The organism is Mycobacterium sp. 236(2023) (assembly GCF_029623955.1).
GTDB lineage: Bacteria > Actinomycetota > Actinomycetes > Mycobacteriales > Mycobacteriaceae > Mycobacterium.
Genome location: NZ_JARSBP010000003.1, coordinates 283,598 through 339,607, shown reverse-complemented (window position 1 = coordinate 339,607; position 56,010 = coordinate 283,598). Strand labels below are relative to the sequence as shown.

Below are 56,010 nucleotides of genomic sequence, written 5' to 3'. Positions count from 1 at the left end.
ACGCCACCCGCAGCTGATGATGCTGCTGCGCGCACTCGCGTCGGCCGTGCCTGCGCTGCCGCTGTTCTCAGCGGCGGTCAACTCGGTGGGGCGGCTGGTTGAGATGAGTGCCGACGACGTCGCTGTCCGTGGGCACGGTCGCGACGCGCTGCTCAGTGGCCTGGTTGCGCTGGCCGGGGCTCCGCGGACCGGCGGCGCGGCGCTGGCCGCCGCCGACACCGCGGTGGTGGCGCGCGCGGAGCGGCTCGCGACGCCGCCGAAGCGGCGGAGCCTCCTGCGCGAGCGCGTCGTGCTCTCCGGAACCCTGGCCGCGATGATCGCGGCGCCTGCCCTCCTGGTCTTCTTCTGCCATTCCTGACCTGAGCCGACGCGCCACCTGTTATCTACGTAGCAGATACGTACTATGGGCATCAGTAGATCCAGGGACGCGAGCAGGTAGAGGGACGTGATGCTGAGCGACTTCGAGTTGGCCGAGTCGCTGTGGGACATCGTCGATCCTCACCTGACCGACGCGGACCGGTCGACAATGTGTGTCACCCTGCACACGTCGGAGCCGCTGCTGACGATCGCGACGGCCCTGCGGACCGCGGTCTGCCATCGCCTGGCTCTGCCGGGCAACCTGTTCGACGAGTTCCAGGCGTGATTCCAGCGCACGGGGAGGCTCGATGCGGGCGATCCGTGGTTCGCCCCGTGGTTGGAGATCCACACGCTGACTGCCGACGTCCAGCGCGGCCGGCACACCGTCGCGCTGGGAGGCTACGGTGCGGAAACCCTGTGCCACTTCATCCTCGATCACGCCGGTATGACCGACGCCCCGCGGGACCAGCAGGCCCGCACCCTCCAAGCCTGGCTGCTCGAAAACCGCCCGAGCCCGCTGTTGCGGGCGGACCTCACCGCCAACGGATTCGCGCACCTGCTGAGAGCGTCGATCAGCCCGTGAGCAGCACGACGACGAGGATCACCGGCACCGAGAGCAGCGTGCTGATGAGCGTGCCGTCTCGGGCCAGCTTCTCGCCGCGCTGATAGAGTCCGGCGTACGTGTTGATGTTTTGCGCAGATGGCAACGCCGCGAGCACCGTCACCACCAACAACTCGTGTTGATCGGCCCCGAAGCAGAAGCGCGCCAGGCCGTAGACCAGCGCAGGCATCACCACCAACTTGAACAGCACCGCCACGATCAGCAGACCGCGGTCGGTTGTACCTGCCTCGGAGCCTCGCGAAGTCAGAGAGATCCCGAAAGCGAGCAACACCGTGGGCACGGCGAGGGCAGCCAGCAGTTCCAGCGGGTCATGCAACGCCTGCGGAATGTCGATGTCGGTCATGGCCAGCGCCAGACCGATCGCACTCGCCGCGATGATGGGATTTCCAAGAAGCGCACCCAACCGACGGGTCATCGAAACTCGTTGCCCTGCAGCGGAATCAAGAAGACCAAGGCTGATCGGGACGAGAACCACCGTCTGGAACAGGATGAGCGCCGACACCTCGGCGGTGCTGCCGAGAACATAGGCACTGATCGGAATCCCGAGATTGCCCGCATTGACGACCGACGCCAGCATCGCTCCGACCGTCGCGTCCCCGCGCGGCCGGCGAGTCGCCGTCGCGATGCCGAAATATGCCGCATAGACGACGACCGCACCGATCGCCGACACCAGCAGGGCCTCGGAGAACACCTGATCCAGTTGCGCGTCGGCGAGGCTGATGAGCAGCAGCGCGGGCACGCCGATGTGAAAGGCCGTGCGGTTGAGGACCGTCTTGGCGTTGTCGCCGAGCACACCGCGCCAGCCCACGATCGCACCGACGACGATCACCACGATGATGACGGTGAACGCCTGCAGCACCGCAAGCACGTGCGCCACCTTCCCGGTTGTCGAGGTCGTCGCACCGAGGTTATCCGGGGTCTGTCGTGGCGTCGCGCCGAGGCCGCCCCGCGCCGCAAAGCATCGAACAGCTCACCTCCCTGGCCGTTCGCATCGCGACGGGGCCGGTCCCCGGGCTTCGCCAAGCACCTGATCTCGAGCCGTGGCCCGATTGTGCGCAACGTCTTGCCGACCTGCCGAGCACCGGCGACATGCGCCGCGTCGACGACGTAGCCGGGGCGGTCAGCCTCTGCGGATAGGCACAGCGGGATCAGGGCGTACAACGCAGATTCTGTTTGCTGAAGAACCGCGATGCCTGGGCGTATCGCTAATTCTGCATGGTCACAGTAACGAAACGAATGCTGCAGCGATTTAATCTTTTGCTCGCCGGCCCCAGGTGAATGCGATTGAATGGTCACCGACGACGGGGGTCGGACAGGGCTGGACTGAAGGGATTTCATGGGCACCGCAGCGTACGTCGGTCGGGTCGGCGGTTTGGCCGTCGCGCTGGGCGTCGGATCAGCAGTATTTGCAGGACACGGCGTCGCGTGGGCCGATGACACCGACTCGCCGGCGACGAAATCCTCGGTGTCAGCAACGTCACAGAGCAAGACGGACGACAGCTCCGAGGCGGCGGACAAGGCGGCCGAGTCGAAGGATGACTCCGAACCGGCCGCGGGCTCGGACGACGAGACGGAGCAACAGGGCGAGGACACCGTTGAGGTGGATGACCCTATCGACGAGGACGAGGACGACCCCGAGCCAGAGCCCGAGCCAGCCGACGAGTCGGACCCCGTCGAGGACCCGGCTCCTGTCGACGTTCCCAAAGACGAGACGCCCGCCACCAAGCCCGCCAGTGACGACGTCGAGGAAAGCCAGACCACCAAGGCGACGAAGGCCGCGAAGGCCGACATCGACAAGGCCGATGACCCCGGGGTGCCCCCGCAGGACGGGAAGACGGTCACGCTCGTCACCGACGCGCCCACATCGACCAACTCCACATCGACCAACTCCACATCGACCAGCCCCACATCGACCAACCCCGCGACCACCGTCACCGCCCTGCTGGGCAGCGACCAAGACGACGAAGCGACCACGAAGAAGCCGAACCTCATCACGGCGATCGTCAACGTCGTCAACAGCATGATCGACTGGGCGCACCAGAAGGCCGACACCAAGCCCGGCGACGAGCCGCAGCCGCCGTTCCTGTGGGCACTGATGGCGTTCGCCCGCCGCGAGCTCGACACCCTGTTCACCGCGCGCACCACCAACGCTCCGCGCAGCAGCGCGGTCGCACCGACGAGCCTCGCGCTGACCGACTCGACGTCTGCTGCAGCGCTGGCGGCGGCCAACTCCCCGTGGCTCAACCCGCAAGTCAGCGCTTCGACGAAGTTCATCGACTGGGTGACGGGCCCTTACGCGAACATCCCGGGCCGATTCAACATCTACGGCACCGACCTCGGCATCATGTGGGACAACGGCATGGTCGACGATCCGACGACCCCAAACATCGACGAGCGCCAGATTCTGATCGCCGTCGGTGACAGTTTCGGCCTCCCGGGCATGCAGGGCAGGCACATCTACAACACGCTGTTCCGCAGCAACGACCACGACCTGTCCGATGGGATAACCATCCGGAACGGAGAGTGGTTCAACGGCAACATGTTCGGCGGCGCACCGCTGGACGGCCCCACCCAGGCGCGGCCCATCATCAACCGGCCATCGTGGCTGCCGGGCTCGGTCACCCTCATCCCCACCGCGGGCGTCTCGATCGTGACGCCCGACGATCCGCTGGCCAAGTTCGGCGTCACCCAGTACGTCAGCTTCATGTCGGTGACCAAGTGGGGCCAGGCGGGCCGGTGGACCACGAACTACTCGGCGGTCGCCTACTCCTACGACAACGGCGAGAACTTCACCGTGGCACCCGAAAGCGTGCGCTACAACTCGTTCTTGAGCGGCAATCGCAACTTCCAGCAGTCGGCGTACGTCAAGGGCGACGACGGGTACGTGTACGTCTACGGCACCCCCAATGGGCGCCAGGGCGCGGCCTACCTGGCCCGCGTCACCGAGGACAACGTGCTCAACGTGTCCCAGTACGAGTACTACAAGAAGGCGACGAAGGGCTGGTTCGGGAGCACCACGCCGGCCCGGTGGGTCAAGGGCAGCCCGTCGTCGGCGTCGGCGATCATCGGCAAATCCGGCGGTCTGTTCGGCATCACGAAGCCGGGTTACACCGTGAGCGAGATGTCGGTGCAGTACAACGAGTACCTGAAGAAGTACGTCGTGCTCTACGGCGACCAGGCCAACAGGATCGTGATGCGTACGTCAGATACGCCCGAGGGTGTGTGGTCGGACGCCACCGTTCTGATGAACCAGCAGACCGGCGGGATCTACGCCCCGATGCTGCACCCGTGGTCACCGTCGACCGAGGGCGTCGGCTCGAAGCTCTACTGGAACCTGTCGCTGTGGTCGGACTACAACATCATGCTGATGGAGACCGACCTCTCGAAGATCTGATTGGCCCTAGTCCCCGAACGAGATCGTCGTCTCCGAGCAGCCGGTGACCGCCCGGCCGCTCGGGAACGTCGACGGATCGGCACCGGCGATCACGTCCTGCCGGTAGTACGCGTTGTCCCGGTCTGCGGAGCATTCGAAGTTCGCGTTGAGCACCTCGAAGGTGGCGGGGTCGGCACCCGGTATCGCCTTGCCCATCCAGTACACCTGCGCAGCGTCGGCGGCGTAGGGACCTTCGAGCGGATGGAACGTCGCCACGTCGGCGCCCGGAACCTGCGCGTCGAAGTAGAAGACCGAGGCGTCGTCACGGGAGTACGCGCCCTGCATCACCTGGAACGATGCCGGCGATGCACCCTCGATCGCATTGCCGTTCACGAAGACCGTGCCGCCGTCCTTGGCGAACAGGTAGTGGTCCTCGTCGACGATGATCATGAAATTCTGTGGGTCGCTGGACAATACGGTGCCGTCAGTCCAGTAGACGTGCGCACCGTCCCTGGACAGGTCACTGCCGAGGAACTCAAAATTCTCAGGGTCGTCGCTGATCGATTGATCGTGTTGGTACACCCGATCCCGGTCCTTCGAGAATCCCGGCCGATCCATCAACTGGAACGAGTCGGCGTCCGCCCCCTGCAGCAGGTGACCGTTGATGAACACGTGCTCGCGGTCGCGCGCATACGTCCGGTCGAACACCTCGAATGAGGTGGCATCGGCGCCTGCTATCGGAAATGCCTTGCCGGGGAACGGGTTCAGGTAATAGACGACGTTGTCTCGGACGTGGTAGCCAGCCTCGTCGATCAGCGAGCTGGGCTCCTCGGTGCTGCCGCATCCCCCCACCAACGCAAGGACCACTGCACAGGCCGCGAGGACGGCCGCCGCGATGAATCTGCGCATGGGTTCATCGAAGCACCTAATTCACCGGCACATCGAGGATCGGACGTTCCACCGACGCTCCGGGCCCGTCGAAATGCCACCATTCGCCGTCGTACACGGTGAAGCCCCCTGCCGTCATCGCGTCGCGCAGCCTCGCCCTGTTCGCCTGGGCAGCCGGGCTGACGCCGTCGGTGGCGTAGGCGAGGCTGCGGGGCGTGAAGTCGTCGAATCCGGTACCCATGTCGACCAATCCATCGGGGCCGGCCAGCGTCACGTCCACCGACCTCCCGGCGACGTGACTACGCGCGAAGTCCCCCGGGCGTGCGACCCACGCAGGGTTGGGCACCTCTTCGAACATCCGCACCTGCACGGCATGGGGTCGGTAGCAATCCCAGAAGACGAGGCGCTCCCCTCCTGTCCGCAGAATGTCCGCGGCGGCCACCAGACCCGGCGCCAGGGACTCGTGCACCATGCACCGCGCACCGGCAGGGTAGAGCGGGATGCCGACGAAGTTGTCTGCCGTCGCGTAGCGCAGGTCGATCACCGCGTCGGGAACGACGCTGCGCACGTCGACGAATCCCGCCGCCTGTGCTGCGTCCGACACCGGCGGGACGGGCGCTGCCGAACCGGTCGCCGAAGGCCCCGCGGCGGCGGCGGCCGTGAGCACGCCAATGATCAAGCAGCGCAGCGCGAAAACGCTCATACCGAGAACTGTAGAGGTCATCGCCGCAGCAGTCGGCCACACCTGAGGCATAAAATGCGCTGATGCGCGACGTCCTCGACGAGTTGCTGGGGGTCTGGCGGGCCGGCGGTACCGCGGGCCTGTCGACGGTGGTGCGCACCATGAACTCCGCACCGCGGCCACCGGGCGCAGCGATGGTGGTGACCCCCGAAGGCACCGTCGCGGGTTCGGTGTCGGGTGGATGCGTCGAGGGCGCCGTGTACGAGTTGGCCAACGAGGTCGTGGCGAGCGGACAGCCCGAACTGCAGCGCTACGGCATCAGCGACGACGACGCGTTTTCGGTCGGCCTGACGTGTGGCGGCACGATCGACATCTTCACCGAACCGGTGTCGCGCAACACTTTTCCGGATCTGGACCTGGTCGCCGACCACATCGCGGAACACCGCGCAGTCGCCGTTGCGACCGTCATCGCACACCCCGACCCGAGCCGCGTCGGCATGCGGCTGATCGTGGGCACCGACTGGCGGCGGGGCACGGTCGGGTCGCAGCGCGCCGACGACGCGGTGGCCGACGACGCGCGCGGCCTCCTGCTGGCCGGCACGTCCGCTGTGTTGTCGTACGGACCGGACGGGCAGCGTCAGGACGCGGGGATGGAGGTGTTCGTCTCGAGTCATGCCCCGCGGCCCCGGATGCTGGTGTTCGGCGCCATCGACTTTGCGTCGGCACTCGCGCAGCAGGCGGCGTTCCTCGGCTACCGGGTCACCGTGTGCGACGCCCGGCCCGTCTTCGCGACCGCCGCCCGCTTCCCCGCCGCCGAAGAGGTCGTCGTCGACTGGCCGCATCGCTATCTGGTCGCGCAGGCCGAACAGGGCGCGATCGATTCGCGGACCGCGATCTGCGTGCTGACCCACGACCCCAAGTTCGACGTCCCCGTTCTCGAGGTCGCGCTGAGGCTTCCCGAAGCCGGCTACATCGGCGTGATGGGGTCTCGCCGCACCCACGAGGATCGTCTGACGCGCCTGCGGGACGCGGGCCTGACCGACGCAGAACTCGCCCGGCTGGCCAGTCCGATCGGCCTGGATCTGGGCGCCCGGACCCCCGAGGAGACGGCGGTGTCGATCGCCGCGGAGATCATCGCGCGTCGCTGGGGCGGCAAGGGGCGGCCGCTTGCCGAGACGGGCGGTCGTATCCACCACGACTCGTGAGACAGATCTGGTGGAAATGTCGCTCTCCAATGCGATAACGTCACTCTTCACAGCCCAAGGAGAGTGATCGCGCGTGACTGACACCGACAGTGGAGTCGTGGAGGCGGTGACACCCCGCTATGCAGGCCAGCGTGTCCCCCGCGTCGAGGACAACCGTCTTCTCACTGGTCACGGCCGTTTTGTCGACGACATCACCCGCCCCGGCATGCTGCACGCCTGCTTTGTACGCAGCCCGTTCGCGCGCGCCACCATCAACGGGATCGACGCCGCGGCCGCCCTGGCCCTGCCGGGCGTGCACGCCGTGTTCACGGCGGCAGATCTGAACCCGGAAGTCCGCGAGGCGTGGCACGCCGTCGCAGGCAAGGACGTTGCCGACACCCCCCGCCCGCCGCTCGCCGAGGGCGAGGTCAAGTTCGTCGGCGACCCCGTCGCGCTCGTCGTCGCGGACAGCCGCTACCTCGCCGAGGACGCCGTCGACCTCGTCGAGGTCGATTACGACCCGCTGCCTGCGATCGCCGACTTCCGCAACGCGATCGGCGGCTCCGACGCCGGTGTCCCCGTGGTGCACGAGGCCTACCCCGACAACGTCGCCGGCGGCATGGGCGGGATGCCGCCCGACGAGGAGCTGTTCGCCTCGGCGCCGCATGTCGTGGAGGAACGCATCTATCAGCAGATGTATGTGCCCGTCCCGATGGAGACGCGGGGCATGGTCGTCGAGTGGACGTCGACGACGTCAGAGCTGATGGTCTGGGCGTCCACCCAGACCCCGCACGAGCTGCGTGCGTTCGCCGCGCGACTTCTCGGTATCCCGGCCCAGGGCGTGCGGGTGATCATGCGCGACACCGGCGGCGCGTTCGGCCAGAAGGTCGTGCCGATGCGCGAGGACATGTGCATTCTGCTGGCTGCCCGCAAGGTGACCGGACCGCTGAAGTGGATCGAGGACCGGCGAGAAAACCTGATGTCGGCGGGCCAGTCCCGCCACGTGGACGGCAAGGTGCGGATGGCGTTCGACGCAGACGGCAAGATCCTGGCCGCCGACATCGACTTCGTCCAGGACGTGGGCTCGTACCCGACGCCGTACCCGGTGCTGACCACCGCGGCGATCGGCATGTTCTTTCCCGGCCCGTACCGGGTGCCCAAGGCCAGCTTCAACTACAAGACCGTCTTCTCCAACACCCCGGGCCTGCATGCCTACCGCGGTCCGTGGCAGTACGAAACCCTCACCCGCGAAATGCTTCTCGACTGCGCCGCCCGCAAGATGGGCATGGATCCCGTCGAGCTGCGGCGGATCAACATCTTGCGCGGCGACGAGATGCCCTTCTTCAACCCCAACGGGATGCCGTACGACAACTGCGCGCCCGCAGACACTTTCGAGCAGGCGGTCAAGATCCTCGACCACGAGGGGTTCCGCAAGGAGCAGGCCGAAGCGCTCGCCGAGGGCCGCTACATCGGGCTCGGCTTCTCCGCCTACATCGAGCCGACCGGTGCGGCGACCGGGCACCTCGCGACCGAGGGCGCCACGGTGCGGATGGAGTCCACGGGCAAGATCAACGTCTATGTGAACGGCGGCTCGGCGGGCAACAGCATCGAGACGACGGTCGTGCAGCTGACCGCGGATGCGTTGGGCGCCAACATCGACGACGTGTCGACCATCCAGGGCGACACCGCGGTCACCCCGTACGGGGCGGGCACGCAGGGCAGCCGCAGCGGACCGATGACCGCGGGTGCGGTCAACGAGGCCGGTGCGATCCTGCGCAAGCAGATCATCGCGATCGCCGCACAGATCCTCGGTGCCGAAGCCGACGACATCGAACTCGCCGATTCCCGAGCCACGCTGCGCAGCGACCGGGACAAGAGCGTCAGCTTCGCCGACATCGCGTTCCGCTCGTACTACGAGCCGGCACAGCTCGCGGGCGTCGACCCGACACTCGAGGCCACCGCACGGTTCAACTCCCAGGCAATGATCCACTGGGCCAACGCCACTCACGTCTGCACCTGCGAGGTCGACGTCGAGACCGGGCACGTGACGCTGACCCGCTACATCGTCAGCGAGGACGTCGGCCCGATGATCAACCCCAACGTCGTCGAGGGCCAGGTCGCCGGCGGCACCGTTCAGGGCATCGGCGGAGCGCTGCTGGAGAAGCTTGCCTACGACGACGCGGGCAACCCGGTGGCCTCCACGTTCGTCGACTACCTGCTTCCGACCGCCACCGAGGTGCCGCCGATCGAGTTCGGCCACGTCGAGATCCCCGGACCCGGCGTCGGTGGATACAAGGGCGCAGGCGAAGGCGGTGCGATCGGATCACCACCGGCGGTGATCAACGCGATCAACGACGCGCTGGCTCCCCTCGGCGTGACACTGACCCAATTGCCGGCCACCCCGGCCACGATCATCGACCTCATCGAGCAAGCTGCTGGAAAGGACCACTGACGGTGGAACTGAACAACGAGTTTCGGGTCGCGGTCCCGTCCGCGAAAGTCTGGGAGGTCTTCACCGACGTCGAACGCGTCGCCCCCTGCCTGCCCGGCGCCACCCTGCTGTCCGTCGACGGCGACACCTTCAACGGGGCGGTCAAGGTCAAGGTCGGCCCGATCACCGTGTCCTACAAGGGCGTTGCGACGTACAAGGAGAAAGATCCGTCGGGCCGCCGGATCGTGCTGCGGGCCGAAGGCAAGGAGACCCGCGGCAACGGCACCGCCGCCGCGACCGTCACCGCGCAGCTCAAGGACGAGGGTGAGTCGACCCACGTGGGTATCACCACCGACCTCGCGATCTCGGGCAAGGCGGCGCAGTTCGGTCGCGGAGTGCTCGCCGACGTCTCTGGCAACCTGATCGCACAGTTCGCCCGCAGCCTGGAAGCCGAACTCCTCGGCGGTTCATCACCGGCAGCCGCCACCGCAGCGCCGACCGCCGAAACCGCTGCGGTAGCCGCACAGCCTGCCTCAGATTCCGTCGACCTGCTCAAGGTCGTCGCGATGCCGATGGCGAAACGGTTCGCGCCGGCGCTGGCCGCGGCCGCCGCAGCGGGCGCGGTCGGCTTCCTGATCGGCCGCAAGCGGCGCAAGACTCCGGCGACAGTGCTCGCCGACGATCTGCAGGCCGTCCTGGCCCGGCTGTTGTCATGAAGGCAGCACCGTTCGCCTACCACCGACCGCAGACGGTTGCGGACGCGGTGGCGCTGCTCGGCGATTACGGGGACGACGCGAAAATCCTTGCCGGCGGCCAGAGTCTGGTCCCGATGCTGGCGATGCGGCTCACCCATTTCGAGAACCTGATCGACATCTCCCGGGTGGACGAGCTGCGCAACATCGAGCTGCGCGACGACCGAGTACGGATCGGTGCGGGCACCCCCCACGCCCTGGTCGGCATGGACGACGAGGTCGCCGAATCGGTTCCGCTGCTGACGTTGTCGACGCCGCACATCGGGCACTTCCAGATCCGCACGAGGGGAACCCTCGGCGGTGCGATCGCGCACGCCGACCCCGCCGCCGAGTACGCAGCCGTCGCGCTGGCGCTCGACGCCGAGATCGAGGCGACGTCCGCACGAGGCGTCCGGCGCATTCCCGCGGCGCAGTTCTTCACCGGACTGTGGGAGACCGCGCTGGCCCCCGACGAGATCCTCACCGCCGTCGCGTTCCCGGTGTGGTCAGGGCGCTGCGGCTTCTCCGTGCAGGAGTTTGCCCGTCGCCACGGCGATTTCGCGATCGCTGGGGCGACGCTGGCCGTCGAGCTCGATGACGACAACAAGGTGGCCCGCTGCGGGATCGGGCTGCTCGGCATGGGATCCACGCCTGAGCGCGGCACGCCGGCAGAAGCGGCCGTCGTCGGTAAGCCCGTCGGCGACATCGCGGCCGACGAGATCGGCAGGCTGGCGGTTTCGGCGCTCGAAGATGTTCCCGCCGACCTGCAGGGCACGGCGGCATACCGATCGAAGGTCTGCGCCACCATGGTCGCGCGGGCCTGGACCGAGGCAACGAATGAGGCAATCAATGCATGAAATCCCCGTCGAGGTCTCGGTCAACGGGCGGCACCACTCGTCGACCGTCGAACCGCGGTTGACGCTGGCCGACTACCTTCGTGAAAAGTGTGGTCTCACAGGCACGCACCTGGGCTGCGAGCACGGCGCGTGCGGTGCCTGCACGGTGCTGCTCGACGGTCAGGCCGTCCGCTCGTGCCTGGTGTTCGCCGTCCAGGTCGACGGCCAGGAAGTCACGACGGTCGAGGGCATCGCCGACGAGAGCGGCGCCCTGTCGCCGGTGCAGGCTGCGATGCGCGACTGCCACGGCCTCCAATGCGGCTTCTGCACACCGGGATTTGTCACCAGCATCACCGCCCTGCTGCGTGACAACCCGACGCCGTCGGACGAGGAGATCCGCGAAGGCCTGTCCGGCAACTTCTGCCGGTGCACGGGCTACCAGGGCATCGTCAACGCGGTGAAGCAGGCTTCTCAGGCGATGAGCTAGCGGCCACCGCGCCGAAACTGAATCCTTACAGGGGTCCTCTCGAACTTTCTCTGCCGGAATTCCGTTTCGGCGGGGGTTGCTAGGTCGCGACGACGCCGCGCAGCCCGTCCGCACCGAACAGCGGCTCGAGCATCCCCGACAGGTCGGGGCCACGCCGCAGGCCGTGGCCGCCGTCGACGTTGATGACCTGCCCGGTGATGAAGCTGGCGGCATCGCTGAGCAGGAACACCGCCAGGTTCGCGATGTCCTCCACCTCCCCCACTCGCGGCAGGGGCGTGCACGACGCATAGTCCTCGCTGAGGGCGGGGGTGTCGATGATCGGCGCGACCATATCGGTCTTGGTCAGCCCCGGCCGGATCCCGTTGACGCGCACCGAGGACGGGCCCAGTTCGTCGGCGGCGACCATCATCAGGTGATCGAGTGCGGCCTTGCTCGGCCCGTACGCGCCGAACCAGCGGTGGGTGTTGCTCGACGCGATCGACGAGATTCCGATGAACGACCCGCCGCCACCGCGCACCATCTCTCGGGCGGCGTGCTTGAGGACGTACATGGTCCCGTTGATGTTCAGGTCGACGGTGTTGCGCCAGGCGTTGGAGTCGATCTGGGTGAGTGGGCCGATGGTCTCCGAACCGCCGGCGCTGTGCACGACGCCGTCGAGCTTGCCGTGCCAGGCCGTCGCCGCCGCCACGAGGCGCGTGGCCTGGTCCTCGTCGGTCACGTCCGCCGGCTCGTAGATGACGTCCCCGTCGCCGAGTGCCTTGAGCTCGTCGGCCGCGGCAGAAAGCTTGTCGGCGTTGCGGCCGGCCAGGACGACGTTGCCGCCCGACTCCACGATCGCGGCGGCCACACCCTTACCGATCCCGCTGCCACCGCCCGTGACCAGGTACGTGCGATCCGCCAACGACAGCAGCATGCCAACTCCTCGATAGCCCGACTAACTAGAACAGGTTCCAGTTATACGTCACGGCTCGTCGCGGCGGGAGAGCTTTGGGGCGCCCAATGTGCGCCAGTCCGGCACGTTCGGCGGCAGCCCGACCGGATAGCGGTTCTCGTTGTGGGCAGCCCAATGGGCATGACCCAATTCGTGGATGTGGAACGCGTGCCGCAGCGCCTCGGTGAAGCCCATCGCATCGCTGGCGGCATTCACCGAATCCTTGACCAACAGCGCCGCCATGGTCGGACGCTCGGCGATCCGTCGCGCGAAGTCGAGCGTCTTGTCCTCCAACTCGGCGCGCGGGAAGACCTTCGACACCATGCCCAGCCGGTAGGCCTCGTCGGCGTCGATCGCGTCGCCGGTGAGCAGCAGCTCCTTGGCCTTGCGGGCGCCGAACTCCCAGGGGTGCGCGTAGTACTCGACGCCCGGCATGCCCATCCGCACCGCGACGACGTCGCTGAACTTCGCGTCGTCCGACGCGACGATGAGGTCACAGGCCCAGATCAACATCAGGGCCGCCGAGATGGCGTTGCCCTGCACCTGGGCGATGGTGATCTTGCGCAGATCGCGCCACCGGGCCGTGTTGTTGAAGAAGTAGTGCCATTCCTGCAGGTAAGTCCGCTCGATGACGGCATCCCGGGTGGCCCCGTTGCACGTGAACGTGGGGTGCTGGGCGGGCCCGGGACCCCGCTCGGCCATCGCCTCTTCGGAGCCCAGGTCGTGGCCGGCCGAGAAGTTCTTCCCCCGCGCCGCGAGAATCACCACCCGCACGGTGTCGTCGGCCTCGGCCCGCCCGAACGCCTCGTCCAGCTGGACGAGCAGCGTCCGGGATTGGGCGTTCTGCGCGCCCGGCCGGTTCAGCCAGATCCGCGCGATGCGGCCCTCGTCGAGAGTCTCGTAAGTCACCTGATCCTGATCCGCCACGCGTTGCACATTACGGCTGAAGTGTCACGTCCTCGCACAGGACCCCAGCTCTGCGCTGGGAGTTGGCCACAGGGTTGGCTAAGGTTGCTTCTATGCCTGCCAAACCAGACCCCGCCGAGATCGGTGACGTCGAGCCCATCGCCGACGTCACCGAGCGCCAGGCCCGCCGTGTCGTCGCCGCATACGCCACCGACGCCGACGAATGCCGTGTCTTCCTGTCGATGCTCGGCATCGGACCGGCGAAGCTCGCCGACGCTTGATGGCACCCGAGAGCGGCCCGCAGGTCCGCTCCGGAGGAGCCGACTTCGTCGTCGTGGCCAACCGGCTGCCGATCGACAGAGTGCGCCGGCCTGACGGCACCACCGAGTGGAAGCGCAGTCCCGGCGGCCTCGTGACCGCGCTGGAGCCACTGCTGCGGCGCAGACACGGCGCGTGGATCGGCTGGCCCGGTGTCCCCGAGGACGCCGACGACCCCGACGCGTCGGACGAGCCGATCGAGCAGGACGGCATGACGCTCGTCCCGGTACGCCTGTCGGCTGACGACGTCGCCGAGTACTACGAGGGCTTCTCCAACGGCACGCTGTGGCCGCTGTACCACGACGTCATCGTCAAGCCGATCTACCACCGGGAGTGGTGGGACCGCTACGTCGACGTCAACCGGCGATTCGCCGAAGCCACCGCGCAGACGGCGGCCGAGGGCGCCACGGTATGGGTACAGGACTACCAGCTGCAACTGGTCCCGAAGATGCTGCGGATGTTGCGGCCCGACCTGACGATCGGCTTCTTTCTGCACATCCCGTTCCCGCCGGTCGAGCTGTTCATGCAGATGCCGTGGCGCACCGAGATCATCGAGGGGCTGCTCGGCGCCGACCTCGTCGGGTTCCATCTCCCAGGCGGCGCGCAGAACTTCCTCATCCTGGCGCGGCGGCTGCTCGGCGCCACGACGTCTCGAGGCAATGTCGGTGTGCGGTCCCGCTTCGGCGAGGTGCAGTTCGGTTTCCGCACCGTGAAGGTCGGGGCGTTCCCGATCTCCATCGACTCCGACGAACTCGACCAGCAGGCACGTAGTCGGGCAATTCGCCAGCGCGCCAAAGAGATCCGAGCGGAGCTGGGCAACCCGCGCAAGATTCTGCTCGGCGTCGACCGGTTGGACTACACCAAGGGCATCGACGTCCGACTCAGGGCCTTTTCCGAACTTCTGGAGGAAGGCCGGATCGACCGCGAGGACACCGTCCTCGTCCAGCTGGCCACCCCGAGCCGGGAACGCGTGGAGAGCTACATCGCCATGCGGGAGGACATCGAACGTCAGGTCGGCCACGTCAACGGCGAGTTCGGCGAGGTGGGCCACCCGGTTCTGCACTACCTGCACCGGCCCGTGCCGAGAGAAGACCTGGTGGCATTCTTCGTCGCCGCCGACGTCATGCTCGTCACGCCTTTGCGCGACGGGATGAACCTGGTCGCCAAGGAGTACGTCGCGTGTCGCAACGACCTCGGCGGCGCGCTGGTCCTCAGCGAGTTCACCGGCGCCGCTGCGGAATTGCGGCAGGCCTACCTGACCAACCCCCACCACCTCGAGGGTGTCAAAGACGCCATCGAGGCGGCGATCAACCAGTCACCCGAGGACGGTAAGCGCCGCATGCGTGCGATGCGCCGTCAGGTGCTCGCCCACGACGTAGATCGTTGGGCGCGTTCATTTCTCGACGCGCTGGCCAACAAACCACAGCAGCCCGAGCCCGATCTCAAATCGGAGTGATGTAGCTGATCAGCCACTTGCCGTCGACCTTCTCGTAGTCGACGCGCAGACGGCTTCCGTCGTAGACGGGCTGACCGTCCTTCTCCGTCACCGTCCGGTTCATGTAGACCATCACCGAGGCTTTGGTGCGTTGTGCGTCAAGCACTCCCGCACCGACCACGTTGGCCTGACTGATCAGCTGACGCTGCCTTGCCTGCGGGATGATGTCCTTGTTCGCGCGGTCCTGGAACTCCTGGCGGTAGCTCGGAGTCAGCAACGGATAGACGTCGGTGAGGCTGCCCTCGACCGTCTGATAGTCGTATCCGAACACCAGAGGGATCTGCGCAACGGCCAGCGGCGGCAACTCGGCACGCGCGGACTGCTCACCACGCAACTCCACACCGTTCCAGAACAGCCAGCCACCGAGCGCCCCGGCACCGACGAACGCCACCGACAGCACCACGACGAACATCCCGAGAAGCCGGGCGGCACGCTTGCTCATCAGTTGCCCCCGTCGGGGTACTTGAGGTCATAACCGGTCATGTGGCCGTTGTCGTCTTCGTGGACGATGACACGCAGCCGGTACGGCTGCGACGGCTTGTTCGTGCCGTCCATGTCGGTCACGGTCACCCGCACTGACACCAGAACCGCTGCATTGCTGGAGATTTCGTCGATCGACTCCAGGGCCGCACCATTGATCACGGCCTCGGAGCTGGCGTTCGTGTCGCGGAAGATCGCCTTCAGGTTGTCGACGTTGTTGTCCTGGCTGAGCATGTCGCGCAGCGGTCCGCTTGTGCTGTCCACGAACCGATCCACGCTCTGGTCGATGTCGTTCTGCGTGTACGAGAACATGTTGACGACGAGTTGCTGCGCGGTGTCGACGAACTGTTGATCGCGCGCCAGCACCGCCTCCTGCCCGGACTGGGTGGACTTCATCCAGAAGATCCCGCCCGCCAGCAGCCCGCCGAACACCAGCAGGACCACCGAAGCCACCAGCGCCACCAGACCGCGGTGCGACGGCCTGCGCGGGGGCGGAGCGACCGACGACGCGGCGCGTGCCTTCGCCGGTCGCGCGACCGCGGCGCTGACCTTGACCGCGCCTACGGGAGCTGCGGGAGATTCCAGGGCCGACTCGGTGTTACCTGCCGGACCCGCTGCCCGCGACGCCCGCCGGCGCACGGGCCGGCCTTCATCGCGGGGTGCCTCTTCTGTCACTACTTTCCTAAGAGCTAAAACTGCTTGGGCGACAACATCAGGTCGACCCAATTCTCTGCGGGCGCCAGTTTGTCAGTTCCGGGGGCGTACACGCCAGTTCCGCCGGCGGGATCGACGAAAACCCCGTTCTGGTCGTAGCTCGCGCTGGCCTGCGGCACCGCCTCGGCGGGGAGCAGCGGCCCACTCGGCGCGGGTGGCGCAGCAGGAGGCGCGACCGGCGGAGCTCCCGGCGGTGCGGGAGGCGGTGCCAGCGGCGGACGACCGTACGGCGGCACCACCTGATCCGGCGGCGAGAAGTACGGCCACGGCGGAGGCGGCGGCCCCGGCTCGTTCGGCGGGTACGGCAACGGGAACGGTGCGTGCGGCGCCGGCCCCGGTCCCGGCGTCACCCCGGGCGGCAACGTCACCGACGGCGGCCCCGGATCGGGATCCACCTGCGGGGGAATATTTGGAAACTTGTTGGGCGGCAGGATGTTCCGGCCATCGGTGATCGGCGTTCCGTACGGGACTGGTGGCCCACGCCACGGATTGCTACCGATGGGGACGTAGCCCTTCGGGTCACGGCACAGCTGGATCGTCGGCGCCCGCTTGCCGGGGAATTCCTGGCACGGGTAGTTACGGGCGCCACGCACCACGCTCGGATCGTTCTGCGCCACCTTGCAGTACATGTCGGTGGGCAGCTCGCGCAGCGTCAAGTCCGCGGGCGAACGGATCTGGCTCGGCGGGATGAAGCCGACCGAACACGGCGGCGGATCGCCGAGGTCGACCTTGAAGTCGAGCTTGCCGCCCTCGTCGGTGGGCAGCCCGCCACCGACGGTGTTCAGCGCGGCCAGCAGCGCCGGGAACACCACGAGGGCATGCTCCAGCGACTTGTTGTAGATCACGCCGATACGGCCGAAGTTGGCGAGGTTGGCGGCGAGCACCGGGAACGTCGGCCGGATGCCCTCGAAGGTGGTGTTGGCCGCTTCGGTGGCGCCAGGCACCGTCTGCAAAGTGTCGCGCAACTGCGGATCGGCATTGGCCACCTCACCCGTCAGACGCGCCAGTCCGTCGGCCAGCGAACGGATGTCGTCGCCGCCGCGGATCTGTGCCTCCAGGAACGGTGCCGCCTGATCGATCAGCTGTGAGGTCTGCCCGTAGCTCGAGTTGGCCTCGTCGACCAGCAGACGCGACGACTGGATCAGCCGCGCGAGCTCCGGCCCGGACCCGTTGAACGCCTTGAACGTTTCCTTCAGCAGATCCTGCAGCCTGCTGTCCCCGACACTGCTCACCAACGCATCAGCCTGCTGCAGCATCCCGTAGATATCCTGGCCGATCGCGGTGCGGTCCATGGCGATGTTGGAGCCGTCGGTCAGCGTCGCCTCCGATGCGTCGGCAGGCGGGACCAGGTCGACGTACTGCTCGCCGACCGCCGAGACGCTCTTGACGGTGGCGGTCACGTTCTCGGGCACCGGTGTTCCGCTGTTAAGGCGCATCCGCGCCACGACGCCGTTGTCGGTCAGGCCAACCGATTCGACCCGCCCGACCGTGACACCGCGATAGGTGACGTTCGCGTTCTGATACAGGCCGCCACCCGCCGAGAAATCGGCGGTGATGTTGTACGAACCGATCCCGACCGCCTCAGGCACGCGCAGGTAGAAGATCGAGATCGTGCCGACCGTCAGCACGGTGACGACGGCGAAGATCATCAGCTGGATCTTGGAGAGGCGATCGATCATCAGGGCGCCCCCTCATGCTGCGTCGCCGTGCCGGGGGGAATCTTGAACGGATCGGCCGCCTGCCCCGACAGGTTCGACGTGGCACCCACGAGGAAGTCGGGCGTGTTGATGATCTCGTTCATCCGCTTCATGTTCGGGTCGAAGCCCTTCGACGTCGTCAAGACGGTTTCGCCGAGCCTCCGCAGTGTCAGGTCGAACGTGACGAACACGTTCAGGTAGTCGCCGCGCACGGCCCGCCGCAGGTACTTGTAGTGGAACGGGAACGTCGGCAGGAACTCCAGGCTCTTGATGAAGTAGTCGGCATTGTCGTTCAGTGCCTTGATGATCGGGAACAGGTCCTTGAAGTCGGCTGCGAAGTCGTCCTTGGTCTCCTGCAGCACCCGTGAGCCCAGCGTCGCGAATCCTTGCAGGGCGGAGAAGGCGTCGACGATGTTGGTGCGGTTCCGGTTGAGCACGTCGAGAGCAGCGGGCAGCGTATCGAGGGTCCGCCCGAGACTGTCCTTGCTTCTGGCCAGGATCCCGGCGAACCGGTCGAGCCCCTCGGCCGCGGCGATGATGTCGTTGGTCTGCCGGTCCAGCGAGCTGGTCAGCTCCGAAAGCCGCGGGATCAGGTCGGCGAATGTACCTTCCCGGCCCGCGACCGCGTTGTAGGTCTCTTCGGTGATGTCTTGCAGCGCACCGAGATTGCCCTTGTTGACGACGACACCCAGAGACGACAGCACTTCCTCTGTGCTCGGATAGCGCGCGGTCTGGTCCTCCGGGATCTCCGAGCCCTCTTCGAGGCGTCCGACGCCGGGCCCGTCGGTCGGCTCTGCGAGCTCGATGTGCTGCGAACCCAGCAGCGACGTCTGCGCCACCCGCGCGATCGCGTTGCTGGGCAGCTCGACGTTGCTGTTCAGCGACAATTTCACCGCGGCGAAGAACGTGCCGTCGGGGCGCTGGATGGCCTCGATGCCGGACACGCTGCCGACGGTCACGTCGTCGACCATCACCGGCGAGTTCTGCGGCAGCGTGGTGACATTCGGCAACTGCACGGTGATCGTGTAGGAGCCCGAGCCGTGGCCTGCGGTGCCCGGCATGTCGAGCGAGTTGAGACCGCCGAACTGGCAGCCGGCCAGCAGCACCGACAGCGACCCGAACGCCACAGCTTTCCGAAGAGTTGGCGCCTTGCGCATCATCCGCCCGCACCTCCTGGGATCGGAGCAGCCGGAGCCGGACCGGGAAGCGCGCCTGGCGCAACGGTTTCCGGCCCACCGACATGGGAGGAGGAAGCCGTCGGCGCGGCTGGGGCCCCCTCCGGAGCCGGCGGCAACAGCAGCGACGCCAGGTCGGCGTCCGGCGGGATCACCGGCGGAGTCACACCGGGCGCGTTCTGCCACTGCAGATACGGCACCGGCGTCTCGGCCTTGGCCTCGGTCGCGGGGGTGTCGTAGATGACCTGTCCCTTGTACGCGGTGATGCTGTTGATCGGGTGGAACAGCAGCGGCGGGTAGTTCATCGCGATCCGCTTGAACACCGGACCCATTCGCTGCCTGCAGATCTCGGCGCGCTTGTAGTTGTCCGGCGAGGCACCGACGTCGAACGTGCCACCACAGATGAACTGCACCGGGTTGCCGAAGTTGGGCAGCGACAGCAGACCGCCGACGGTGCCCTGGGCGGGGTTGTAGATGTTGTAGAAGTTGGACAGGCCGTTGGGCGTGACGTGCAGGACCTGCTCGATGTCGTCGCTGTGGTCGGTGAGAATCTGCGTGAAATCGGCGAGCTTGCCGACCTGGTCGATCAGCGCAGAGTTGCTCTCGTTGAGGAATCCGCGGACGTCGCCCAGCGCCTGGTTCAAGGTGCCGAGGGTGTTGTCCAGATCCACCGTGCTGTCGGCCAGCACCTGCGACACCGACGCCACGTGGTTGGTGAACTGGACGATCTGCTCGTTGCTGTTCGACAGCGCGTCGACGAGCACCTGCAGGTTGCGGATGGTGCCGAACAGGTCACCGCGCGAATCACCGAGGCGCCCTGCGGTTTGCGACAGTTCGCGCACCGCTTCCCGGAACGTGTCGCCGTTGCCGTCGAAGGTGTCGGCGGCCTGGTTGACGAACTGGGTGAGCGGCCCCTGCACGGAACCGGGCTGCGGCCCGAGCTGAGCGCTCAGCGCGGTCAGCTGCTCCTTGACCTCATCCCACTCCACCGGCACGGCCGTGCGATCCAGTCCGATCTCGGCGCCGTCGGCCATCACGCCGCCACCGGTGTAGGCGGGGGTGAGCTGGATGAACCGGGCGGCCACCAGATTCGGCGAGATGATGAGCGCCTGGGCGTTCTCCGGGATTCGGACGCCGTTGTCGATCGACATGGTGATCTTGACGTCTTCGGCGCGCGGCTCGATCGAGTCGATGGTCCCGACGGGCACACCGATGACCCGAACTTCGTCACCGGAGTAGATGCCGACGGCGGACTCGAAGAACGCGACGACCTTGGTTGTGCTGCGGGACGGCCACACCAGGTACGCGCCGACCGCGAGGACGGCGACCAGGACCACGGCCACCGCGGCGCGGAGCGTGCGACTCTTCGTCGAATTGGGTTGGCTCATGGCGATTTCGGCCTGATGATCATGCGCTCGGAGATGAATCCGCGCAGGTAGTCGGCGAGGCTGTCGGGCAACTTGCCCGGCTGGAAGTAGGAGTCGAGCAGGACTTCGGCCAGCGACGCGGGGGGCAGGCCGTACAAGTTGATGTTGAAGCCCGAGCCCGACCCGACGACCTCACCGAGAGCCGTTGCGTACGGCGGCAGACGACGCAACGCCTCACCGATGTGCTCGCGGCGTTCCAGCAGGTTGTCCATCACCAGGTTCAGCTTCTCCAGTGCCGGTTTGAACTCGACCTTGTTGTCGGCGACGAAGCCGGAAAGCTGGCGCGACACATCGTCGATGCCGGCGATCAGATTGCTCAGTGCCTGGCGTCGTTCGTCGAGTGCGGCGAACAACAGGTTGCCGTCGACGATCAGTTGGTTGACCTGGCCGGCACGCTGGGCCAGCAGATCGGACACCCGCTTGGCATGACCGAGGAGTTGGTCGAGCGCCTCGTCACGCTTGTTGAGAGTGCGCGACAGATCCGTGACGCCCGAGAGAGCGGCGTTCAGATGAGGCGTCGCGTCGCGCAGCGAGTCCGTCAGCGTCTGCAGCGCCTGCTCGAAGCGCGGCTTGTCCAGCTCGCTGGCAGTCTGGCCCAGATCCTGCAACGCCGTGTTGAGCGTGTACGGAGTCGTCGTGCGCCCCAGCGGAATCGAAGTCACCGACCCGCCGCCCTTCGGGGTGACGGCAAGCGACTTCTCACCCAGCACGGTGTCTGTCTTGATCGCCACGAGCGACTGGTCACCGACTCGGATATCCCGCTTCACGGTGAACGTCACCTTCGCGGCGTCCCCGGCGAGTTCGACTGCCGACACGCTGCCGACCCTGATTCCCGACACGTTGACGTCGTTGCCGGGATTGATACCGCCGGCGTCGGTGAAGAACGCCTCGTAGTTCTTCCCCTGCGGCATGAACGGAAGCCCGGCGTACCCGAACGACACCAGCACCAGACACGTAACGAGCACGATGCCGAATATGCCTGTGCGGAGCGGGTTGCTTTCGTCCGACTTGGGCTTGTTGACCGAGTTAGCCATCTTCAGAGCACCTGCCCTTCGACGGGTCTGGCGGTCCACCGAACGGGATCAGGATGTCGCTGCCCGCGGGGCCGTTGATCTTCATCCGGATCGAGCAGTAGTAGATGTTGAAGAACGCTCCGTAGGCACCGAGTGCGTTGAGGCGCAGGTAGTTCTCCGCCAGCGGCTCGATGACCTTGTTGACGTCGTCCTTGCGCTCGTCGAGGCGCTGCGCCAGCGGTCGGGCGTTCTCGATGACGCCCTGCACCGGCCGCCGCGATGTCTCCAGCATCTCGGTCAGGTCGACCTCGGCCTGTGCCAGGGGTCCGATGGCCCCGGCGATCGGATCGCGGCCCTCGGCCAGTCCGGTCAACAGCTTCTGCAGCCGGTCCACGCTGGCGTCGAACTCGGCGCCCTTCTCATCGACGGTGCTCAGCACGGTGTTCAGGTTCGTGATGACATCGCCGATCAATTGGTCGCGGGCGGCCAGGTTCTGGGTGAAGGCGCTGGTGCTCGACAACATGCTCGACAGCGCGCCGCCCTGGCCCTGCAGCAATTCGATGACAGCACTGCTGATCTCGTTGACCTTCTGGCCGTCGAGACCCTTCAATACAGGCCGCAAACCGCCGAGCAGAGCGTCGAGATCGAGCGCCGGCGCTGTGTTGGTGATCATGCCGCCCCGGGGAAGCTTGACGAGATCTCCTGGGCCCGAGGTGATCTCGAGGTAGCGGTCACCGACGAGGTTTTCGTACCGGACGACCGCCTTTGTCGACGTGTACAGCTGGTACTTCTCGCTGACGGTGAATGCGACGTCGACGGTGTTGTCGGGGTTGAGCGAGACGTCCTTGACGCTGCCCACGGGCACACCCGCGATGCGGACGTCCTGACCGGACTTCAACCGCGAGGCGTCGGGGAAGGTCGCGTGGTAGTTCTCGTCGGAGCCGAAACGGAACTCGCCGAAAACGATGACCAGCATGGCGGCCACCAGAACCATGACGACGGTGAATACCGACACGTTGACGACGGTGCGATCACGTTTCATTTCTAGAAATCGTCCCTTTCCGCGTACGCGCCGTTGAACAGGAACTGCAGCGTCGACGGTGCGTCGAACTGCAACTCGGTGTTCGGCTGGTAGGGAACGTAGGCGTTGTCGGTCACGAGGAACGGCGTCCGGTACCAGGTGCCACCGAACTGCTTGCTCGGAACATCCGGCAGGCCACGGCAATTCGGGCCACCCGACGCGTTGACGATGGGCAGGCTCTCCGGATACGTGTAGGCGGGCGCGCCGGGAATGAAGCTCGACGAGACGAACAGGCCGGGGCGGGTGCCACCGATCACCGGGGCGAAGCGGTCGATGGCGTTCGCGGTGCCCTTCAACGTGCAACCGATGACGGGCGAGTACTCGCCGGCGACCTTCAGCGGCGCCCGCAAGCGCTGGATCGCGGCGATGTAGTCGTCGGCCGCGGGTTCCAGCGTCGCGGTGCCGTTGTTGGCGAGTCCGGTCGCGGCCAGCAGTGTCGCGTTGAGGTTGTCCTCCTCGTCGACGATGGTCTTCGACAGCGCCGGTGCGTTCTCGAAGATCCGCACGAGATCGGGCGCGGCGTCGGCGTAGATGTTGGCGACCTCAGCGGTCATGCGTAGATCGTCCTGCACCTGGGGCAGCTTCGGATTCAGCTGTGCCAGATACGTGTTCAGGCCCGACATCAGGGCGCCGACGTCGTCGCCGTTTCCGCGCAGGCCTTCGGCCAACGCGGACAGCGTGGCGTTGAGGTTGATCGGGTCGATCTTGCCGAGCACGTCGGTCAACGTCTGGAACAGCGTGTTGACTTCGAGCTGAACGTCTTTGGCCTGCACCTGGGCGCCGGGTTCGAGCGCTGTCGGCTTCGGATCCTCGGGCGGCAGGAACTCGACCGCCTTGGCGCCGAAGATCGTGGTGCCCGCGATGCGAACCGGCGCGTTCGACGGGATGTAGCGCAGTTCCCCGCTGCGGATGGCGAGCGTCAGTTTCGCCTGGTCGCCGTTGTACTCGATCGATTCGACCTCGCCGACCTGGACACCGCGGTACTTGACCTTGGCCTTGTCCTCCATGACGAGGCCAGCCCGCGGCGAGAGGACGGTCACGGTGTCCGTCGACGTGAAGGCGGCCGTGTAGGACAGGTAGGTGAACACGGCGGCGGCGAGCACCAGCGTGGCGAGGATCGCCGCTGCGATCCTCACGTGGCTGCGCTTCGCGTCGCCGTCTGCCATTGGTTGCCCGCCCTATCCGGAGAGGTTGAAGTTGCCGGAGGCGCCGTACACGGCGAGGGAGATGAACAGCACGATCGTCACGACCACGATCAGCGAGGTGCGTACCGCCTGACCCACGGCGATGCCCACGCCGACGGGACCACCCGAGGCGTTGTAGCCGTAGTAGGTGTGGACGAGCATCACCGCGATCGACATGACGATGGCCTGCAGGAACGACCACAGCAGGTCGCTCGGGATCAGGAACGTGTTGAAGTAGTGGTCGTAGAGGCCCGCGGACTGCCCGTTGATGTAGACCGTGGTGAACCGCGCCGCGAAGAACGCCGCGAGCACCGACAGCGCATACAGCGGGACGATCGCGATGAGGCCGGCCATCAACCGGGTCGACACCAGATACGACACCGAATGCACGGCCATCGATTCGACGGCGTCGATTTCCTCGGCGACGCGCATCGCGCCCAGTTGTGCCGTCGCGCCCGCGCCGATGGTCGCCGCGAGCGCGATGCCGGCGATCACCGGGGCGACGATGCGGACATTGAGGAAGGCCGAGAGGAAGCCGGTGAGCGCCTCGATGCCGATGTTGCCCAGCGACGAGTAGCCCTGGACGGCGATGACGCCGCCCGAAGCCAGCGTCATGAACGCGGCGACGCCGACCGTGCCGCCGATCATGACCAATGCGCCGGTGCCCATGGTCATCTCGGCGATCAGCCGGATGGTCTCCTTGCGGTACCGGGTCACCGCATTGGGGATGTAGCGGATCGACTCGCCGTAGAACAGAGCCTGTTCGCCCACGCCGTCGACGATCTTGGGCACGCCGCGGAAGAGGCGGCGGAAGCGAACGGTGGCGTCGTAACTCATTTGACCAACACCCGAACACCGATCGCCGTCATGATCACGTTGATCACGAACAGACAGATGAATGCGTAGACGACGGTTTCGTTGACGGCGTTACCCACACCCTTCGGGCCGCCTTTGACGGTGAGGCCGCGATAGCAGCCGACGAGGCCCGCGACGACACCGAACAGAAGGGCCTTGATCTCGGCGAGGATCAGCTCGGGCAGTCCGGTGAGCACGGTGAGTCCGTTGATGAACGCACCGGGGTTCACGCCCTGCAGGAACACCGAGAACACGTAGCCGCCGGCCAGGCCGATCAGGCAGACGAGGCCGTTGAGTAGGAGCGCGACGAAGGTCGAGGCCAGCACGCGCGGCACGACGAGACGCTGGATGGGGTCGATGCCCAGCACCCGCATCGCGTCGATCTCCTCACGGATGGTCCGTGCGCCGAGATCCGCGCAGATCGCGGTGGCGCCCGCACCGGCGACGACGAGCACCGTCACGACCGGGCCGAGCTGGGTGATGGTGCCGAATGCCGTGCCCGCTCCGGAAAGGTCCGCGGCGCCGATCTCTCTCAGCAGGATGTTGAGCGTGAAGGCGACCAGGACGGTGAACGGGATCGCGACGAGCAGTGTCGGCACCAGCGACACGCGCGCGATCATCCACGTCTGGTCGAGGAATTCCCGGAACTGGAACGGGCGGCGGAATGTCTTGACGAACGTGTCCAAGGACATTTCGACGAACCCGCCTACGGCCCGCGCAGGCGCCGCAAGCTGTTCGATCAACCTCGGCTCCGTTCTCGGGACTCCAGTGATGGGGACTGCCTGCGGACGAGACCTGTGGCGAAGTGCCCGGTACTTGTCGTCGGCGTTGTGTCCCCACCCCTGAGTTAAGCGGTGCTCTTAGTGAGCCGGATCATACTAACTAGAACGTGTTCGCAGTGTCAAAGAACGGCCGAACCAGACGAAATCGTTATATTTATGCTGATCAAGGCCACTGTGACATAGGTCATTCTAGAACGTGTTCTAGCTACTTCTGGCGCGTGACAACCAAGACTGTCAGTCTGGATCGCCCAAGCCCATCGACGCCGAGAAACTCTTTTCGGGGTCACGGTCAGCAAAGTAATTCTTCAGCTCGTCAGACAGTGCCGAGGGGTCCCAGGCATCGCCATCGGCACTGAATTGCCGCTCCGCAGTCGGAGCCGCAATAAGGGTCACCGTCGGACCATAAACGATGAAGAGCTGTCCGTTGACCCCTTCAGCCGCCGGGGACGCCAGGAACCGGACCAGGTTGACGACATGGTCCGGCGACAGCGGGTCGACCCCGCCTTCGCCGAGTTCCGGCGCGTCACCGAACACGCCGGCGGTCATCGCTGTGCGGGCGCGGGGCGCGATCGCATTGGCGCGCACCCCGAACCGCCCCAGGGCGCGGGCGGCCGACAGCGTCAGCGCGGTGATTCCCGCCTTGGCGGCACCGTAGTTGGGCTGACCGACCGGGCCGGACAGGCCCGCCTCGGACGAGGTGTTGATGATCCGGCCGTAGATCTGGCCGTCGCCCGCCTTGGCCTTGGAGCGCCAGTAGGTCGCGGCGTTGCGCGTCAGCAGGAAGTGGCCCCGCAGGTGCACCGCGATGACCGCGTCCCACTCCTCGTCGGTCATGTTGAACAGGATGCGGTCGCGGGTGATCCCGGCATTGTTGACGACGATGGCCAGCCCGCCGAGGCCGTCGGCGGTCTTGACCAGCTCGTCGGCGGTGGACCGCTCACTGATGTCACCGGCCACCGCGATGCCCTTCGAACCCGCCGACGAGATCTCATCGAGAACGTCGGACTTGTCGAGCGCGGGAGCGATGTCGTTGACGACGACGGTGGCGCCGGCTTGGGCCAGCCCGATCGCCTCGGCACGGCCCAGGCCGGCGGCGGCTCCGGTGACCACGGCGACGTGGCCGGACAGATCAATGTCGCTCAAGTTACTAATACCTCTAGTCGTGTCGGATCAGGGCGGCCCGGGGGCACTCGGCGATGGACTGCTCGGCCACCGCTTCCTCGTCTGCGGGCACGGGATCGGCCTTGACGATCGCATAGTCGTCGTCATCGAGGTCGAACAGGTCGGGGGCTATTCCTACACACACCGCGTTGCCTTCGCAACGGTCACGATCCACTTCCACCCGCATGAGTTTCTCCTGTCGGTCCGGGCTGTTGGTCCGATCTAGCTGGGCACCCAGTGTGTCACCACCCTGGACCCCAAGACTAGAACGTGTTACAACCGGGGAGGACCAGAGGTGCCTGACTCGACGAGTCCGGACGCCCGGATACAGGCTCGCAGACAAGTGAGGACGACGCGATGCGGATCGGCTACACCCCTGAACAGGAGGAGTTGCGTCGCGAATTGCGCGCGTACTTCACCAAGCTCATGACGCCCGAGCGGGCCGAGGCGCTGGCCGCCAGCGACGGCGAGATGGGGCGCGGGAACGTCTACCGCGAGACCGTCAAGCAGATGGGCACAGATGGGTGGTTGACGCTGAACTGGCCCACCGAGTACGGCGGCCAGGCACGCACGCCGATGGAGAGCCTCATCTTCAACGACGAGGCCGCCATCGCGAGCGTCCCCGTCCCGTTCCTGACGATCAACAGCGTCGCGCCGACGATCATGCACTTCGGCACCGACGAGCAGAAGAAGTTCTTCCTGCCCAAGATCGCCGCCGGTGACCTGCACTTCTCGATCGGCTACTCCGAGCCGGGCGCGGGCACCGACCTCGCCTCCCTGCGCACCACCGCTATACATGACGGCGACGATTACGTCATCAACGGGCAGAAGATGTGGACCAGCCTCATCGCCTACGCCGATTACGTGTGGCTGGCGGTGCGCACCAACCCCGAGGCCAAGAAGCACCGCGGCATCTCGATGCTGATCGTGCCGACGACGGCCGACGGCTTCTCGTGGACGCCGGTGCACACGATGTCCGGTGTCGACACCAGCGCCACCTACTACCAGGATGTGCGCGTGCCGAAGACGGCGCTCGTGGGTGAGGAGAACGGCGGCTGGAAGCTCGTCACCAACCAGCTCAACCACGAGCGCGTCGCGCTCGTCTCGGCACAGCCGATCTTCGTCGCGCTCAACGGCGTTCGCGAGTGGGCGCAGAACACCAAGGATGTCCACGGCAACCGGCTGATCGACTCCGAGTGGGTGCAGCTGAACCTGGCGCGCGTGCACGCCAAGGCCGAAGTGCTCAAGCTCATCAACTGGGAGCTCGCGTCCGCAGACGACGTCGCCCCGTCGCCCGCCGACGCGTCGGCGGCCAAGGTGTTCGGCACCGAGCTGGCCACCGAGGCGTACCGCCTGCTGATGGAGGTGCTGGGCACCGCCGCCACGCTGCGCACGAATTCCCCCGGCGCGCTGCTGCGGGGCCGCATCGAACGCATGCACCGGTCGTGCCTGATCCTGACGTTCGGCGGCGGCACCAACGAGATTCAGCGCGACATCATCGGCATGGTCGCGCTCGGCCTGCCCCGAGTGAATCGTTAAGGACTGACATGGATTTCAAGACGACCGAAGCCAGCGAGGACCTCGGCGGCCTGGTGCGCACCATCACCGAGTCGGTGTGCACACCCGAGCGGCAGCGTGAACTCGACGGCTTGGAGGAGCGGTTCGACAAGACCCTGTGGGGCAAGCTGATCGACGCCGACATCCTGTCCACCACCGCCCCGGAGTCGTTGGGCGGCGGCGGTTTCGGCGTACTCGAGGAGGTCGCCGTGCTGGTGGCCCTCGGCCGCCAGCTGGGCGCGGTTCCGTACCTCGAATCGGTGGTTCTCGGTGCGGCGGCGCTGGCGAAGTTCGGAACCGAATCGGCGCAGCAGGAGTGGGCGGCACCGGCCGTCAAGGGCGAGAAGGTGCTGACCGTCGCACTCGACGGTGAGATGGGCGAGGGCCCGGTGCGGGCCCAGTCGTCCGGCGACGGTTTCACGCTGACCGGCACCAGGACGCAGGCGCCGTTCGCCGTCAGCGCCGACGCGTTCCTCCTCCCCGCCGAAACAGACTCGGGTGTCGGCGTTTTCCTCGTCGCGGCAGCTGACAGCGGTGTGACGGTCACCCCGCTGAATACCACCGGGCACGGCAGTGTGGGCGCGCTCGATCTGCAGGGCGTCAGAGTCGCCGCGGACCGCCGCGTCGGCGGAGCCGAGGTGCTGGACTGGCTGGTCACCCGCAACACGCTGGGCCGCAGCGCCTACCAGCTCGGTGTCGTCGAACGGGCGCTGGAGATGACGGCGACCTACGCGCGGGAACGCGAGCAGTTCGACCGCCCGATCGGCAGCTTCCAGGCGGTGTCGTCGCGATTGGCCGACGGCTACATCGACATCAAGGGTCTGCGCCTGACACTGACCCAGGCAGCCTGGCGGCTGTCGGAGGATCTGCCCGCCGACATCGACGTCTCCAGTGCCGCGTTCTGGGCGGCCGAGGCGGGACACCGCGTCGCGCACACCGCGGTCCACGTTCACGGCGGTGTCGGTATCGACGTCGACCATCCGGTGCACCGCTACTTCCTGGCCGCCAAGCAGACCGAGTTCGCCGTCGGCGGGGCGACCGGTCAGTTACTCCGCATCGGCCGCGAACTGGCCGATACCCCGGCCTGATTCGCTGATCCGGTGGCGACCGTCTCGTCGTTACTCGAGAAGCTGACCGACGTCGACGACCGCGGCGTCTACTCGGTGGATGGCGACGCCAGCCCGGATGAGGTGGCGTTCGTCAGCTGGCGCGACCACATCCGCGACGGAGCCGCGCTGGCATCGCTGCTGTGGGACCGGCTGGACCGGGCCCGGCCACCCCATGTCGGTGTGCTGCTGGGCAATACACCGTTCTTCGGAACGGTGCTCGTTGCCGCGGCGCTGACCGGAATTGTCCCTGTCGGCCTGAACCCGACCCGCCGCGGTGACGCCCTAGCCCGCGACATCGCACATGCGGACTGCCAGCTCGTGCTGGCCGATCGGGACACCGCGCAGGACGGGATCGACGCGATCGACGTCGAATCCGACTCGTTCGCAGCCCAACTGGCCGAACACCGCGGCGCGCCGGTCGAGTTCCGCACCGCCGACCCGGATGACCTGTTCATGTTGATCTTCACCTCTGGCACGAGCGGCGACCCGAAAGCTGTGCGGTGCACGCACGAGAAGGTGGCGTTTCCCGGGGTGATGCTCGCCGATCGATTCGGGCTCGGCCCGACCGATACGTGCTATCTGTCGATGCCGATGTTCCATTCGAACGCGATCATGGCCGGCTGGGCGCCGGGAGTCGCCGCGGGCGCCTCGATCGCGTTGCGCCGCAAATTCTCTGCATCGCAATTCATCCCGGACACGCGGCGCTTCGGCGCGACGTACGCGAATTACGTGGGCAAGCCGCTGTCCTACATCCTGGCCACCGCCGAGCAGCCTGACGACGCCGACAACCCACTCAAGGTGGCGTACGGCAACGAGGGGGCGCCGCGAGATCTGAGCCGGTTCTCGCAACGCTTCGGGGTGACCGTCGTCGACGGGTTCGGTTCCAGCGAGGGCGGGGTGTCGATCGCCCGCACGCCGGACACCCCCGAGGGAGCGCTCGGTCCGCTCGTGGGGGGCGTGACGATTCTCGATGTCGACACCGGCGCCGAATGCGCGCCGGGCGTCGTCGGTGAGTTGGTGAACACCGAGGGGCCGGGCCAGTTCCGGGGCTATCACAAGGATCCCGACGCGGAGGCCGACCGGATGCGCGGCGGCGTCTACCACAGCGGCGACCTGGCCTACCGCGACGAGAACGGGTTCGCGTACTTCGCGGGCCGACTCGGCGATTGGATGCGGGTCGACGGCGAGAACCTCGGCACCGCACCGATCGAACGCATCCTCATGCGCTTCCCTGGCGTCACCGAGGCTGCCGTGTACCCGATCCCCGACCCCGCCGTGGGCGACCAGGTGATGGCGGCACTCGTGCTGCCCGACGACACGGTGTTCGATCCTGAAGCGTTCACCCGGTTCCTCGATCAACAACAGGATCTCGGTCCCAAGCAGTGGCCGAAGTTCGTCCGAGCGTCCACGTCGCTTCCGCGCACGGAGACGTTCAAGATCCTCAAACGTCAGCTGTCCGCGGAAGCGACCGACTGTACCGACCCCGTCCACGCGATCACCCGGCCATGAGCGAATCGCGACGTGACGACATCGCCACGATGCTGCTCGACCGCCTCGGCGATCAGCGTCTCGGCCTGCGCACCCGCGAGCGCGACTGGACCTGGGACGCGGTCGTGCGCGAGTCGGCGGCGCGCGCCTCCCTCGGAAAGTCCTTGTACAAGCCAGAACTCGGCCCCTTCCACATCGGCGTGCTCCTGGAGAATGTGCCGGACTTCGTGTTCTGGCTCGGCGGCGCTGCTCTCGCCGGGGCCACCATCGTCGGCCTGAACCCCACCCGCGGATCAGAGGGACTGACCGCTGACATCCGTCATGCCGACTGCCAGCTGATCGTCACGGACACCGCGGGCGCGCAGCGTCTGAGCGCCCTCGACCACGGGGTCTCCCCCGATCGTGTCCTCGTCGTCGACGACGCGGCTTATCAGCATCGGCTCGAGACGCACCGGACCGAACCCGCGGCCGCACCGGATGCCGGCGCGGATTCGCTGTTCCTGCTGCTGTTCACGTCGGGGACGACCGGCACGTCGAAGGCCGTCCGATGCAGCCAGGGCCGGTTGGCCCGCATCGCCTACACCGCCACCGACAAATTCGGCCACCACCCGGGCGACGTCGACTACTGCTGCATGCCGCTGTTCCACGGCAACGCGCTCATGGCGTTGTGGGCGCCGGCACTGGCCAACGGCGCGACCGTCTGCCTGGTCCCGACGTTCTCCGCATCCCGCTTTCTTTCCGACGTACGGTTTTTCGGCGTCACGTTCTTCACCTACGTAGGCAAGGCACTGGCATACCTGATGGCCACGCCCGAGCAGCCCGACGATTCCGACAACACGCTGGAGCGCGGTTTCGGCACGGAGGCGTCGCCCGAGGACCAGAACGAGTTCCGTCGCCGCTTCGACGCCGAACTCTACGAGGGCTACGGCTCCAGCGAGGGCGGGGCGGTGGCCACCCCCGATCCCACGGCGCCATTGTCGTCGCTGGGCAGGCCTGCCCACGACGACGTCGGCGTCGTTAACCCCGAGACGCTCGAACCCTGTCCCGCAGCGATTCTCGACGCCAAGGGCAAGGTGACCAATGCTGACGAAGCGATCGGTGAGATCGTCGACCGTCGCGGCGCGCGGGATTTCGAGGGCTATTACCGCAATGACACCGCCGACGCCGAGCGCGTGCGCAACGGCTGGTACTGGTCGGGCGATCTCGGTTATGTCGACACTGACGGTTTCCTGTACTTCGCCGGCCGCCGCGGCGACTGGATCCGCGTCGATGGGGAGAACACGTCGGCGTTGACGATCGAGCGGGTGCTGCGCCGCCATCCCGACGTCATCGCCGCCGGTGTCTACGGCGTCCCGGACCCGCGCTCCGGTGATCAGGTGATGGCCGCCGTCGAGGTCGCCGATCCGGATGTGTTCGACGTCGAGGCTTTCGTCACCTTTCTCACCGGCCAGGAAGATCTGGGTTCCAAGGGCTTTCCACGCCTGCTGCGGGTCTCGAAGAATCTCCCCGCCACCGGTTCGAACAAGGTGCTCAAACGTGAGCTGCAGGCGCAACGCTGGCACACCGACGAAGCGGTGTATCGCTGGGCGGGCCGCGGCAGGCCGGAGTACCGGCGCATGAGTGCCGAAGACCGTGCGGAGCTCGACGCCGAATTCGCCGTGCACGGAAGGGAAAGCCTTGTCGGAACAGTGGGATGAGACCACCGATGTCCTGGTCGCGGGCTCGGGCGCCGGAGGCGTGACGGGCGCGTACACCGCGGCCCGCGAAGGTCTCGACGTGATCCTCGTCGAGGCGACCGAGAAGTTCGGCGGGACCACCGCGTACTCCGGCGGCGGCGGAATGTGGTTCCCGTGCAACCCGGTTCTGCAGCGCGCGGGCGCCGACGACACTATCGACGATGCGATCGAGTACTACACCGCCGTCGTCGGTGACCGCACACCGCGGGCCCTGCAGGAAACTTACGTCCGCAGCGGAGCACCGCTGATCGAATACTTGGAAACCGATGAGCTGCTGAAGTTCTCGCTGCTGCCGTGGCCCGACTATTTCGGCAAGGCGCCGAAGGCACGTGCCGACGGCATGCGCCACATCGCCGCCAAGCCGTTGAAGATTGCCGCGGCACCGGAGCTGCGTGAATTGGTCCGCGGGCCGCTCGACGCCGACCGGCTGGGCGCGCCGCAACCCGATGACTACTTCGTCGGCGGGCGCGCACTGATCGCGCGCTTCCTCGCCGCCACGGCCCGCCACCCCCATTCGTCGGCGCGTTTGAACACCACGCTGACGGAACTCGTCGTGGAGGACGGCGCTGTCACCGGGGCCGTCGTCGAATCCGACGGTCAGCGTCGACGCATCCAAGCCAGGCGCGGAGTGCTGCTGGCGGCTGGCGGGTTCGAGCACAACGACGAGATGCGGGCGCGCTACGGGGTGCCGGGCGAGTCGCGGGACACGATGGGGCCGTGGGGAAACCGCGGGTTGGCCCATCTGGCCGGGATCGCTGTCGGAGCGGACACAGACCTGATGGATCAGGCGTGGTGGTCCCCCGGCCTGACGCATCCCGATGGCACGTCGGCGTTTTCGCTGTGGTTCACCGGGGGCATCTTCGTCGACGACCAGGGCAGGCGCTTCGCCAACGAGTCGGCGGCCTACGACCGGCTCGGGCGGGAAGTCCTTGCAGCGATCGACGACGGCCGGGTCACGCTGCCGTTCTGGATGGTCTATGACGATGTCGAGGGAGTCGTGCCGCCCGTCAAGGCGACGAACGTCTCGATGGTCGAACCTGACAAGTACGTGGCCGCCGGCCTGTGGCGCACCGCGGACACCCTTGAGGAACTCGCAGAGGCCATCGGCGTGCCTGCGGCCAATCTGGTCGAGACCGTCGCCCGATTCAACGAGTTCGTGCGCGGCGGCGCCGACGAGGACTTCGGTCGCGGTGACGAACCGTATGACCGCGCGTTCTCCGGGGGCGCGCCGCCGTTGTATCCCATCGAGAAGGGGCCGTTCCATGCGGCCGCATTCGGGGTGTCCGATCTCGGCACCAAGGGCGGTTTGCGCACCGATAATGCTGCGCGCGTGCTCGATTCCGCCGACAATGTGATACCGGGGCTGTACGCGGCGGGCAACACGATGGCAGCACCCAGCGGCACCGCCTATCCGGGCGGCGGCAACCCGATCGGCACCAGCATGGTTTTCAGCCACTTGGCCGTGCTGGACATGGCCGGCAAGCGCGAGGAGCACACATGACCGACGTCCGCCATATCGACACCGGTAAAGCCATGACGCGGTTCGCCCGCGGGTGGCACTGCCTCGGACTCGCGGAGTCTTTCCGCGACGGGCAGCCGCACGGCATCAACGCGTTCGGCACCATGCTCGTCGTGTTCGCCGACTCCCAGGGCGAGATCAAGGTCCTTGACGGCTACTGCCGTCATATGGGCGGCAATCTCGCGCAGGGCACCGTCAAGGGCGATGAGATCGCCTGCCCCTTCCACGACTGGCGCTGGGGAGGGGACGGACGCTGCAAGCTCGTCCCGTACGCCAAGCGCACCCCACGATTGGCCCGCACCCGGGCATGGCAGACGACCGAGGTCAACGGTCAGCTGCTGGTGTGGCACGACCCCGAAGGGTCCGCTCCCGCTGTCGAATTGATCCCGCCGACCATCGACGGGTACGACGAGGGCCGCTGGTCACCGTGGCAGTGGAGTTCGATTCTCATCGAGGGCGCCCACTGCAGGGAGATCGTCGACAACAACGTCGACATGGCGCACTTCTTCTACATCCACCATGCGTATCCGACGTACTTCAAGAACGTCATCGAAGGGCACACCGCCAGTCAGTTCATGGAGTCCAAGCCGCGGCCCGATTTCACCGCGAATCCCGAGAAGCTCTGGGAGGGAACGTATCTGCGGTCCGAGGCGACATATTTCGGGCCCGCCTACATGATCAACTGGCTGCACAACGACCTCGCCCCCGAATTCACCGTCGAGGTGGCGCTGATCAACTGCCACTACCCGGTCACCCACAACTCGTTCATGCTGCAGTGGGGCGTGGCCGTGCAGGAGATGCCGGGCATGCCGTCGGACAAGGCCGCGAAACTGGCTGGAGCCATGAACAAGTCGTTCGGCGAGGGATTCCTCGAAGACGTCGAGATCTGGAAGAACAAGTCGCCGATCGAAAACCCGCTGCTCACCGAGGAAGACGGGCCGGTCTACCAGCATCGGCGCTGGTACGAGCAGTTCTACGTCGACGCGGCGGACGTCACCGCCGACATGACCGACCGCTACGAGGCCGAGGTCGACACGACCCACGCCTACGACCTCTGGCAACAGGAGGTCGAAGAGAACATGGCAGCCCGAAAAATAAGTACGAGCTGAGTACATCTACTCACTGAGCAAACACCTGATCATGAATTAGTCTTCGCTGGACATGGCAAAACGTCATACGACAGGAGTTCAGCTATGAAGCTCACGGTTGCCACCCGCTCTGCCGCTGTCGCCGCGGCGGTCGCGCTGATCGCGACGGGCTGCGGCGGATCGGATTCGGGGTCGAGCGAAACCAGCTCGGCGGAATCCGAGACCACCACGACGTCGGAGGCCTCGGAGACGACGTCGACGAGCGCCGCGGCACCCACGACGGCGCGGATCGCTCCCCGCCAGGAAGCCCCCGCGGGCCCGGCGCCGACGATCGCCGACTACATCAAGGAGAACGGCATCCAGGAGTCCGCGGTCAAGCGCGGCGATCCGGGCGCCCCGACCATCGACCTGCCGATGCCCGAGGGCTGGGAGGACGCCGGGCCGGACACCCCCGAATGGGCATTCGGGGCGATCGTCTACACGGGCCCCGAGGCTGCCGAGTACACACCCAGCATCGTCGCGATCGTGTCCAAGCTGGTCGGCGACGTGGATCCGGACGCCGTGCTGGCCGCGGCACCGGGCGAAGCGACCAACCTGCCGGGCTGGACGCCGATGAGCGACGGAAAGACCAGCGACCTCGGCGGTTTCCCTGCGTTCCAGCTCGGCGGCACCTGGGTTCAGGACGGCGTCACCAAGATCGCCGCCCAGAAGACGGTTGTCATCCCCGGCAGTGACGGCGCCACCTATGTCCTGCAGCTCAACGCGGACGGCCTGGAGAACCAGATCGACATCGTCGGGCCGGCCACCATGGACATCGACAACGAAACGGTCATCACCCCGTAGTCCTCGCAGCGATTTGGGCGTAGTTCGACAACGCAGCGTTGTCCAACTACGCCCGAATCGCGCGTACCGTCGGGGTGGTGAGCTACCGCGAGATGCCCGCACCTGCGGCTCTGCGCGACCTCGCCGAATGCGTGTGGGTCAAGGAGGGCGCGGGCTCTGCGCGCATCCTGCCCGACGGCTGCATGGACCTCATCGAGCTCGACGACGAACTGGTCATCGCCGGACCCGATACCGTGGCGCACATCAGCGAACAGAGCTCTGTCGCCGCTGCGGGGATCCGGTTCCGCCCTGGCGCACTCCCCCGCCTGCTCGGCGTTCCGGCCCATGAATTCCACGGCGAACGTGTCGAATTGGGTTTGCTACGACCGGAATTCATCGGTGCGCCGCTCCTGTCGGCAGCCACGCAGCTCATGCGCCGTGAGACGTCCAGTGAGACGGCGCCGTGGCCGGTGCCTCAGCTCTCCGAGGTCACCCGGCGCTTCGCTGCCGGCGCCGCCGTCCGTGCAGTGGCCGGCGAAATCGGTTGTTCGCCAAGGAATTTGCAGCGCCAGAGCGCCGCAGTCTATGGCTACAGCCCCGCGACGCTGCGCCGGATCCTGCGATTCCGGCGGGCGGTGCGCCTCCTGCGCAGCGGCCGCACCGCCGCCAACACCGCTCACGTAGCCGGCTACGCAGACCAGGCGCATCTGTCCCGGCAGGTGCGCGAGCTCGCGGGAGTTCCCGTCACTCAGCTGTTCAGCGGCGCGAACAAATCCACCGAGGTGCCGTCGGGATCCAGAACCGTGGCGTAGCGCTGCCCCCACGGAGCGTCGAACGGCTCCAGCTCGCCCTTGTGCCCAGCCTGCGTCAGACGCGTGAAGATCGCGTCGACGTCGGACGGCGACGCGACCCCGAACGCGAGCACCACGCGTCCCGTCGACGTTGGCGGGGCCCAGCCCGGATGCATTCCGGCGATCGTGTCCTCGGTGTCGAACAGTAGCCGGTTGCCGCCGGGCAGTTCGATTTCCGCGTGCGGGGAGTTGCCGTCGGGGACGTCGAGGCCGACGAGCCGATAGAAGTCCAGCGACCGCGCCAAGTCTGAGGCGACGATCTCGACGGCGGCGGAAGTGGGTCGAATATCCATGCCGAGGACGCTAGGACGCGTCCCCGTCCCGCGTCTTGAACAAATCGGACACCGTCAGCCCGCCAGCGAGGGCACCACAGCCTCGATGAGATTCGGGCCCGGCTCGGCGAACGCGTCGGCCAGAGCCTGCGCCAACTCCTCCGCAGTGGTGACGCGACGCGCCGGAACACCCATCCCTTCGGCGATCTTGACGAAATCGACGGCCGGATTTCCGAGGTCGAGCAGCTGCAGCGCGTTGGGGCCTGGGGTGGCCGCATTGGCCGCGCCGACCCGCTGAAGTTCGATCCGCAGGATGTCGTAGGCGCCGTTGCCGAAGATCACGGTCGTAACGTCGAGGTTCTCGCGAGCCTGCGTCCACAGCGCCGAGACTGTGTACATCGCCGACCCGTCAGCCTGCAGGGACAACACCGGACGGTCCGGCGCGGCGATGGCGGCGCCGATCGCCGCAGGCATGCCGTAGCCGATCGCCCCTCCGGTCAGCGTCAAGAGGTCGTGGGCGGGCGCGCCCGCTGTGGCTGCGGCGATCCCGATGCCCGCGGTGTTCGATTCGTCGACGACGACGGCGTTCTCGGGGAGCAATGCCCCGATCACCGCGGCGGCGGAGAAAGCCGTGAGCGCGCCCGTCGGCAGGTCCGGTCGGCTTGCCGGCGCGACCGCGGCGACGGTTCCGGGCGCCAGTTCGTCGGCGAGTTGTCCGAGCGCCGCCTCCGCGCCGAAATACTTTGCGAGTGTGTGTACTTCGCAGCCTTCGGGCACCAGGTCGCTGGCACGCCCAGGGTAGGCGAAGAAGGAGACGGGGGACGTTGCGCCGGCCAGGATGAGGTGCTCGGCGCCCGCGAGTTGTTCCTCGGCGGCCTCGGCGAAGTACGCCAGTCGCTCGACCGCGGGGACGCCGGCGCCCCGCTGCAACCGGGTCGGGAACGTCTCGCACAGCACCTTCGCACCGCACGCTTGCGCGATCCGAACGGCGGCCGCCAGCCCGGCGGTCCGCGTCGCGTCGCCACCGATGAGCAGGACAGTGGGCGCCCCGGAGGTCAGTGCGGTGGCCGCGTCGCGCACGGCATCGTCGTCGACGACGGGTATCAGCGGATCGGGCTGCTCCGGCTCCAGCGCATCGCCTTCGGTCCACGACACGTCGGCGGGCAGGATCAACGTCGACACCGCACCCACCCGGCTGGCACTCACTGCATCGACCGCGTCGACGGCGATCTCAGCGGTGTCCAGGGTGCGCCGCACCCACCCGGAGACGGTGCGCGCCAACGCGTCGATGTCGGATTCCAGTGGGGCGTCGTACTTTTTGTGATAGGTCGCGTGATCACCGACGATCACCAGCATCGGCACATGCGCCCGCCTGGCGTTGTGCAGATTGGCCAGACCATTCCCAAGCCCCGGGCCAAGGTGCAGCAGGACAGCGGCGGGTTTGTCCGCCATCCGGGCATAGCCATCGGCAGCGCCCGTCGCCACGCCCTCGAACAGCGTCAGCACAGCGTGCATCTGCGGCACCGCGTCCAGCCCGACGACGAAGTGCATCTCGGAGGTGCCGGGGTTGGCGAAGCACACGTCGACGCCGTGGCCGACAAGCGTGGTGAGCAGAGAGTGGGCGCCGTTCACATCTGCTGTTATACGGACCCGCCCGCTCAGTTGTCGCGAATACCGTCCAACCGCTTCGAGGCTTCCTCGAATCCGCTCACCAGCTCGGCGATGATGTCGGCGACGGGCCGGATCTCGTTCATCCGGCCGACGATCTGACCGACCGGCATCGCGACGGCGGTCGGGTCGGCCGACTCACTCATCCGCTGATGCGCCTCGCTGACGAGGATGTTCTGCAACGGCATCGGCAGCGGATCGGGCGCGCCTTCGGCATCCCACGCGTCGGTCCACCGGCTCTTGAGCAAACGCGCGGGCTTACCCGTGTAGATCTTCCTGCGCACGGTGTCCGCGGAGGTCGCCTTCAGCATGGCCTCCTGGATCACCGAGCGACCGGAGGGAAGCCGCACACCCAGGTCGTACTCGGCCGAGGTCAGAAACGCCGATCCCATCCAGACACCTTGTGCGCCAAGGGCAAGCGCGGCGGCGACCTGTCGACCGGTGCCGATTCCACCCGCGGCGAGCACCGGCGCCCGACCGTCGAGCGCGTCGACGATCTCGGGCCACAGCACCATCGAGCCGATCTCACCGGTGTGCCCGCCGGCCTCATGGCCCTGGGCGACGACGATGTCGACACCGTTCTCCACATGGCGCAGAGCGTGTTTCGGCGAACCGGCCAACGCGGCGACCGGGACACCGGCCTCGTGAACCTGGTCGATGACGTCCTTGGGCGGCGAACCCAGCGCGTTGGCGATCAGCTTGATCGGGTGCTTGAGCGCGACCTCGACGTGGCTGCGCGCCACCGAATGCAGCCATCCCAGAACACCTTCGGAGCGTTCCTCGTCTTCGGGCAACGGCGGGACGCCGAGATCGGCGAGCGTCTTGTCGACGAATTCCCGATGCTCGGCGGGGATCAGCTTGTTGATGTCGACCGACGTGCCCTCGGTGGGAACCTTGGCCGGCATGACGATGTCGACGCCGTAGGGCTTGCCGTCGGTGTTCGCGTCCATCCACTGAAGGACGTTCTCGAGGTCGTCGGCGTCGTTGAATCGCACGCAGCCGAGGACACCGAGACCGCCGGCCTTGGTGACTGCAGCGGCCACCTTCTCCGAGGGGGTGAAGACGAACAGCGGGTATTCGATCCCGAAGCGTTCGCAGAGTTCAGTTTTCACGATGCGGCCCCTGCATGCTTGGCGTGGACGTCGTCGGCCGGACGTTCCTCGGTGGTGTCCTTGGCCCAGCGGTAGTCCGGCTTGCCCGCGGGCGACCGCTTCACCTCGTCGACCAGCCACAGACTGCGCGGCACCTTGTAGCCCGCGATCTCGCTGCGCACGAACGCATCCAGGTCCGCGAGCGTGGGACGGGTGCCCTCACGCGGTTGGACGACTGCGGCCACATGCTGGCCGAAGCGCGGGTCCGGCACGCCGACCACGAGCGCGTCGAACACGTCGGGGTGGCCCTTGAGCGCCGCCTCGACCTCTTCGGGGTAGATCTTCTCGCCGCCGGAGTTGATGGACACCGAGCCGCGGCCCAGCATCGTCACGCTGCCGTCGGCCTCAACCTCGGCGTAGTCGCCGGGGATGGCGTAGCGGACGCCGTTGTAGGTCCGGAACGTCTCGGCGGTCTTCTTCTCATCTTTGAAGTAGCCGACCGGGATGTGACCACACTTGGCGATGATGCCGCGCACACCCGAGCCCGGTACGACCTCGTTGCCGTCCTCGTCGAGCACCTTGGTGTTCTTGTCGATGGTCACGCGCGGGCCGCCGGTGTGCGACTGGCCCTTCGCGACGATGCTGGTGCCGCCGAAGCCGGTCTCCGAGGAGCCGATCGAGTCGGTGATGATGCGGTTGGGCAGCAGCTCGAGGAACTTCTCCTTGAGGCTGGTGGAGAACAGCGCCGCCGTGGAGGCAAGCAGGAACAGCGAGCTCAGGTCGTACTCGTTACCGGCGTCCTGATGCGCCAGCAGCGCATCGAGCAGGGGCCGGGCCATCGCGTCACCGGTGAAGAACAGCAGGTTCACCTTGTGCTCGTGGATCATTCGCCACACGGCGTCGGCATCGAACTCAGGGGTCAGCACGACGGTGTGGCCCGAGAAGATCGCCATCCAGGTCGCGGACTGGGTGGCGCCGTGGATCATCGGCGGGATCGGCAGCCGGATCATCGGCGGGTTGGCCGCGGCCTGCTTGGACAGGTCGTACTCGTCGGCGATCGGCTCGCCGGTGGCGAAGTCGGTGCCGCCGAACAGAACTCGGTAGATGTCTTCATGGCGCCACATGACGCCCTTCGGGAAGCCGGTGGTGCCACCGGTGTAGAGCAGGTAGATGTCGTCTTCGCTGCGCGGGCCGAAGTCGCGCTCGGGGGACCCTTGCGCCAGTGCGTCCTCGAAGGGGACACCGCCGTAGCGCTGGTAATCGTCGTCGGACCCGTCCTCGACGACGAGGACCGTCTTGACGTTCGGGGTCTCGGGCAGGACGTTGTCCACCCGGTCGGCGTAGCGGCGCTCGTGCACGAGCGCGACCATGTCCGAGTTCTCGAACAGGTACTTCAGCTCGCCCTCGACGTAGCGGAAGTTGACGTTGACGAGGATCGCGCCGGCCTTGATGATGCCGAGCATCGCGATGACGATCTCGATGCGGTTGCGGCAGTAGAGGCCGACCTTGTCGTCCTTCTTGACACCCTGGTCGATGAGGTAGTGCGCCAGGCGGTTGGCCTTCTCCTCCAACTGGGCGTAGGTCAGTTGTTCGTCGCCGCATATGAGGGCGACGCGGTCAGGCACGGCGTCGATGGCGTGCTCGGCAAGATCGGCGATGTTCAGGGCCACGGCTCTAAATTAGAACGTGTTACATTTCGAGACAAGTCGCTGTCTTCGATGATGAAAGGCGGATGCCCGTGAGCGAGCCCCAAAAAGGTCCCGACGCCCTCGTTGAGCAGCGCGGACACACATTGATCTTGACGCTGAACCGACCGGAGGCGCGCAACGCGCTTTCCACTGAGATGCTCTCGATCATGGTCGACACTTGGAACCGTGTCGACGAGGATCCCGAGATCCGGACCTGCATCCTGACCGGGGCTGGTGGCTACTTCTGCGCGGGCATGGATCTGAAGGCCGCGTCGAAGAAACCTCCCGGCGATTCGTTCAAGGACGGCAGCTACGACCCGTCGAAGATCGAGGGTCTGCTGAAGGGCCGTCGGCTGACAAAACCGCTGATCGCAGCAGTCGAGGGCCCGGCCATCGCCGGCGGCACCGAGATCCTGCAGGGCACCGACATCCGTATCGCGGGCGAGAGCGCCAAGTTCGGCATCTCCGAGGCGAAGTGGAGCCTGTACCCGATGGGCGGTTCCGCGGTGCGGCTGCCTCGCCAAATCCCGTACACGATCGCGTGTGACCTGCTGCTGACCGGACGCCACATCACGGCGGCCGAGGCCAAGGAGTACGGCCTGATCGGCTACGTGGTGCCCGACGGCACCGCGCTGGAGAAGGCGCTGGAAATCGCCGAGGTCATCAACAACAACGGCCCGCTGGCGGTGCAGGCGATCCTGAAGACCATTCGTGAGGCCGAAGGCCTGCACGAGGAAGAAGCCTTCAAGCCCGACACCGCGAACGGCATCCCGGTGTTCCTGAGCGACGACGCCAAGGAAGGTCCGCGCGCCTTCAAGGAGAAGCGGGCGCCGAACTTCCAGATGAAGTAGCGCCAAGTTCGTCGAACCGCGCGATCGCGGCCGCGAGCTCGCCGTCGTCGTATACCTCGCACCGGTCGATCGCGTCGCCGTCGACGGTCATGACGACGACGTCGCGCCATTCGCCGTTGAATCCCTCGCGCGATGTGGCATGGACAAGCTGGGTGAACACGACCCCGCGGTCACACAACCGATGCACGGCGACGATGCGGTTGCTGATCTGAGGTGCGACGTCCCATGTGGCCCGCATGAAGGCGGCCTGCTCACCGGGCGCGAACGCCGTTCCGCCTCGACGGTGGTCGATATTCACCCAGTCCGGTGTCGTCTTGGGCATTTCGCGCCGGTTGAACGCCGCGTTGGCATTCACGATCGCAGACCACGTGGCGGCGTGTGCCGCGGCCTCGCCGGCGAGGTAACGGGCGTCGAGTTCGGCCATCGCCGCATCCGTGTCGTCAGTGCCGAACAGAATCTCGGCTGCAACTCGCCCATCGGCGTCGAGTTCGGCGATGACGAGGTTCTCGACGACGAAGGCACCGGGCTGCTTGTTATAGCGGGTCCTTCCGTGGAAGAGCGCGAGCCGCTCACCACGAGTCGCGAGGTCGATGGCCTCAAAGCCGCGGACACCGAGGTCGGCGGCGGTCCGCATGTCGCCGAGCATCGTTTCCCGCCCGCGACGGATCCCGCCGTTCACCACGTGCCTCGTTATGGAGGTCTTCGGCCAGTAGCTGCGCGACGACGTCCCAGTGCCGGGCCGCGAATGCCGTGCGCACGCAACGGCAGACTGTTGTCGCTGCGTTCTGCAGATGCGCTTTGGTGCTGAGTTCGTCGAACCGGGCGAGTGCTGCATCCAGGTCGGTTTCGTCGAACAGCTCGCAGCGGTCGGTCAGGTCGCCATCGACGGAAGCCGTCACCGAGCGCCCGGCGAAGCGCGGAGATGTGGGTCTGGAGCGCTTTCGCCGCGGTGCGGGGCGGTTCGTCACCCCAGAGAAGTTCCACCAGGTGTCGGCGGCGACGACGGCCCCACCATGTAATCCCAGCATCGTCAGAACGGCGCGAGGTTTGGCGCCCGGGATCGCGACCGGCAGTCCGAACTGCCGGACGTGCAGAGGCCCCAGAACCCCCAGTTCCACCTGGTGAAGCGTAGTCACACCGTCATCGTCGCGACGGCGATTCAACACACGGTCAAGGTTCGGTAAAGGCCCCCGCCGCGACCTACCCCGCGGTCGCGCCGGCACGCCACAACGCGTCGATCTGCGCCTGCCCGTCGGCGAGGCTCTGTGCTGCCAGCGGTCTGAGATCGGCCATCCGCGGGTTGGTGTCCGCCATCGTGAGTTCGACGACGATGAACCGCGGCTGAAGTCCGGTCAACGACAGGCCGTGTGTGAGCCACGTCTGCGCGTGGTCCCATCCCTCGCGCGGCGTGCCCGGGGCGTAGCCGCCGCCGCGGGTCTCGATGGCGATCAACTCGGTGCCGCCCAGCAGACCCTTGCCGGTCTCCGCATCGATGGACAGTCCCGCCGCGACGACATGGTCGACCCACGCCTTCACGGTGCTTGGCGAGCCGAAGTTGTACAGCGGTAGCCCGAGTAGCACGGTGTCCGCGTCATTGATCTCGCCGATCAGCTCGGCACTCAGTGTCGCCGACACTCGGGGATCCAGGTGCGGCAGCGGGTCGGCGGCAAGGTCGCGGTATACGACGGTTCCGTCGGGGTGGCCGGCACGCCAGCGCTCGACGGCCTGGGCGGTCAGCTTGCGGCTGACCGACTGGTCACCCTGGACGGAGGAATCGATGTGGAGCAACTGGGCCATGATGATCTCCTCGACAGATCGTTTGTGTTGTACAAACTATCTATACAAAATGGATCATTTCCGTATTCCCGTACTATCGAAGCCGTGAGCACTCGACCGCGGCAGGAACTTCTGCTCGGCCCCCTTCTCGACCTCATACTCCGACGACTCCGGGGCGCTGCCGAGGCCGAGGTCGCCAAGGTTGGCCTGCGAACGCGGCACATCATCGCGCTGACACTGCTGCGCGACTTCGGCGAGCAGGGCCAGGCGGGCCTGGCGGAGTCGCTGGGCATCGACCCGACGAACGTTGTCGCCTTGCTCAACGACCTCGAATCCGCGGGGATGGTCGAGCGTCGGCGGTCGCCGCAGGACCGGCGCCGACACACTGTCGTGCTCACCGAAGCAGGCGCCGAGAGGCTCTCCGAGGCAGAGAAGGTACTGGCCTCTCTGGAGGAAGGCGTGTTCCTCGAGCTGACGCACGACGAGCTGGCCACCCTGCACGGTCTGCTCCTACGCGCCGCGGCGGTGACCGCAGGTGGCCTCGAATCGCCCGCCGTCACCAGCTGCGCCGGCGTCGAGCGTGGGCCTCAGGTACGGAAATCAACCGAAAGCCGTACACAGGCCCCACGCTCGGCGACCAGCGACCCCTAGCCGAGCACCTTCGCCGTCGGCGTGAAGACGACGGGCATCGCCTCGGGTCCGCTGACGAAGTTCGCCGGCCGCAGCGGCACCTCGGCGCCGTCGGCCAGCCGCAGGTCCGGTAGCCGCTCCAGCACCCGCTTGGTCATCATCGACAGCTCCAAGCGCGCCAGCTGGTTGCCGAGGCAGAAGTGCGAGCCGAACCCGAATGCCATGTGGTTGTTGGGGTTCCGGTCGATCCGGAAATTCTGCGGATCGCCGAACACGTTCTCGTCGAAGTTCGCGGACTCGAACATCAGCATGATCTTCTCGTCCTTGCGCAGTTCCGTGCCATGGAACTCGGTGTCGGCCATCAGCGTTCGACACATGTTCTTCACCGGCGACGTCCAGCGCAGCATCTCCTCGATCGCGCCAGGCAACTTCTCGGGCCCTGTCCTTTGGTCTTCGCGCAAGCGCTCATCCGCCACGAGCGCCTCCCACTGATCACGGTGCCGCAGAAGCTGTTCCGTGCCACCCGACAGCGTGTGCCGTGTCGTCTCGTCACCGCCGATCAGAATCAGCAGCGTCTCCATGACGATCTCATCGTCGGACATCCGCTGCCCCTCGACCTCGGCGTTGACGAGAATCGAGAAGAGGTCGTCGGTCGGTTCCGCGCGCCGCTTGGCGATGATGTCCATCGTGAACGCCGTGTAGCCGGCGAACGCATCCATCATCCCCTGGGCGGTCGTCTCGTCGATGTGTGAGCTCAACCCGACCACCAGATCGTCGGACCACTTGAGCAGCAGTGACCGGTCCTCGGGGAGTACACCCAGCATGTCGCCGATCACGGCCATCGGCAGCGGCGCGGCGATGTCGCGGACGAAGTCGGCTTCACCCCTCTCACAGACAGAGTCGATCAGCGCGTCGCACAGCGTTCCGATCGACGGCACCTTGTCCATGACACGCTTGCGGGTGAAGCCGGCGTTGACGAGCTTGCGCCGCAACACATGCTGCGGATCGTCCATGTCGATCATGTAGGGCATGCCCGGGGTCTCGGGCCGGATACCGCCGGTGTTGGAGAACAACTCCGGATTTCGCTCGGCGTCCAACACGGCCTGATGGGTGGTCGCCGCCGCCAACCCGTTGCGGTCGCGGAAGATCGGCTGGTTCTCGCGCATCCACCGGTACGCCGCACGTGCACCGCCGTCGGCATAAAAGTTGCCGTCGGTGAAGTCGACGTCGGGCTTCGTCGGAACCTGTTCCGAGATAACGGATGTCATGCGATCTCCTGTGCATCGGCGAAGGTCATGTCGACATTGGCTGCAGAACTCGACACGAGTGCGCGTTTGGGCAAGCCTAGGGACGCGAGCTCCGCCGCGTAGGGGTGTTCGCCAAGTCGGATCGAAACTCCACCGGGACGGTAACGGACGCCGGAGAGCACCATCTCGCCGGCGGTTTCCCGCGCGACACCGTCGAGGTACGAGTACGTCGAGTGCACCTGCTTGCGACCGCTGAACGCCGCCGGGATCGGAAGCCCAGGAGCAAACTCCATGCTGATCACGTGCTGACCCTCGATGCTCAGGTCGAACCCGAACTGGCGTCCTTTACGGATGGTGAAGTCGGACATCACCTTCGGGTAGCCCCAGATCGTGCGCCCCGCTTCCAGCGTGAACGACTGATCGACGGGGAGGTGGTGGACGAAGGCGCCGGCTGACTGGAGGGCCTTGAGCCCGCTTGCTTGAGAAGGAGATGTGCCGGGCGGGTTCACCATCACGTTGGTGCCGTACTCGTAGTACTGGCCCAGATCGGTGTCCTCGTAGCGCATCAGCATCAGCACGACGAGCGCGCGGCGGTTGTCTCTGCCGAAGCGGCACACCCGGAATCCGCTGTAGTCGATCATCCGCTGGGCGGCGTCGGCCTCCACGACGAACATCGCGGTGTGCTGATGGGCGGTGCGCACGCGCACCGGCATCGTCAGGGTGGTGCCTTGAATGGTGTGCTGCGAGGGCGAAGTGGTACCGGTCACACCATTAATCTAGACGGGCACTAGACACTCGGCAAGAAAGTGTCTAGTCGCACCTAGACGAGCGCGGCGAGATCGCGGATCTGCTCGGGCGAACGCGCACCGACGACCATCATCGTCACGCCCGCGGCCTCCCACGCCTTGATCTGCTCCTGGACGTAGGGCAGGTCGCCGACGATCGCAGAATCGTCGACCAGCTCATCGGGGATGACCTTGGCAGCCTCGTCTTTCTTGTCATTGCGGAACAGCTTCGTGACGTCGTCGACGACCTCGGCGTACCCCATGCGGCGATACACGTCGGCGTGGAAGTTGGTGTCCTCGGCGCCCATTCCGCCCATGTAGAGCGCCAGGTGCGGCTTCATCAGCTCCATGATCGCCGGGCGGTCTTCGGTGACCACGACCTGCGCGGTCGCACAGATTTCGAATGTCTCGCGAGTGCGACGCGCACCCGGGCGCGCGAAGCCCTCGTCGAGCCACTCGTTGTACATGCCGGCGATGCGCGGGCTGTAGAAGATCGGCAGCCACCCGTCGCAGATCTCGGCAGCCAGCGCTACGTTCTTCGGCCCCTCTGCACCGAGCATGACGGGGATGTCGGCGCGCAGCGGATGCGTGATGGGCTTGAGGTTCTTGCCCAGTCCCGTGGTGCCTTCGCCGGTCAGCGGCAGCGGGTAGTGCGGCCCGTCGCTGTGCACCGGCGCTTCCCGCGCCCAGACCTGGCGCAGGATGTCGATGTACTCGCGGGTGCGGGCCAGCGGCTTCGGGAACTTGGCGCCGTACCAGCCCTCGACGACCTGCGGGCCGGAGACTCCGAGGCCGACGACGTGCCGCCCACCGGACAGGTGATCGAGAGTCAGCGCCGCCATACCGAGCGCGGTGGGCGTGCGCGCCGAGAGCTGCAGAACTGACGTGCCGAGCCGCATTCGTGTCGTCTCACGGCCCCACCACGCAAGCGGCGTGTAGGCATCCGAGCCCCACGCTTCGGCGGTGAACACGGTGTCGAACCCGGCCTCCTCGGCCGTCGCGACGAGTTCGGCGTGGTTGGTCGGCGGCTGCGCGCCCCAATATCCGAGTTGCAGACCCAGCTTCATATGCTCGCCTCTCGACCGATGGTTGAAACCATTCTTAGAACCTGTTCTACTCGATGCCGTGACCACCAGCCAAGGCAGCCCGGTGCAGATCGATCCCCATGAGGCGCCGCTTTCCGCTCCACTGAAGCTCGCATTCGACTACACCCGTTCAGTAGGACCGCTCCTCGGCGAGTTCTTCACTGCGCTGCGCGAGCGGCGCATCGTCGGGGTTCGCGGCTCGGACGGCAAGGTTCTCGTTCCGCCTGCCGAGTACGACCCCGTCACCTGGGAGCGATTGAGCGAGATCGTACCGGTGGCCAGTGTCGGCACGGTGCTGTCGTGGACATGGCAGCCCGAACCGCTGGAGGGGCAGCCGCTGGCGCGCCCGTTCGCGTGGGCCCTGATCCAACTCGACGGCGCGGACACCCCCCTGCTGCACGCCGTGGAAACAGGAGGCGCGGGTTCCGCAGGAATCACCACAGGCACCCGGGTGCACGCCCATTGGGTCGACGAGACCGTCGGCGCGATCACCGACATCGCGTACTTCGCGCTGGGCGACGAAGCCGAGGACGTTCCGCCACCCGCCGAGGGCCTCGACCCTGTGACGATGCTCGTCGTGCCGACCCAGATCGAGATCCAGCACACCGCATCGCTTCCCGAGAGCACATTCCTGCGCGCCCTGGAACAGGGCAAGCTGCTGGGCGCCCGCACCGGCACCGACGGCAAGGTGTACTTCCCGCCGAAGGAGGCCAACCCGGCCACCGGCCTGGAGCTCGACAACTACGTCGAACTGCCCGACAAGGGCACCGTGACGACGTTCGCGATCATCAACATTCCGTTCGCCGGGCAGCGCATCAAGCCGCCCTACGTCGCGGCCTACGTGCTGCTCGACGGTGCCGACATCCCGTTCCTGCATCTGGTCACCGAGATCGACCCGGCAGACGTGCGGATGGGTATGCGAGTGCAGGCCGTGTGGAAACCCAAGGAGGAGTGGGGCCTTGGCATCGACAACATCGACTACTTCCGGCCGACCGGCGAACCGGACGCCGACTACGACACCTACAAGCACCACCTGTAAAGGCTGACAAATCAATGACTGATGTCGCAGTAGTCGGGTTTGCGCACGCACCCCACGTCCGCCGCACCAACGGCACCACCAACGGCGTCGAGATGCTCATGCCGTGCTTCCACAAGCTGTACAGCGAGCTCGGCCTGAAGCAGACCGATCTCGGTTTCTGGTGCTCAGGCTCCTCCGATTACCTTGCCGGACGGGCATTCTCGTTCATCTCTGCCATCGACTCGATCGGCGCCGTGCCGCCGATCAACGAGTCACACGTCGAGATGGACGCCGCGTGGGCGCTGTATGAGGCCTATATCAAGATCCTCACCGGCGAGGTCGAGACGGCGCTCGTCTACGGGTTCGGCAAGTCGTCGGCCGGCACCCTGCGCCGCGTGCTGTCGCTGCAGACCGACCCGTACACCGTCGCGCCGCTGTGGCCCGACTCGGTGAGCATGGCCGGACTGCAGGCCCGCTTCGGACTCGACTCCGGTAAGTGGACCGCCGAGCAGATGGCCCAGGTTGCGCTTGATGCCGCGGCTGCGGCGCCGCGCGTGGATCGCCTGGACCCCGGCAGCAGCGTCGAGGCGCTGTTGAATCAGCCGTACTTCGCTGATCCGTTGCGCCGCCACGACATTGCGCCGATCACCGACGGCGCGTCAGCGATCGTTCTCGCCGCGGGAGACCGTGCCCGCGAGCTGCGGGAAAACCCGGCGTGGATCACCGGGATCGAGCACCGCATCGAGACCCCGGTCCTCGGTGCCCGCGACCTCACGACGTCGCCGTCCACCGCAGCCTCGGCGGCGGCCGCCACCGGTGGTGACGCGTCGTCGATCGAGATCGCCGAGATCTATGCACCGTTCAGCCATCAGCAGCTGATCCTCAAAGAGGCGATCGGCCTGCCGGACTCGACGAAGATCAATCCGTCCGGCGGCGCGCTGGCCGCCAACCCGATGTTTTCGGCGGGCCTCGAGCGGATTGGCTTCGCCGCACAGCACATCTTCGAAGGCAACGCGTCCCGTGTGCTTGCGCACGCGACGAGCGGGCCTGCGCTGCAACAAAATCTGGTCGCCGTCCTGGAAGGCAAGAACTGATGGCCAAGAAGCTTGCCGCGGTGCTGGGCACCGGGCAGACGAAGTACGTCGCCAAGCGTAAGGACGTCTCGATGAACGGCCTCGTCCGCGAGGCCATCGACCGGGCCCTTGAGGACGCCGGTGTCACGCTCGCCGACATCGACGCAGTCGTCGTCGGCAAGGCCCCGGACTTCTTCGAGGGCGTCATGATGCCCGAGCTGTTCATGGCCGACGCCACGGGCGCTACCGGTAAGCCGTTGATCCGTGTCCACACAGCCGGTTCGGTCGGTGGGTCGACGGCGATCGTCGCGGCCAGCCTGGTGCAGTCCGGCAAGTACCGCCGAGTGCTGACGATGGCGTGGGAGAAGCAGTCCGAGTCGAATGCCATGTGGGCGTTGAGCATTCCGGTGCCGTTCACCAAGCCTGTCGGTGCCGGCGCGGGCGGCTACTTCGCCCCGCACGTGCGTGCCTACATCCGCCGCTCGGGCGCGCCGAACCACATCGGCGCGATGGTGGCGGTGAAGGACCGGCTCAACGGCGCGAAGAATCCGTTGGCCCATCTGCATCAGCCCGACATCACGCTGGAGAAGGTGATGGAGTCCCCGATGCTGTGGGATCCCATCCGATACGACGAGACCTGCCCGTCGTCCGACGGCGCCGCCGCGCTGGTGATCGGTGACGAGGCTGCCGCCGATGCCCGTGTCGCCGAAGGACATCCGGTGGCATGGATCCATGCCACCGCACTGCGCACCGAACCGTTGGCCTATTCCGGCCGCGACCAGGTCAACCCCCAGGCGAGCCGCGATGCGGCCGCGGCGCTGTGGAAGGCGGCCGGCATCACCAGCCCGATCGACGAGATCGACGTGGCCGAGGTGTACGTGCCGTTCTCCTGGTATGAGCCGATGTGGTTGGAAAGCCTCGGTTTTGCACCCGAGGGCGAGGGCTGGAAGCTGACCGAGGCAGGCGAGACGGCCATCACGGGTCGCATCCCGTTCAACCCGTCGGGCGGCGTGCTGTCGTCGAACCCGATCGGCGCGTCAGGCATGATCCGGTTCGCCGAGTCGGCGATCCAGGTGATGGGCAAAGGCGGCGAGCACCAGGTTCAGGGCGCCCGCAAGGCTCTCGGCCACGCGTACGGCGGTGGCGCACAGTACTACTCGATGTGGGTGGTGGGGGCCGACAAGCCCGGAGCGTGACGGTTTCCCGACGCTAACGCAGGCAGCCCTGCCACACCGTCTGAACCAGATGGTCGATCGAAACGTCATCGAGGGTGGGCATTCCGAACATCAACCGGTAGTACGGAGGGGACACCAACGCGTCGACGGCGACCTCCACGTCGGTGTCGGCGGGCAGTTCGCCGTTGTCGACGGCATCGCGCACAATGGCGGCGATGGCGCCTCGACGCGGGGTGATCCACTGCTCGAACAGTGCCCGCTCGATCGCCGGATCAGACGCCGACGCCGCAATTACGTTGCGTAGCAACGGCCCAACTTCTGGATCGGCCAGGAATTCGAAGAGCGCCTTGACGTGATGGGTGATGGCGTCGACCGAGGTGCTCCCCGGGGGCCGCGTCACCGAGTTGCGCACCTTCTCGTATAGCCCCTCCAACACGATCGCGGCGGCGGACGGCCACCACTTGTAGATGGTCGTGCGGCTGACCTCGGCGCGTTTGGCGATGGCGTCGACGGACGCCGCTGCGGGTCCGCCGGCCAGTGCCAGTTCGGCGGCGGCGGCGAGGACCGCGTTGCGTACGGCTTCGCTGCGGGGACGCCCGCGGCGTGCGGCGGGTTCCTCTTCGGATGCAGCGGACACACCGTCAGCTTAGGGCTGGCACCCGCCGGTATCCCGTCACCGTGAAGACCAGGCAGCCGACGGCGAGAAGTGCCCCCGCTGTGAACATCACCGGATAACCCACCACCGGTGAGAGGAACGCCATCGCCGCCGGCACGCCGAACCCCAAGTAGCACAGGCTGTAGAAGACCGCGGTCAGCCCGGCGAGGTCATCGGGTCCGGCGATGCGCTGGATCTCGTGCAGGCCGGCCAGCAGCGCCATGCCGTAGCCGGCACCGAGCACGGCGGCAGATGGCAGGGCCACCCACACCGAGAGCGCGGCTGACGTCCACGCCGCCAGTGCCATGCCGAACACCAACAAGACCAGCGCGAGAACCACGCCCGCGCCGCGTCCCACCACGTGGCGACCGAAGTGCTGCACCGCGAACCCGACGCCGAGCGCCACCAGGCACATGAGCGCCGAGAACGCGATGGGCGCCGCGGTGACGCGGTCGGTCATAAGCGCGGGCAGCACGGCGTAGGCCGAGGCACCGGCGCCGAACACCCACGGAGCGACCGGGACGACGATGCGCAGGAAGCGCCGGTGCGCCGCGCTCGGGACCGCGAGGTCGATCCACCACGGGCCGGTCGATTCGGTGCGCAGACGGGTTTCCGGGGCAGCCACAAGGAGCACGGCGGCGACGATGGCCATCACGACGTTGACGGCGTACGGCACCATCGTGGGCGCCGGACCCCACTGCGCCAGCGTGCCCGCGACGGCAGCCCCGAGGCCGAAGCCCGCCGTCAGGCTCATCGCGGCGCGTCGGGCACCGGCGTCGCCGTCCTCCCAGGGCGGGCTCGACAGTTCTTTGATCCAGCTGCTGCCCACGGCCATCGCGAGGCCCAGCGCAAGTCCGCTGAACACCCTGCCGACCCCGAGTACGACGGCCGAGTCGGCGCCGAGCGCGAGGATCAGCGATCCCACGGCCGCGAGAACCGGCGCGGGCAACATCAGTGGACGGCGCCCGAAGCGATCGGAGAGCGGGCCACCGATCAGCAGCGCGGGAACGATGCCCAGCACGTAGGCGAACAGCAGGAGGTCCACGGTCAGCGCGCTGAAGCCTTCCTGCGCGCGGTACATGACGAGGAGCGGCGTGAACTCGTTGCCGCCCCACGCGATCGCGAAGGTCGCGGCGGCAACGGTCATCCACCGCTTGGCGCCATGACGCGCGATCTCGCCCGTCGTCGGTTGCGTCACCAGAGCCGTCACGACGCCTCCCTCCAATTAATGAACACTTTGTCCACTATATAAGGGCGCCGCAAGTGGGTATCCATGCCAGGAAGTGTCGAAGGCAACATTCTGCGCAGGTGACAGGCGATTGGATTGCCGGAAAGACGGCAAAACTGTAACGTGTTCTAGTTAGGAAGCCGAGAATTTGGGAGGCCCGAGGTGAGCGCGGAATCAAGCACGGCAACCGCCGGCATTCGTGAGATCGACACCGGCGCCCTGCCCGACCGATTCGCCCGGGGCTGGCACTGCCTCGGCCCGGTCAAAGACTTTCGCGACGGGAAGCCGCACGGCATCGAGATCTTCGACACGATGCTGGTCGTCTTCGCCGATTCGCAGGGCGAACTGAAGGTCCTGGACGGCTATTGCCGCCATATGGGCGGCAATCTCGCCCAGGGCGAGGTCAAGGGCGACGAGGTCGCCTGCCCGTTCCACGACTGGCGCTGGGGCGGCGACGGTAAGTGCAAGCTCGTGCCGTACGCCAAGCGCACCCCGCGGCTGGCACGCACACGGGCGTGGCATACCGATGTGCGCGGTGGTCTGCTGTTCGTCTGGAACGACCACGAGGGCAATCCGCCCCAGGAAGAAGTCCGCATCCCCGAGATCGCGGAGTGGTCCAGCGGCGAGTGGACCGACTGGAAGTGGAACTCGATGCTGATCGAGGGCTCCAATTGTCGCGAGATCATCGACAACGTCACCGACATGGCGCACTTCTTCTACATCCACTTCGGCCTTCCGACGTACTTCAAGAACGTCTTCGAGGGCCACATCGCCAGCCAGTACCTGCACAACGTGGGCCGCCCGGACATCAACGACATGGGCACCGCCTACGGTGATGCGTCGCTCGACTCCGAAGCGAGCTACTTCGGCCCGTCGTTCATGATCAACTGGCTGCACAACACGTACGGCGACTTTAAGGCCGAGTCGATCCTGATCAACTGCCACTACCCGGTGTCCCAGGATTCCTTCATGTTGCAGTGGGGCGTCATCGTCGAGAAGCCGAAAGGCTTGGACGACAAGACCACCGAGAAGCTGGCCGATGCCTTCACCGACGGCGTCAGCAAGGGCTTCCTGCAGGATGTCGAGATCTGGAAGCACAAGACCCGCATCGACAACCCGCTGCTGGTCGAGGAGGACGGCGCTGTCTACCAGATGCGCCGCTGGTACCAGCAGTTCTATGTCGACGTCGCCGACGTGACACCGGAGATGACCGACCGCTTCGAGATGGAGGTCGATACCACGATCGCCAACGAGAAGTGGCACGTCGAGGTCGAAGAGAATCTGAAGGCGCGTGAAGCCGAAAAGGCTGAGAAGGCGGAGTCTGAGAAAGCGGAGCAGGCGGCGACCTGACATGAGCGACGCGCCGGATGTGGATCGCCTCGCCAAGTCGATGCTCCTGCTTCACGGACACGACGAGGACGAGCACGACCACGGCCCACCTTCGGGTGGCGGCGGCAACGGATCCTGGCGCAAAGCACCGGATTTCGCCTCCGACCCGGACCGGGCTGCGGCCGTGCGGGAGGGCACCGACCGCGACCGCGAACGTTATCTGACTTCCGGGCTGGTGTCGGTCGACTGCCGCTTCTGCCACGTCGCGGTCCAGGTCAAGAAACTCGGGCCGACGCACACGTCGGTGCAGTGGAGCGCCGAGGCCACCAAACGCTGCGCGCATTTCACCGAAATCCGTGATGCCGGCGGCGATCCCGCGCGTTCGCGGTCGTGCCCGCGGCTCGCCGACAGCATCAGGCACGCCGTCGCCGAAGGCTGCCTCGAGGAGTACTCGAGCGCACCGTCGCCGGGCGACGGTTGAGCCAACCGCCGTCTACAGACCACGACGGCGAGCCGTCTATAGACCCTTGAAGCGTTCCTTCACTTCCTCGTCGGTCAGACCGTAGTCCGCCAGCGAGTAGGTGTGCTTCGGGGCGCGGGGACCCTTCTTGCTCTCTTCGTGGGTGTTCACCACGGACTCCCTTGCCGCGTCGGTGAACTCGATATCGAAGGCGCGGTAGATGTCCTCGACCGCCCCCACCGGATCCTTGATGAGCTTGAAGTAGTCGAGATCGTAGAACTGGGCCGGATCGCGTTTGGCGCGCTCGGCGTTGAACAGTTCCAGACCCCGCGACCAGGTCTCCATCGAATCAGCGCCGATGACGTCACCGGTGAAGGTGTTCGACCACCCCTCGGTGGTGTGCTGGGCCAACGAGCACATCGACGCCATGATCGTCTCGGCAGGCCGATGGCACTGCACGACGAGCGCATCCGGGTAGACGGCCAACAAAGCATCGAGCGCGAACAGGTGGCTGGGATTCTTGAGCACCCAACGCTTCTCGGCATCGTTGAGGCCGATGAGCTGCAGGTTGCGGCGGTGCCGCTGATAGGACTTCGTCCAGTCCTGACGCGCGAGCCACTGTGAGTACGTCGGCACGTGCGCCAGCGTCTCGTACGACACCGAGTGCAGTGACTGGCGAAGGAGTTGCCAGCACTCTTCGACCTCGTCGGCGGTCATGAAGTGCAGTCCGGTGTAGTCCGGGTTCTCTTCGTGCGCTTTGGTGAACTGCGCGTCGAGTTGCTGGAAAACCGGGTTCTGCGACCAGGTTTCGCGGGGCGGCCGGGGCTGCGGGAACTCGGCCAGCCACAGTTCCAGTCCTTGGTGCCTGGGGTCGTTGGCCAGCAGTCGGTGCACCGCCGTCGTACCGGTGCGGGGCAGCCCGGTGACGAAGATCGGCCGCTCGATCGGCACGTCGGCATGCTCCGGGTACTGCTTGAACGCCGCTTCGGAGACGAGGCG

Annotated in this window: 57 protein-coding genes (2 of these 57 only partly in view); 27 read left to right on the top strand and 30 right to left on the bottom strand. The window is 66.6% G+C overall.

All coding sequences use genetic code 11. The features are described 5' to 3' along the window. The 3 genes from P9A17_RS12745 to P9A17_RS12735 all read left to right on the top strand — a co-directional run. Positions 1 to 358, top strand: partial view of a M56 family metallopeptidase gene (locus P9A17_RS12745; protein ID WP_278039009.1) — the 3' portion only. 560 nt of this gene lie to the left of the window's left edge; 358 of the gene's 918 nt are visible here — the last part of the coding sequence; its start codon lies off the left edge, out of view; its stop codon occupies positions 356 to 358. Between the two features lie 90 nt (positions 359 to 448). After that, positions 449 to 643 (top strand): hypothetical protein, encoded by a 195-nt coding sequence (locus P9A17_RS12740; protein WP_278039008.1) that lies wholly within the window; start codon positions 449 to 451, stop codon positions 641 to 643. Positions 644 to 694: 51 nt separating this feature from the next. Further along, complete coding sequence (locus tag P9A17_RS12735; RefSeq protein WP_278039007.1) at positions 695 to 940, top strand: hypothetical protein; 246 nt, start codon at positions 695 to 697, stop codon at positions 938 to 940. Here P9A17_RS12735 and P9A17_RS12730 read toward each other — a convergent pair. Then, complete coding sequence (locus tag P9A17_RS12730; RefSeq protein WP_278039006.1) at positions 930 to 1,847, bottom strand: AEC family transporter; 918 nt, start codon at positions 1,845 to 1,847, stop codon at positions 930 to 932. The genes P9A17_RS12735 and P9A17_RS12730 overlap by 11 nt on opposite strands. 56 nt (positions 1,848 to 1,903) lie before the next feature. On the opposite strand from P9A17_RS12730, the gene P9A17_RS12725 reads away from it, so the two are divergent. Together P9A17_RS12725 and P9A17_RS12720 are read left to right on the top strand one after the other, a co-directional pair. Beyond that, complete coding sequence (locus P9A17_RS12725) at positions 1,904 to 2,116, top strand: hypothetical protein (protein ID WP_278039005.1); 213 nt, start codon at positions 1,904 to 1,906, stop codon at positions 2,114 to 2,116. A 199-nt stretch (positions 2,117 to 2,315) separates the two neighbouring features. After that, on the top strand, positions 2,316 to 4,373 hold the full coding sequence (locus P9A17_RS12720; protein ID WP_278039004.1) for a DUF4185 domain-containing protein: 2,058 nt from the start codon (positions 2,316 to 2,318) through the stop codon (positions 4,371 to 4,373). 6 nt (positions 4,374 to 4,379) lie between these two features. Here the strand turns inward: P9A17_RS12720 and P9A17_RS12715 are convergent, their stop codons facing one another. Further along, positions 4,380 to 5,261, bottom strand: coding sequence for a DKNYY domain-containing protein (locus P9A17_RS12715; protein WP_278039003.1), 882 nt, complete (start codon positions 5,259 to 5,261; stop codon positions 4,380 to 4,382). A 16-nt stretch (positions 5,262 to 5,277) separates the two neighbouring features. After that, positions 5,278 to 5,943: a M15 family metallopeptidase gene (locus tag P9A17_RS12710; protein ID WP_278039002.1), complete on the bottom strand. Its 666-nt coding sequence runs from the start codon at positions 5,941 to 5,943 to the stop codon at positions 5,278 to 5,280. Between the two features lie 62 nt (positions 5,944 to 6,005). Between P9A17_RS12710 and P9A17_RS12705 the strand changes: the two genes are divergently transcribed. The 5 genes from P9A17_RS12705 to P9A17_RS12685 all read left to right on the top strand — a co-directional run bounded on the left by P9A17_RS12705 (position 6,006) and on the right by P9A17_RS12685 (position 11,591). Beyond that, entirely contained in the window at positions 6,006 to 7,127 is a 1,122-nt protein-coding gene (locus P9A17_RS12705) for an XdhC/CoxI family protein (protein WP_278039001.1), read from the top strand. 73 nt (positions 7,128 to 7,200) lie between these two features. After that, complete coding sequence (locus tag P9A17_RS12700) at positions 7,201 to 9,558, top strand: xanthine dehydrogenase family protein molybdopterin-binding subunit (RefSeq protein ID WP_278039000.1); 2,358 nt, start codon at positions 7,201 to 7,203, stop codon at positions 9,556 to 9,558. A gap of 2 nt (positions 9,559 to 9,560) precedes the next feature. Beyond that, positions 9,561 to 10,253: an SRPBCC family protein gene (locus tag P9A17_RS12695; RefSeq protein WP_278038999.1), complete on the top strand. Its 693-nt coding sequence runs from the start codon at positions 9,561 to 9,563 to the stop codon at positions 10,251 to 10,253. Beyond that, positions 10,250 to 11,125 (top strand): FAD binding domain-containing protein, encoded by an 876-nt coding sequence (locus P9A17_RS12690; RefSeq protein ID WP_278038998.1) that lies wholly within the window; start codon positions 10,250 to 10,252, stop codon positions 11,123 to 11,125. Before P9A17_RS12695 ends, P9A17_RS12690 begins: the two co-directional genes overlap by 4 nt. Continuing rightward, the gene (locus P9A17_RS12685) at positions 11,118 to 11,591 is read left to right on the top strand and encodes a (2Fe-2S)-binding protein (protein WP_278038997.1); all 474 of its coding nucleotides are present in this window, start codon (positions 11,118 to 11,120) and stop codon (positions 11,589 to 11,591) included. Before P9A17_RS12690 ends, P9A17_RS12685 begins: the two co-directional genes overlap by 8 nt. Before the next feature lie 79 nt (positions 11,592 to 11,670). Here P9A17_RS12685 and P9A17_RS12680 read toward each other — a convergent pair whose 3' ends face one another. Beyond that, positions 11,671 to 12,504, bottom strand: coding sequence for an SDR family oxidoreductase (locus tag P9A17_RS12680; protein WP_278038996.1), 834 nt, complete (start codon positions 12,502 to 12,504; stop codon positions 11,671 to 11,673). Between the two features lie 48 nt (positions 12,505 to 12,552). Beyond that, positions 12,553 to 13,458 carry an enoyl-CoA hydratase gene (locus P9A17_RS12675; protein WP_278038995.1) on the bottom strand — a complete coding sequence of 302 codons (906 nt, stop codon included), beginning with the start codon at positions 13,456 to 13,458 and terminating at the stop codon, positions 12,553 to 12,555. Between the two features lie 83 nt (positions 13,459 to 13,541). Here P9A17_RS12675 and P9A17_RS12670 point away from each other — a divergent pair, with 83 nt between their 5' ends. Then, positions 13,542 to 13,709 (top strand): hypothetical protein, encoded by a 168-nt coding sequence (locus P9A17_RS12670; protein WP_003930502.1) that lies wholly within the window; start codon positions 13,542 to 13,544, stop codon positions 13,707 to 13,709. Continuing rightward, entirely contained in the window at positions 13,709 to 15,202 is a 1,494-nt protein-coding gene (locus tag P9A17_RS12665; protein ID WP_278038994.1) for a trehalose-6-phosphate synthase, read from the top strand. Before P9A17_RS12670 ends, P9A17_RS12665 begins: the two co-directional genes overlap by 1 nt. Here the strand turns inward: P9A17_RS12665 and P9A17_RS12660 are convergent. From P9A17_RS12660 to P9A17_RS12605, 12 genes are all read right to left on the bottom strand, one after another. Further along, entirely contained in the window at positions 15,189 to 15,683 is a 495-nt protein-coding gene (locus P9A17_RS12660; RefSeq protein WP_278038993.1) for a mammalian cell entry protein, read from the bottom strand. The genes P9A17_RS12665 and P9A17_RS12660 overlap by 14 nt on opposite strands. Further along, positions 15,683 to 16,396 carry a mammalian cell entry protein gene (locus P9A17_RS12655; RefSeq protein WP_278038992.1) on the bottom strand — a complete coding sequence of 238 codons (714 nt, stop codon included), beginning with the start codon at positions 16,394 to 16,396 and terminating at the stop codon, positions 15,683 to 15,685. Before P9A17_RS12655 ends, P9A17_RS12660 begins: the two co-directional genes overlap by 1 nt. A gap of 14 nt (positions 16,397 to 16,410) precedes the next feature. Then, complete coding sequence (locus P9A17_RS12650; protein ID WP_278038991.1) at positions 16,411 to 18,114, bottom strand: MCE family protein; 1,704 nt, start codon at positions 18,112 to 18,114, stop codon at positions 16,411 to 16,413. Beyond that, positions 18,114 to 19,289 carry an MCE family protein gene (locus P9A17_RS12645; protein WP_278039833.1) on the bottom strand — a complete coding sequence of 392 codons (1,176 nt, stop codon included), beginning with the start codon at positions 19,287 to 19,289 and terminating at the stop codon, positions 18,114 to 18,116. The genes P9A17_RS12650 and P9A17_RS12645 overlap by 1 nt, the downstream gene beginning before the upstream one ends. Continuing rightward, positions 19,289 to 20,695 (bottom strand): virulence factor Mce family protein, encoded by a 1,407-nt coding sequence (locus P9A17_RS12640; RefSeq protein WP_278038990.1) that lies wholly within the window; start codon positions 20,693 to 20,695, stop codon positions 19,289 to 19,291. Before P9A17_RS12640 ends, P9A17_RS12645 begins: the two co-directional genes overlap by 1 nt. Continuing rightward, positions 20,692 to 21,768, bottom strand: a complete 1,077-nt coding sequence (locus P9A17_RS12635) for an MCE family protein (protein WP_278038989.1) — start codon at positions 21,766 to 21,768, stop codon at positions 20,692 to 20,694. Before P9A17_RS12635 ends, P9A17_RS12640 begins: the two co-directional genes overlap by 4 nt. Continuing rightward, a complete protein-coding gene (locus P9A17_RS12630; RefSeq protein ID WP_278038988.1) occupies positions 21,761 to 22,789 on the bottom strand; it encodes an MCE family protein in 1,029 nt (342 codons plus the stop codon). The genes P9A17_RS12635 and P9A17_RS12630 overlap by 8 nt, the downstream gene beginning before the upstream one ends. 2 nt (positions 22,790 to 22,791) lie before the next feature. Further along, positions 22,792 to 23,994: an MCE family protein gene (locus tag P9A17_RS12625; RefSeq protein ID WP_278038987.1), complete on the bottom strand. Its 1,203-nt coding sequence runs from the start codon at positions 23,992 to 23,994 to the stop codon at positions 22,792 to 22,794. A 12-nt stretch (positions 23,995 to 24,006) separates the two neighbouring features. Next, entirely contained in the window at positions 24,007 to 24,849 is an 843-nt protein-coding gene (locus P9A17_RS12620; protein ID WP_278038986.1) for an ABC transporter permease, read from the bottom strand. Then, entirely contained in the window at positions 24,846 to 25,610 is a 765-nt protein-coding gene (locus tag P9A17_RS12615; RefSeq protein WP_278038985.1) for an ABC transporter permease, read from the bottom strand. The genes P9A17_RS12620 and P9A17_RS12615 overlap by 4 nt, the downstream gene beginning before the upstream one ends. 273 nt (positions 25,611 to 25,883) lie before the next feature. Then, entirely contained in the window at positions 25,884 to 26,792 is a 909-nt protein-coding gene (locus P9A17_RS12610) for a 3-oxoacyl-ACP reductase (RefSeq protein WP_278038984.1), read from the bottom strand. Between the two features lie 13 nt (positions 26,793 to 26,805). Further along, positions 26,806 to 26,997, bottom strand: coding sequence for a ferredoxin (locus P9A17_RS12605; protein WP_278038983.1), 192 nt, complete (start codon positions 26,995 to 26,997; stop codon positions 26,806 to 26,808). Between the two features lie 170 nt (positions 26,998 to 27,167). On the opposite strand from P9A17_RS12605, the gene P9A17_RS12600 reads away from it, so the two are divergent. From P9A17_RS12600 to P9A17_RS12565, 8 genes are all read left to right on the top strand, one after another. Then, positions 27,168 to 28,349 (top strand): acyl-CoA dehydrogenase family protein, encoded by a 1,182-nt coding sequence (locus tag P9A17_RS12600; protein WP_278038982.1) that lies wholly within the window; start codon positions 27,168 to 27,170, stop codon positions 28,347 to 28,349. A gap of 8 nt (positions 28,350 to 28,357) precedes the next feature. Then, on the top strand, positions 28,358 to 29,455 hold the full coding sequence (locus P9A17_RS12595) for an acyl-CoA dehydrogenase family protein (RefSeq protein WP_278038981.1): 1,098 nt from the start codon (positions 28,358 to 28,360) through the stop codon (positions 29,453 to 29,455). 12 nt (positions 29,456 to 29,467) lie between these two features. After that, complete coding sequence (gene fadD17 / locus P9A17_RS12590; protein WP_278038980.1) at positions 29,468 to 30,985, top strand: long-chain-fatty-acid--CoA ligase FadD17; 1,518 nt, start codon at positions 29,468 to 29,470, stop codon at positions 30,983 to 30,985. Next, positions 30,982 to 32,661 (top strand): AMP-binding protein, encoded by a 1,680-nt coding sequence (locus tag P9A17_RS12585; RefSeq protein WP_278038979.1) that lies wholly within the window; start codon positions 30,982 to 30,984, stop codon positions 32,659 to 32,661. The genes fadD17 and P9A17_RS12585 overlap by 4 nt, the downstream gene beginning before the upstream one ends. Continuing rightward, positions 32,642 to 34,201 carry an FAD-binding protein gene (locus tag P9A17_RS12580; protein ID WP_278038978.1) on the top strand — a complete coding sequence of 520 codons (1,560 nt, stop codon included), beginning with the start codon at positions 32,642 to 32,644 and terminating at the stop codon, positions 34,199 to 34,201. The genes P9A17_RS12585 and P9A17_RS12580 overlap by 20 nt, the downstream gene beginning before the upstream one ends. Next, positions 34,198 to 35,328, top strand: a complete 1,131-nt coding sequence (locus P9A17_RS12575; RefSeq protein ID WP_278038977.1) for a Rieske 2Fe-2S domain-containing protein — start codon at positions 34,198 to 34,200, stop codon at positions 35,326 to 35,328. Before P9A17_RS12580 ends, P9A17_RS12575 begins: the two co-directional genes overlap by 4 nt. Before the next feature lie 84 nt (positions 35,329 to 35,412). Continuing rightward, positions 35,413 to 36,150, top strand: coding sequence for an LpqN/LpqT family lipoprotein (locus P9A17_RS12570; RefSeq protein ID WP_278038976.1), 738 nt, complete (start codon positions 35,413 to 35,415; stop codon positions 36,148 to 36,150). 77 nt (positions 36,151 to 36,227) lie between these two features. Then, positions 36,228 to 36,941 carry a helix-turn-helix domain-containing protein gene (locus P9A17_RS12565; protein ID WP_278038975.1) on the top strand — a complete coding sequence of 238 codons (714 nt, stop codon included), beginning with the start codon at positions 36,228 to 36,230 and terminating at the stop codon, positions 36,939 to 36,941. Here P9A17_RS12565 and P9A17_RS12560 read toward each other — a convergent pair. Genes P9A17_RS12560 through P9A17_RS12545 form a run of 4 tightly spaced genes read right to left on the bottom strand, consistent with a single transcriptional unit; the run spans position 36,878 to position 41,681 of the window. Further along, on the bottom strand, positions 36,878 to 37,273 hold the full coding sequence (locus P9A17_RS12560) for a VOC family protein (RefSeq protein ID WP_278038974.1): 396 nt from the start codon (positions 37,271 to 37,273) through the stop codon (positions 36,878 to 36,880). The two genes, P9A17_RS12565 and P9A17_RS12560, sit on opposite strands and share 64 nt — an antisense overlap. Positions 37,274 to 37,327: 54 nt before the next feature. Beyond that, complete coding sequence (locus tag P9A17_RS12555; RefSeq protein WP_278038973.1) at positions 37,328 to 38,884, bottom strand: acetolactate synthase large subunit; 1,557 nt, start codon at positions 38,882 to 38,884, stop codon at positions 37,328 to 37,330. Positions 38,885 to 38,910: 26 nt separating this feature from the next. Next, a complete protein-coding gene (locus P9A17_RS12550; protein ID WP_278038972.1) occupies positions 38,911 to 40,032 on the bottom strand; it encodes a nitronate monooxygenase family protein in 1,122 nt (373 codons plus the stop codon). Then, entirely contained in the window at positions 40,029 to 41,681 is a 1,653-nt protein-coding gene (locus tag P9A17_RS12545; RefSeq protein WP_278038971.1) for an acyl-CoA synthetase, read from the bottom strand. Before P9A17_RS12545 ends, P9A17_RS12550 begins: the two co-directional genes overlap by 4 nt. 62 nt (positions 41,682 to 41,743) lie before the next feature. Between P9A17_RS12545 and P9A17_RS12540 the strand changes: the two genes are divergently transcribed. Further along, on the top strand, positions 41,744 to 42,550 hold the full coding sequence (locus P9A17_RS12540) for a crotonase/enoyl-CoA hydratase family protein (RefSeq protein WP_278038970.1): 807 nt from the start codon (positions 41,744 to 41,746) through the stop codon (positions 42,548 to 42,550). On the opposite strand, the gene P9A17_RS12535 is transcribed toward P9A17_RS12540, so the two are convergent. The 3 genes from P9A17_RS12535 to P9A17_RS12525 all read right to left on the bottom strand — a co-directional run bounded on the left by P9A17_RS12535 (position 42,513) and on the right by P9A17_RS12525 (position 44,347). Then, positions 42,513 to 43,184, bottom strand: coding sequence for a hypothetical protein (locus tag P9A17_RS12535; RefSeq protein WP_278038969.1), 672 nt, complete (start codon positions 43,182 to 43,184; stop codon positions 42,513 to 42,515). The genes P9A17_RS12540 and P9A17_RS12535 overlap by 38 nt on opposite strands. Further along, the gene (locus tag P9A17_RS12530; RefSeq protein ID WP_278038968.1) at positions 43,147 to 43,686 is read right to left on the bottom strand and encodes a hypothetical protein; all 540 of its coding nucleotides are present in this window, start codon (positions 43,684 to 43,686) and stop codon (positions 43,147 to 43,149) included. The genes P9A17_RS12535 and P9A17_RS12530 overlap by 38 nt, the downstream gene beginning before the upstream one ends. Before the next feature lie 64 nt (positions 43,687 to 43,750). Continuing rightward, a complete protein-coding gene (locus tag P9A17_RS12525; protein WP_278038967.1) occupies positions 43,751 to 44,347 on the bottom strand; it encodes an NAD(P)H-dependent oxidoreductase in 597 nt (198 codons plus the stop codon). A gap of 84 nt (positions 44,348 to 44,431) precedes the next feature. On the opposite strand from P9A17_RS12525, the gene P9A17_RS12520 reads away from it, so the two are divergent. Beyond that, positions 44,432 to 44,977, top strand: a complete 546-nt coding sequence (locus P9A17_RS12520) for a MarR family winged helix-turn-helix transcriptional regulator (protein WP_278038966.1) — start codon at positions 44,432 to 44,434, stop codon at positions 44,975 to 44,977. Here P9A17_RS12520 and P9A17_RS12515 read toward each other — a convergent pair. The 3 genes from P9A17_RS12515 to P9A17_RS12505 all read right to left on the bottom strand — a co-directional run bounded on the left by P9A17_RS12515 (position 44,974) and on the right by P9A17_RS12505 (position 48,055). Continuing rightward, positions 44,974 to 46,224 carry a cytochrome P450 gene (locus P9A17_RS12515; protein ID WP_278038965.1) on the bottom strand — a complete coding sequence of 417 codons (1,251 nt, stop codon included), beginning with the start codon at positions 46,222 to 46,224 and terminating at the stop codon, positions 44,974 to 44,976. The genes P9A17_RS12520 and P9A17_RS12515 overlap by 4 nt on opposite strands. Beyond that, positions 46,221 to 46,916 carry an acetoacetate decarboxylase family protein gene (locus P9A17_RS12510; RefSeq protein ID WP_278039832.1) on the bottom strand — a complete coding sequence of 232 codons (696 nt, stop codon included), beginning with the start codon at positions 46,914 to 46,916 and terminating at the stop codon, positions 46,221 to 46,223. The genes P9A17_RS12515 and P9A17_RS12510 overlap by 4 nt, the downstream gene beginning before the upstream one ends. Positions 46,917 to 47,023: 107 nt before the next feature. Beyond that, on the bottom strand, positions 47,024 to 48,055 hold the full coding sequence (locus tag P9A17_RS12505) for an LLM class F420-dependent oxidoreductase (RefSeq protein WP_278038964.1): 1,032 nt from the start codon (positions 48,053 to 48,055) through the stop codon (positions 47,024 to 47,026). A gap of 58 nt (positions 48,056 to 48,113) precedes the next feature. Here P9A17_RS12505 and P9A17_RS12500 point away from each other — a divergent pair, with 58 nt between their 5' ends. Genes P9A17_RS12500 through P9A17_RS12490 form a run of 3 tightly spaced genes read left to right on the top strand, consistent with a single transcriptional unit; the run spans position 48,114 to position 51,360 of the window. Then, positions 48,114 to 49,112: an OB-fold nucleic acid binding domain-containing protein gene (locus P9A17_RS12500; RefSeq protein WP_278038963.1), complete on the top strand. Its 999-nt coding sequence runs from the start codon at positions 48,114 to 48,116 to the stop codon at positions 49,110 to 49,112. A 14-nt stretch (positions 49,113 to 49,126) separates the two neighbouring features. Then, the gene (locus P9A17_RS12495) at positions 49,127 to 50,185 is read left to right on the top strand and encodes a thiolase domain-containing protein (RefSeq protein ID WP_278038962.1); all 1,059 of its coding nucleotides are present in this window, start codon (positions 49,127 to 49,129) and stop codon (positions 50,183 to 50,185) included. After that, entirely contained in the window at positions 50,185 to 51,360 is a 1,176-nt protein-coding gene (locus P9A17_RS12490; protein ID WP_278038961.1) for a thiolase domain-containing protein, read from the top strand. Before P9A17_RS12495 ends, P9A17_RS12490 begins: the two co-directional genes overlap by 1 nt. Positions 51,361 to 51,373: 13 nt before the next feature. Here the strand turns inward: P9A17_RS12490 and P9A17_RS12485 are convergent, their stop codons facing one another. Then, positions 51,374 to 51,976, bottom strand: coding sequence for a TetR/AcrR family transcriptional regulator (locus P9A17_RS12485; RefSeq protein WP_278038960.1), 603 nt, complete (start codon positions 51,974 to 51,976; stop codon positions 51,374 to 51,376). Positions 51,977 to 51,980: 4 nt separating this feature from the next. After that, a complete protein-coding gene (locus P9A17_RS12480; RefSeq protein ID WP_278039831.1) occupies positions 51,981 to 53,141 on the bottom strand; it encodes an MFS transporter in 1,161 nt (386 codons plus the stop codon). Positions 53,142 to 53,384: 243 nt separating this feature from the next. Here P9A17_RS12480 and P9A17_RS12475 point away from each other — a divergent pair, with 243 nt between their 5' ends. Together P9A17_RS12475 and P9A17_RS12470 are read left to right on the top strand one after the other, a co-directional pair. Next, on the top strand, positions 53,385 to 54,572 hold the full coding sequence (locus P9A17_RS12475; RefSeq protein WP_278038959.1) for a Rieske 2Fe-2S domain-containing protein: 1,188 nt from the start codon (positions 53,385 to 53,387) through the stop codon (positions 54,570 to 54,572). A 1-nt stretch (position 54,573) separates the two neighbouring features. Next, positions 54,574 to 55,032, top strand: a complete 459-nt coding sequence (locus tag P9A17_RS12470; RefSeq protein ID WP_278038958.1) for a hypothetical protein — start codon at positions 54,574 to 54,576, stop codon at positions 55,030 to 55,032. A gap of 36 nt (positions 55,033 to 55,068) precedes the next feature. On the opposite strand, the gene P9A17_RS12465 is transcribed toward P9A17_RS12470, so the two are convergent. Further along, positions 55,069 to 56,010 carry the 3' portion of a sulfotransferase gene (locus P9A17_RS12465; protein WP_278038957.1) on the bottom strand. The gene runs 201 nt beyond the window's last position, so 942 of the gene's 1,143 nt are visible here — the last part of the coding sequence; its start codon lies beyond the right edge, outside the window; the stop codon is at positions 55,069 to 55,071.

Excerpts from the sequence above, each read along its gene's own strand:
- P9A17_RS12740 (WP_278039008.1), top strand. The coding sequence starts at position 449 with ATGCTGAGCGACTTCGAGTTGGCCGAGTCGCTGTGGGACATCGTCGAT.
- P9A17_RS12720 (WP_278039004.1), top strand. The coding sequence starts at position 2,316 with ATGGGCACCGCAGCGTACGTCGGTCGGGTCGGCGGTTTGGCCGTCGCG.
- P9A17_RS12715 (WP_278039003.1), bottom strand. The coding sequence starts at position 5,261 with ATGCGCAGATTCATCGCGGCGGCCGTCCTCGCGGCCTGTGCAGTGGTC.
- P9A17_RS12710 (WP_278039002.1), bottom strand. The coding sequence starts at position 5,943 with ATGAGCGTTTTCGCGCTGCGCTGCTTGATCATTGGCGTGCTCACGGCC.
- P9A17_RS12705 (WP_278039001.1), top strand. The coding sequence starts at position 6,006 with ATGCGCGACGTCCTCGACGAGTTGCTGGGGGTCTGGCGGGCCGGCGGT.
- P9A17_RS12690 (WP_278038998.1), top strand. The coding sequence starts at position 10,250 with ATGAAGGCAGCACCGTTCGCCTACCACCGACCGCAGACGGTTGCGGAC.
- P9A17_RS12685 (WP_278038997.1), top strand. The coding sequence starts at position 11,118 with ATGCATGAAATCCCCGTCGAGGTCTCGGTCAACGGGCGGCACCACTCG.
- P9A17_RS12680 (WP_278038996.1), bottom strand. The coding sequence starts at position 12,504 with ATGCTGCTGTCGTTGGCGGATCGCACGTACCTGGTCACGGGCGGTGGC.
- P9A17_RS12670 (WP_003930502.1), top strand. The coding sequence starts at position 13,542 with ATGCCTGCCAAACCAGACCCCGCCGAGATCGGTGACGTCGAGCCCATC.
- P9A17_RS12665 (WP_278038994.1), top strand. The coding sequence starts at position 13,709 with ATGGCACCCGAGAGCGGCCCGCAGGTCCGCTCCGGAGGAGCCGACTTC.
- P9A17_RS12660 (WP_278038993.1), bottom strand. The coding sequence starts at position 15,683 with ATGAGCAAGCGTGCCGCCCGGCTTCTCGGGATGTTCGTCGTGGTGCTG.
- P9A17_RS12650 (WP_278038991.1), bottom strand. The coding sequence starts at position 18,114 with ATGATCGATCGCCTCTCCAAGATCCAGCTGATGATCTTCGCCGTCGTC.
- P9A17_RS12645 (WP_278039833.1), bottom strand. The coding sequence starts at position 19,289 with ATGCGCAAGGCGCCAACTCTTCGGAAAGCTGTGGCGTTCGGGTCGCTG.
- P9A17_RS12640 (WP_278038990.1), bottom strand. The coding sequence starts at position 20,695 with ATGAGCCAACCCAATTCGACGAAGAGTCGCACGCTCCGCGCCGCGGTG.
- P9A17_RS12635 (WP_278038989.1), bottom strand. The coding sequence starts at position 21,768 with ATGGCTAACTCGGTCAACAAGCCCAAGTCGGACGAAAGCAACCCGCTC.
- P9A17_RS12630 (WP_278038988.1), bottom strand. The coding sequence starts at position 22,789 with ATGAAACGTGATCGCACCGTCGTCAACGTGTCGGTATTCACCGTCGTC.
- P9A17_RS12625 (WP_278038987.1), bottom strand. The coding sequence starts at position 23,994 with ATGGCAGACGGCGACGCGAAGCGCAGCCACGTGAGGATCGCAGCGGCG.
- P9A17_RS12620 (WP_278038986.1), bottom strand. The coding sequence starts at position 24,849 with ATGAGTTACGACGCCACCGTTCGCTTCCGCCGCCTCTTCCGCGGCGTG.
- P9A17_RS12605 (WP_278038983.1), bottom strand. The coding sequence starts at position 26,997 with ATGCGGGTGGAAGTGGATCGTGACCGTTGCGAAGGCAACGCGGTGTGT.
- P9A17_RS12600 (WP_278038982.1), top strand. The coding sequence starts at position 27,168 with ATGCGGATCGGCTACACCCCTGAACAGGAGGAGTTGCGTCGCGAATTG.
- P9A17_RS12595 (WP_278038981.1), top strand. The coding sequence starts at position 28,358 with ATGGATTTCAAGACGACCGAAGCCAGCGAGGACCTCGGCGGCCTGGTG.
- P9A17_RS12585 (WP_278038979.1), top strand. The coding sequence starts at position 30,982 with ATGAGCGAATCGCGACGTGACGACATCGCCACGATGCTGCTCGACCGC.
- P9A17_RS12575 (WP_278038977.1), top strand. The coding sequence starts at position 34,198 with ATGACCGACGTCCGCCATATCGACACCGGTAAAGCCATGACGCGGTTC.
- P9A17_RS12570 (WP_278038976.1), top strand. The coding sequence starts at position 35,413 with ATGAAGCTCACGGTTGCCACCCGCTCTGCCGCTGTCGCCGCGGCGGTC.
- P9A17_RS12560 (WP_278038974.1), bottom strand. The coding sequence starts at position 37,273 with ATGGATATTCGACCCACTTCCGCCGCCGTCGAGATCGTCGCCTCAGAC.
- P9A17_RS12540 (WP_278038970.1), top strand. The coding sequence starts at position 41,744 with ATGCCCGTGAGCGAGCCCCAAAAAGGTCCCGACGCCCTCGTTGAGCAG.
- P9A17_RS12535 (WP_278038969.1), bottom strand. The coding sequence starts at position 43,184 with ATGCGGACCGCCGCCGACCTCGGTGTCCGCGGCTTTGAGGCCATCGAC.
- P9A17_RS12525 (WP_278038967.1), bottom strand. The coding sequence starts at position 44,347 with ATGGCCCAGTTGCTCCACATCGATTCCTCCGTCCAGGGTGACCAGTCG.
- P9A17_RS12515 (WP_278038965.1), bottom strand. The coding sequence starts at position 46,224 with ATGACATCCGTTATCTCGGAACAGGTTCCGACGAAGCCCGACGTCGAC.
- P9A17_RS12510 (WP_278039832.1), bottom strand. The coding sequence starts at position 46,916 with ATGCCGGTGCGCGTGCGCACCGCCCATCAGCACACCGCGATGTTCGTC.
- P9A17_RS12505 (WP_278038964.1), bottom strand. The coding sequence starts at position 48,055 with ATGAAGCTGGGTCTGCAACTCGGATATTGGGGCGCGCAGCCGCCGACC.
- P9A17_RS12495 (WP_278038962.1), top strand. The coding sequence starts at position 49,127 with ATGACTGATGTCGCAGTAGTCGGGTTTGCGCACGCACCCCACGTCCGC.
- P9A17_RS12490 (WP_278038961.1), top strand. The coding sequence starts at position 50,185 with ATGGCCAAGAAGCTTGCCGCGGTGCTGGGCACCGGGCAGACGAAGTAC.
- P9A17_RS12480 (WP_278039831.1), bottom strand. The coding sequence starts at position 53,141 with ATGACCGTTGCCGCCGCGACCTTCGCGATCGCGTGGGGCGGCAACGAG.
- P9A17_RS12470 (WP_278038958.1), top strand. The coding sequence starts at position 54,574 with ATGAGCGACGCGCCGGATGTGGATCGCCTCGCCAAGTCGATGCTCCTG.